At 69.7% G+C, this 56050-nt stretch carries 63 protein-coding genes (2 of these 63 running past the window's edge); 57 read left to right on the top strand and 6 right to left on the bottom strand.

Annotated elements, in window-relative coordinates; translation table 11 throughout:
• The 30 genes from rplW to truA form a co-directional block, all read left to right on the top strand.
• Positions 1 to 250: the 3' portion of a 50S ribosomal protein L23 gene (gene rplW / locus BLQ91_RS01215; protein ID WP_090046572.1), read on the top strand. 50 nt of this gene lie to the left of the window's left edge; only the last 250 of its 300 coding nucleotides appear in the window; the start codon falls outside the window, past its left edge; it ends in the stop codon at positions 248 to 250.
• Positions 251 to 269: 19 nt separating this feature from the next.
• On the top strand, positions 270 to 1103 hold the full coding sequence (gene rplB / locus BLQ91_RS01220; RefSeq protein WP_089949047.1) for a 50S ribosomal protein L2: 834 nt from the start codon (positions 270 to 272) through the stop codon (positions 1101 to 1103).
• Between the two features lie 18 nt (positions 1104 to 1121).
• A complete protein-coding gene (gene rpsS / locus BLQ91_RS01225) occupies positions 1122 to 1403 on the top strand; it encodes a 30S ribosomal protein S19 (RefSeq protein ID WP_030478300.1) in 282 nt (93 codons plus the stop codon).
• 34 nt (positions 1404 to 1437) lie between these two features.
• Entirely contained in the window at positions 1438 to 1836 is a 399-nt protein-coding gene (gene rplV, locus BLQ91_RS01230; RefSeq protein ID WP_090094703.1) for a 50S ribosomal protein L22, read from the top strand.
• Positions 1836 to 2669, top strand: a complete 834-nt coding sequence (rpsC, locus tag BLQ91_RS01235) for a 30S ribosomal protein S3 (protein ID WP_090094704.1) — start codon at positions 1836 to 1838, stop codon at positions 2667 to 2669. The genes rplV and rpsC overlap by 1 nt, the downstream gene beginning before the upstream one ends.
• A 3-nt stretch (positions 2670 to 2672) precedes the next feature.
• A complete protein-coding gene (rplP, locus tag BLQ91_RS01240; RefSeq protein WP_030473461.1) occupies positions 2673 to 3092 on the top strand; it encodes a 50S ribosomal protein L16 in 420 nt (139 codons plus the stop codon).
• On the top strand, positions 3092 to 3334 hold the full coding sequence (gene rpmC, locus BLQ91_RS01245; RefSeq protein ID WP_090094705.1) for a 50S ribosomal protein L29: 243 nt from the start codon (positions 3092 to 3094) through the stop codon (positions 3332 to 3334). The genes rplP and rpmC overlap by 1 nt, the downstream gene beginning before the upstream one ends.
• Positions 3331 to 3612, top strand: coding sequence for a 30S ribosomal protein S17 (gene rpsQ / locus BLQ91_RS01250; protein WP_089949051.1), 282 nt, complete (start codon positions 3331 to 3333; stop codon positions 3610 to 3612). Before rpmC ends, rpsQ begins: the two co-directional genes overlap by 4 nt.
• A gap of 70 nt (positions 3613 to 3682) precedes the next feature.
• Positions 3683 to 4051: a 50S ribosomal protein L14 gene (rplN, locus tag BLQ91_RS01255; RefSeq protein ID WP_030478306.1), complete on the top strand. Its 369-nt coding sequence runs from the start codon at positions 3683 to 3685 to the stop codon at positions 4049 to 4051.
• Positions 4052 to 4053: 2 nt separating this feature from the next.
• The gene (gene rplX, locus BLQ91_RS01260) at positions 4054 to 4368 is read left to right on the top strand and encodes a 50S ribosomal protein L24 (RefSeq protein ID WP_090094706.1); all 315 of its coding nucleotides are present in this window, start codon (positions 4054 to 4056) and stop codon (positions 4366 to 4368) included.
• Positions 4369 to 4370: 2 nt separating this feature from the next.
• Positions 4371 to 4934: a 50S ribosomal protein L5 gene (gene rplE / locus BLQ91_RS01265; RefSeq protein WP_090094707.1), complete on the top strand. Its 564-nt coding sequence runs from the start codon at positions 4371 to 4373 to the stop codon at positions 4932 to 4934.
• 4 nt (positions 4935 to 4938) lie between these two features.
• Positions 4939 to 5124 carry a type Z 30S ribosomal protein S14 gene (locus tag BLQ91_RS01270; RefSeq protein WP_030473455.1) on the top strand — a complete coding sequence of 62 codons (186 nt, stop codon included), beginning with the start codon at positions 4939 to 4941 and terminating at the stop codon, positions 5122 to 5124.
• A gap of 121 nt (positions 5125 to 5245) precedes the next feature.
• The gene (gene rpsH, locus BLQ91_RS01275) at positions 5246 to 5644 is read left to right on the top strand and encodes a 30S ribosomal protein S8 (RefSeq protein WP_030473454.1); all 399 of its coding nucleotides are present in this window, start codon (positions 5246 to 5248) and stop codon (positions 5642 to 5644) included.
• Between the two features lie 12 nt (positions 5645 to 5656).
• Positions 5657 to 6196, top strand: coding sequence for a 50S ribosomal protein L6 (gene rplF, locus BLQ91_RS01280; protein WP_090094708.1), 540 nt, complete (start codon positions 5657 to 5659; stop codon positions 6194 to 6196).
• A gap of 1 nt (position 6197) precedes the next feature.
• On the top strand, positions 6198 to 6599 hold the full coding sequence (rplR, locus tag BLQ91_RS01285; RefSeq protein WP_090094709.1) for a 50S ribosomal protein L18: 402 nt from the start codon (positions 6198 to 6200) through the stop codon (positions 6597 to 6599).
• Between the two features lie 34 nt (positions 6600 to 6633).
• The gene (gene rpsE, locus BLQ91_RS01290; RefSeq protein ID WP_053733140.1) at positions 6634 to 7242 is read left to right on the top strand and encodes a 30S ribosomal protein S5; all 609 of its coding nucleotides are present in this window, start codon (positions 6634 to 6636) and stop codon (positions 7240 to 7242) included.
• A 2-nt stretch (positions 7243 to 7244) separates the two neighbouring features.
• A complete protein-coding gene (gene rpmD / locus BLQ91_RS01295) occupies positions 7245 to 7430 on the top strand; it encodes a 50S ribosomal protein L30 (protein ID WP_090094710.1) in 186 nt (61 codons plus the stop codon).
• Positions 7427 to 7870: a 50S ribosomal protein L15 gene (rplO, locus tag BLQ91_RS01300; RefSeq protein WP_090094711.1), complete on the top strand. Its 444-nt coding sequence runs from the start codon at positions 7427 to 7429 to the stop codon at positions 7868 to 7870. Before rpmD ends, rplO begins: the two co-directional genes overlap by 4 nt.
• Before the next feature lie 804 nt (positions 7871 to 8674).
• The gene (secY, locus tag BLQ91_RS01305) at positions 8675 to 9985 is read left to right on the top strand and encodes a preprotein translocase subunit SecY (RefSeq protein WP_090095905.1); all 1311 of its coding nucleotides are present in this window, start codon (positions 8675 to 8677) and stop codon (positions 9983 to 9985) included.
• Positions 9986 to 10546 carry an adenylate kinase gene (locus BLQ91_RS01310; RefSeq protein WP_090094712.1) on the top strand — a complete coding sequence of 187 codons (561 nt, stop codon included), beginning with the start codon at positions 9986 to 9988 and terminating at the stop codon, positions 10544 to 10546.
• Positions 10547 to 10599: 53 nt separating this feature from the next.
• Positions 10600 to 11382, top strand: coding sequence for a type I methionyl aminopeptidase (gene map / locus BLQ91_RS01315; RefSeq protein ID WP_090094713.1), 783 nt, complete (start codon positions 10600 to 10602; stop codon positions 11380 to 11382).
• A 142-nt stretch (positions 11383 to 11524) separates the two neighbouring features.
• Positions 11525 to 12166 carry a hypothetical protein gene (locus tag BLQ91_RS01320; RefSeq protein ID WP_090094714.1) on the top strand — a complete coding sequence of 214 codons (642 nt, stop codon included), beginning with the start codon at positions 11525 to 11527 and terminating at the stop codon, positions 12164 to 12166.
• 122 nt (positions 12167 to 12288) lie between these two features.
• Complete coding sequence (infA, locus tag BLQ91_RS01325; RefSeq protein ID WP_005166804.1) at positions 12289 to 12510, top strand: translation initiation factor IF-1; 222 nt, start codon at positions 12289 to 12291, stop codon at positions 12508 to 12510.
• Positions 12511 to 12535: 25 nt separating this feature from the next.
• The gene (gene rpmJ / locus BLQ91_RS01330) at positions 12536 to 12649 is read left to right on the top strand and encodes a 50S ribosomal protein L36 (RefSeq protein WP_010148647.1); all 114 of its coding nucleotides are present in this window, start codon (positions 12536 to 12538) and stop codon (positions 12647 to 12649) included.
• A 220-nt stretch (positions 12650 to 12869) separates the two neighbouring features.
• Entirely contained in the window at positions 12870 to 13250 is a 381-nt protein-coding gene (rpsM, locus tag BLQ91_RS01335; RefSeq protein ID WP_090094715.1) for a 30S ribosomal protein S13, read from the top strand.
• A gap of 37 nt (positions 13251 to 13287) precedes the next feature.
• Positions 13288 to 13695 (top strand): 30S ribosomal protein S11, encoded by a 408-nt coding sequence (rpsK, locus tag BLQ91_RS01340; protein ID WP_086669042.1) that lies wholly within the window; start codon positions 13288 to 13290, stop codon positions 13693 to 13695.
• Between the two features lie 23 nt (positions 13696 to 13718).
• Complete coding sequence (gene rpsD, locus BLQ91_RS01345; protein ID WP_030472035.1) at positions 13719 to 14324, top strand: 30S ribosomal protein S4; 606 nt, start codon at positions 13719 to 13721, stop codon at positions 14322 to 14324.
• Positions 14325 to 14490: 166 nt separating this feature from the next.
• Positions 14491 to 15549 carry a DNA-directed RNA polymerase subunit alpha gene (locus tag BLQ91_RS01350; RefSeq protein WP_090094716.1) on the top strand — a complete coding sequence of 353 codons (1059 nt, stop codon included), beginning with the start codon at positions 14491 to 14493 and terminating at the stop codon, positions 15547 to 15549.
• Positions 15550 to 15597: 48 nt separating this feature from the next.
• Positions 15598 to 16176 (top strand): 50S ribosomal protein L17, encoded by a 579-nt coding sequence (gene rplQ, locus BLQ91_RS01355; protein ID WP_090094717.1) that lies wholly within the window; start codon positions 15598 to 15600, stop codon positions 16174 to 16176.
• Between the two features lie 59 nt (positions 16177 to 16235).
• The gene (gene truA / locus BLQ91_RS01360) at positions 16236 to 17027 is read left to right on the top strand and encodes a tRNA pseudouridine(38-40) synthase TruA (protein ID WP_218130137.1); all 792 of its coding nucleotides are present in this window, start codon (positions 16236 to 16238) and stop codon (positions 17025 to 17027) included.
• 177 nt (positions 17028 to 17204) lie between these two features.
• Here truA and BLQ91_RS01365 read toward each other — a convergent pair whose 3' ends face one another.
• The 3 genes from BLQ91_RS01365 to eccE form a co-directional block, all read right to left on the bottom strand.
• Positions 17205 to 18767, bottom strand: coding sequence for a S8 family peptidase (locus tag BLQ91_RS01365; RefSeq protein WP_090094719.1), 1563 nt, complete (start codon positions 18765 to 18767; stop codon positions 17205 to 17207).
• A 219-nt stretch (positions 18768 to 18986) separates the two neighbouring features.
• The gene (locus BLQ91_RS01370) at positions 18987 to 19715 is read right to left on the bottom strand and encodes a hypothetical protein (protein WP_090094720.1); all 729 of its coding nucleotides are present in this window, start codon (positions 19713 to 19715) and stop codon (positions 18987 to 18989) included.
• Positions 19712 to 21028, bottom strand: a complete 1317-nt coding sequence (eccE, locus tag BLQ91_RS01375) for a type VII secretion protein EccE (RefSeq protein ID WP_425412401.1) — start codon at positions 21026 to 21028, stop codon at positions 19712 to 19714. The genes BLQ91_RS01370 and eccE overlap by 4 nt, the downstream gene beginning before the upstream one ends.
• A 159-nt stretch (positions 21029 to 21187) precedes the next feature.
• On the opposite strand from eccE, the gene eccB reads away from it, so the two are divergent.
• The 3 genes from eccB to BLQ91_RS01390 all read left to right on the top strand — a co-directional run bounded on the left by eccB (position 21188) and on the right by BLQ91_RS01390 (position 24315).
• Positions 21188 to 22801, top strand: coding sequence for a type VII secretion protein EccB (gene eccB, locus BLQ91_RS01380; protein ID WP_090094722.1), 1614 nt, complete (start codon positions 21188 to 21190; stop codon positions 22799 to 22801).
• Between the two features lie 69 nt (positions 22802 to 22870).
• The gene (locus BLQ91_RS01385; protein ID WP_090094723.1) at positions 22871 to 23188 is read left to right on the top strand and encodes a hypothetical protein; all 318 of its coding nucleotides are present in this window, start codon (positions 22871 to 22873) and stop codon (positions 23186 to 23188) included.
• A gap of 11 nt (positions 23189 to 23199) precedes the next feature.
• Positions 23200 to 24315 (top strand): hypothetical protein, encoded by a 1116-nt coding sequence (locus BLQ91_RS01390; RefSeq protein WP_143022476.1) that lies wholly within the window; start codon positions 23200 to 23202, stop codon positions 24313 to 24315.
• Positions 24316 to 24392: 77 nt separating this feature from the next.
• Here BLQ91_RS01390 and mycP read toward each other — a convergent pair whose 3' ends face one another.
• Together mycP and eccD are read right to left on the bottom strand one after the other, a co-directional pair.
• On the bottom strand, positions 24393 to 25805 hold the full coding sequence (mycP, locus tag BLQ91_RS01395) for a type VII secretion-associated serine protease mycosin (RefSeq protein WP_090094725.1): 1413 nt from the start codon (positions 25803 to 25805) through the stop codon (positions 24393 to 24395).
• Positions 25802 to 27211, bottom strand: a complete 1410-nt coding sequence (gene eccD, locus BLQ91_RS01400; RefSeq protein WP_090094726.1) for a type VII secretion integral membrane protein EccD — start codon at positions 27209 to 27211, stop codon at positions 25802 to 25804. Before eccD ends, mycP begins: the two co-directional genes overlap by 4 nt.
• A gap of 243 nt (positions 27212 to 27454) precedes the next feature.
• Between eccD and eccCa the strand changes: the two genes are divergently transcribed.
• From eccCa to BLQ91_RS01470, 14 genes are all read left to right on the top strand, one after another.
• A complete protein-coding gene (eccCa, locus tag BLQ91_RS01405) occupies positions 27455 to 31471 on the top strand; it encodes a type VII secretion protein EccCa (RefSeq protein WP_090094727.1) in 4017 nt (1338 codons plus the stop codon).
• Positions 31472 to 32479: 1008 nt separating this feature from the next.
• On the top strand, positions 32480 to 35134 hold the full coding sequence (locus tag BLQ91_RS01410) for an AfsR/SARP family transcriptional regulator (protein ID WP_143022477.1): 2655 nt from the start codon (positions 32480 to 32482) through the stop codon (positions 35132 to 35134).
• A gap of 82 nt (positions 35135 to 35216) precedes the next feature.
• Positions 35217 to 37037, top strand: a complete 1821-nt coding sequence (locus BLQ91_RS01415) for a type VII secretion-associated protein (RefSeq protein ID WP_090094729.1) — start codon at positions 35217 to 35219, stop codon at positions 37035 to 37037.
• A gap of 11 nt (positions 37038 to 37048) precedes the next feature.
• Entirely contained in the window at positions 37049 to 37438 is a 390-nt protein-coding gene (locus BLQ91_RS01420; RefSeq protein WP_090094730.1) for a hypothetical protein, read from the top strand.
• Positions 37439 to 37585: 147 nt separating this feature from the next.
• Positions 37586 to 37891, top strand: a complete 306-nt coding sequence (locus tag BLQ91_RS01425; protein ID WP_090094731.1) for a WXG100 family type VII secretion target — start codon at positions 37586 to 37588, stop codon at positions 37889 to 37891.
• Between the two features lie 63 nt (positions 37892 to 37954).
• On the top strand, positions 37955 to 38242 hold the full coding sequence (locus BLQ91_RS01430) for a WXG100 family type VII secretion target (RefSeq protein WP_090094732.1): 288 nt from the start codon (positions 37955 to 37957) through the stop codon (positions 38240 to 38242).
• 255 nt (positions 38243 to 38497) lie between these two features.
• Positions 38498 to 38941, top strand: a complete 444-nt coding sequence (gene rplM, locus BLQ91_RS01435; protein ID WP_030472013.1) for a 50S ribosomal protein L13 — start codon at positions 38498 to 38500, stop codon at positions 38939 to 38941.
• Between the two features lie 26 nt (positions 38942 to 38967).
• Positions 38968 to 39513, top strand: coding sequence for a 30S ribosomal protein S9 (gene rpsI / locus BLQ91_RS01440; RefSeq protein ID WP_090095906.1), 546 nt, complete (start codon positions 38968 to 38970; stop codon positions 39511 to 39513).
• A gap of 192 nt (positions 39514 to 39705) precedes the next feature.
• Positions 39706 to 41040, top strand: a complete 1335-nt coding sequence (gene glmM, locus BLQ91_RS01445) for a phosphoglucosamine mutase (RefSeq protein ID WP_090094733.1) — start codon at positions 39706 to 39708, stop codon at positions 41038 to 41040.
• A gap of 19 nt (positions 41041 to 41059) precedes the next feature.
• On the top strand, positions 41060 to 41308 hold the full coding sequence (locus BLQ91_RS01450) for a hypothetical protein (RefSeq protein ID WP_090094734.1): 249 nt from the start codon (positions 41060 to 41062) through the stop codon (positions 41306 to 41308).
• 3 nt (positions 41309 to 41311) lie between these two features.
• On the top strand, positions 41312 to 41563 hold the full coding sequence (locus BLQ91_RS01455) for a hypothetical protein (RefSeq protein WP_090094735.1): 252 nt from the start codon (positions 41312 to 41314) through the stop codon (positions 41561 to 41563).
• Positions 41564 to 41737: 174 nt separating this feature from the next.
• Positions 41738 to 42001, top strand: a complete 264-nt coding sequence (locus BLQ91_RS01460) for a hypothetical protein (protein WP_143022478.1) — start codon at positions 41738 to 41740, stop codon at positions 41999 to 42001.
• A gap of 6 nt (positions 42002 to 42007) precedes the next feature.
• A complete protein-coding gene (locus BLQ91_RS01465) occupies positions 42008 to 44770 on the top strand; it encodes a hypothetical protein (RefSeq protein WP_090094737.1) in 2763 nt (920 codons plus the stop codon).
• Positions 44761 to 45198: a hypothetical protein gene (locus BLQ91_RS01470; RefSeq protein ID WP_090094738.1), complete on the top strand. Its 438-nt coding sequence runs from the start codon at positions 44761 to 44763 to the stop codon at positions 45196 to 45198. Before BLQ91_RS01465 ends, BLQ91_RS01470 begins: the two co-directional genes overlap by 10 nt.
• Before the next feature lie 48 nt (positions 45199 to 45246).
• Here the strand turns inward: BLQ91_RS01470 and BLQ91_RS01475 are convergent, their stop codons facing one another.
• Positions 45247 to 46086: a dienelactone hydrolase family protein gene (locus tag BLQ91_RS01475; protein ID WP_090094739.1), complete on the bottom strand. Its 840-nt coding sequence runs from the start codon at positions 46084 to 46086 to the stop codon at positions 45247 to 45249.
• Between the two features lie 134 nt (positions 46087 to 46220).
• Between BLQ91_RS01475 and glmS the strand changes: the two genes are divergently transcribed.
• From glmS to BLQ91_RS01525, 10 genes are all read left to right on the top strand, one after another.
• The gene (glmS, locus tag BLQ91_RS01480; protein WP_090094740.1) at positions 46221 to 48080 is read left to right on the top strand and encodes a glutamine--fructose-6-phosphate transaminase (isomerizing); all 1860 of its coding nucleotides are present in this window, start codon (positions 46221 to 46223) and stop codon (positions 48078 to 48080) included.
• Positions 48081 to 49454: an NAD(P)H-hydrate dehydratase gene (locus tag BLQ91_RS01485; protein ID WP_090094741.1), complete on the top strand. Its 1374-nt coding sequence runs from the start codon at positions 48081 to 48083 to the stop codon at positions 49452 to 49454. It abuts the gene before it with no gap.
• Positions 49455 to 49505: 51 nt separating this feature from the next.
• Positions 49506 to 50591, top strand: coding sequence for an alanine racemase (gene alr / locus BLQ91_RS01490; protein ID WP_090094742.1), 1086 nt, complete (start codon positions 49506 to 49508; stop codon positions 50589 to 50591).
• The gene (locus BLQ91_RS01495) at positions 50588 to 51685 is read left to right on the top strand and encodes an alpha/beta fold hydrolase (RefSeq protein WP_090094743.1); all 1098 of its coding nucleotides are present in this window, start codon (positions 50588 to 50590) and stop codon (positions 51683 to 51685) included. Before alr ends, BLQ91_RS01495 begins: the two co-directional genes overlap by 4 nt.
• Positions 51682 to 52140 (top strand): tRNA (adenosine(37)-N6)-threonylcarbamoyltransferase complex ATPase subunit type 1 TsaE, encoded by a 459-nt coding sequence (tsaE, locus tag BLQ91_RS01500; RefSeq protein WP_245732953.1) that lies wholly within the window; start codon positions 51682 to 51684, stop codon positions 52138 to 52140. The genes BLQ91_RS01495 and tsaE overlap by 4 nt, the downstream gene beginning before the upstream one ends.
• 343 nt (positions 52141 to 52483) lie before the next feature.
• A complete protein-coding gene (tsaB, locus tag BLQ91_RS01505; RefSeq protein ID WP_090094745.1) occupies positions 52484 to 53164 on the top strand; it encodes a tRNA (adenosine(37)-N6)-threonylcarbamoyltransferase complex dimerization subunit type 1 TsaB in 681 nt (226 codons plus the stop codon).
• The gene (gene rimI / locus BLQ91_RS01510; protein WP_090094746.1) at positions 53161 to 53619 is read left to right on the top strand and encodes a ribosomal protein S18-alanine N-acetyltransferase; all 459 of its coding nucleotides are present in this window, start codon (positions 53161 to 53163) and stop codon (positions 53617 to 53619) included. The genes tsaB and rimI overlap by 4 nt, the downstream gene beginning before the upstream one ends.
• On the top strand, positions 53612 to 54667 hold the full coding sequence (gene tsaD, locus BLQ91_RS01515; protein ID WP_090094747.1) for a tRNA (adenosine(37)-N6)-threonylcarbamoyltransferase complex transferase subunit TsaD: 1056 nt from the start codon (positions 53612 to 53614) through the stop codon (positions 54665 to 54667). The genes rimI and tsaD overlap by 8 nt, the downstream gene beginning before the upstream one ends.
• A 37-nt stretch (positions 54668 to 54704) precedes the next feature.
• On the top strand, positions 54705 to 55688 hold the full coding sequence (locus BLQ91_RS01520; protein WP_090094748.1) for a glycosyltransferase family 2 protein: 984 nt from the start codon (positions 54705 to 54707) through the stop codon (positions 55686 to 55688).
• Positions 55685 to 56050, top strand: partial view of a GtrA family protein gene (locus BLQ91_RS01525; RefSeq protein ID WP_090094749.1) — the 5' portion only. Its footprint extends 69 nt past the window's final position; 366 of the gene's 435 nt are visible here — the first part of the coding sequence; the start codon lies at positions 55685 to 55687; the stop codon falls past the right edge of the window. The genes BLQ91_RS01520 and BLQ91_RS01525 overlap by 4 nt, the downstream gene beginning before the upstream one ends.

Raw genomic sequence — 56050 nt, forward strand, 5'->3', positions numbered from 1 at the left:
GTCCTACGGACTGCTCGAGGAGAACAAGTACACCTTCCTGGTGGCTCCGGGCTCGAACAAGACGCAGATCAAGATCGCCGTGGAGAAGGTCTTCGGCGTGAAGGTCGTCAGCGTCAACACCATCAACCGGCAGGGCAAGCGCAAGCGCACCCGCACCGGGTTCGGCAAGCGCAAGGACACGAAGCGCGCGATCGTGACCCTGTCTTCGGACAGCAAGCCGATCGAGATCTTCGGCGGCCCTGCCGCCTGATGACGAGGACTGCGTAGAGATGGGCATTCGCAAGTACAAGCCGACGACCCCCGGTCGTCGCGGTGCGAGCGTCTCCGACTTCGCCGAGATCACTCGGTCGACTCCGGAGAAGTCGCTGATCCGTCCGCTGCACAAGCTGGGCGGCCGCAACGCGTCGGGCAAGATCACCACGCGGCACAAGGGTGGCGGTCACAAGCGGGCATACCGCCTGATCGACTTCCGTCGCAACGACAAGGACGGCGTGCCGGCCAAGGTCGCTCACATCGAGTACGACCCCAACCGCACCGCGCGCATCGCGCTGCTGCACTACGCGGACGGCGAGAAGCGCTACATCATCGCCCCGGAGAAGCTCAAGCAGGGTGACACGGTTGAGAACGGCCCCAAGGCCGACATCAAGCCGGGCAACAACCTGCCGCTGCGCAACATCCCGGTCGGTTCCGTGATCCACGCGATCGAGCTCCGCCCCGGCGGCGGCGCGAAGATCGCCCGCTCCGCCGGTGCCTCGGTGCAGCTCGTGGCGAAGGACGGCCCGTACGCCCAGCTGCGGATGCCTTCGGGCGAGATCCGCAACGTGGACGTGCGCTGCCGCGCCACGCTCGGCGAGGTCGGCAACAAGGAGCACCAGAACATCAACTGGGGCAAGGCCGGCCGCATGCGGTGGAAGGGCAAGAAGCCCACCGTCCGCGGTGTCGCCATGAACCCCGTTGACCACCCGCATGGTGGTGGTGAAGGTAAGACCTCCGGTGGTCGCCACCCGGTCAACCCGGCTGGTAAGCCCGAAGGCCGTACCCGCCGCCGTAAGCCAAGCGACAAGCTCATCGTCCGGCGTCGTCGCACCGGTAAGAAGCGCTGAGCAGGGAGGGAGTGAAGGATGCCTCGCAGCCTTAAGAAGGGTCCCTTCGTCGACGACCACCTGCTCAAGAAGGTGGACGTCCAGAACGAAGCGGGCAAGAAGACCGTCATCAAGACGTGGTCCCGCCGGTCCACGATCATCCCGGACATGCTCGGCCACACCATCGCGGTGCACGACGGTCGCAAGCACGTCCCGGTGTTCGTGACCGAGGCGATGGTCGGGCACAAGCTGGGCGAGTTCGCCCCGACCCGCACCTTCAAGGGTCACATCAAGGACGACCGGAAGTCTCGTCGCCGCTAGGCGTCGAACTGAGAAGAGCAAGGGAAAAGCAGCGATGAACGCCCGTAAGGACGCTGAGGCGCAGGAGTTTCCGCGCGCCGTGGCTCGGGCTCGCTACGTCCGCGACACCCCCATGAAGGTCCGTCGCGTCGTCGAGCTCATCAAGGGTCGTAACGCCAGCGAGGCCCTGGCCGTGCTCCAGTTCGCGCCCCAGGCCGCCTCTGAGCCGGTCGCGAAGGTGCTCGCCAGCGCCATGGCCAACGCCGAGAACAACCTGTCCCTGGACCCCGCCACCCTCTGGGTGTCGGCGGCCTTTGTGGACGAGGGTCCGACCCTCAAGCGTTTCCGCCCGCGTGCCCAGGGCCGCGCGTACCGGATCCGCAAGCGGACGAGCCACATCACCATCGAGGTGGAGTCTCGTCCCAAGAAGACCAGCGCGAAGGGAACGCGGTAGTGGGCCAGAAGATCAACCCGCACGGCTTCCGGCTGGGGATCACCACCGACTGGAAGTCCCGCTGGTACGCAGACAAGCAGTACGCCGAGTACGTGGCGGAGGACGTCAAGATCCGCCGCCTGCTCAGCAAGGGCATGGAGCGTGCCGGCATCTCCAAGGTGGAGATCGAGCGGACCCGTGACCGGGTGCGCGTCGACATCCACACCGCCCGGCCGGGCATCGTCATCGGCCGTCGCGGTGCCGAGGCGGACCGCATCCGCGGTGAGCTCGAGAAGCTCACCAAGAAGCAGGTCCAGCTGAACATCCTCGAGGTCAAGAGCCCCGAGTCGGACGCGCAGCTCGTGGCACAGGGTGTCGCCGAGCAGCTGTCCAACCGCGTCGCCTTCCGGCGCGCGATGCGCAAGGCCATCCAGTCGGCCATGCGTTCGCCGCAGGTCAAGGGCATCCGCGTGCAGTGCGGCGGTCGCCTCGGCGGCGCCGAGATGTCCCGCTCGGAGCACTACCGCGACGGCCGCGTGCCGCTGCACACGCTCCGCGCCAACATCGACTACGGCTTCTTCGAGGCCCGCACCACGTTCGGCCGGATCGGCGTGAAGGTGTGGATCTACAAGGGCGACATCGTCGGTGGCATCTCCGCCAAGCGCGCGCTCGACGCGGCTGCGCCTTCGCAGGCCGACCGCGCCCCGCGCCGCGACCGTGGCGAGCGTCCGAACCGGGCCCGTCGCTCCGGTGCCAGCGGCACCACCGCGACGAGCACCGAGGCCGGCCGTGCCGCAGCTGACGCTTCCGCGTCGGCCGAGGCCCCGGCTGCTGCAGAGAAGACGGAGAGCTGAGTCATGCTCATCCCTCGTAGGGTCAAGCACCGCAAGCAGCACCACCCCAAGCGGTCGGGTGCTGCCAAGGGCGGCACGAAGGTCACCTTCGGCGAGTACGGCATCCAGGCTCTCGAGCCGGCGTACGTCACCAACAGGCAGATCGAGTCCGCTCGTATCGCCATCACGCGCCACATCCGTCGTGGCGGCAAGGTCTGGATCAACATCTTCCCGGACCGTCCGCTGACGAAGAAGCCGGCCGAGACCCGCATGGGTTCCGGTAAGGGTTCGCCGGAGTGGTGGGTGGCCAACGTCAAGCCGGGTCGCGTCCTCTTCGAGATGGCCTTCCCGAACGAGCAGGTCGCTCGCGAGGCGCTCCGCCGCGCGATCCACAAGCTCCCGATGAAGTGCCGCATCGTTACGCGTGAGGGTGGTGAGTTCTGATGGCAGCGGGTACCACCGCTTCCGAGCTGCGTGAGCTCACCGAGGAAGAGCTCGTGTTGCGTCTGAAGGAGTCGAAGGAAGAGCTCTTCAACCTTCGCTTCCAGATGGCCACGGGCCAGCTCGACAACAACCGGCGGCTGCGCACGGTCCGGCACGACATCGCCCGGATCTACACCGTGATGCGGGAGCGGGAGCTCGGACTCTCCGCTTCGCCGGATTCCACTGGTGAGGGTGCGGCATGACCGAAAGCAACGAAGTCCAGACCGAGAAGCGCAACGACCGCAAGGTCCGCGAGGGCCTCGTCGTGTCCGACAAGATGGACAAGACGATCGTCGTGGCGCTCGAGGACCGCAAGAAGCACCCGCGTTACTCCAAGATCATGCGCTCCACCACCAAGGTGAAGGTGCACGACGAGGAGAACGCGGCGGGCGTCGGCGACCGCGTCCTGCTCATGGAGACCCGACCGCTGTCGGCGACCAAGCGCTGGCGGCTCGTCGAGATCCTCGAGAAGGCCAAGTAAGTCCTTTCTAGACAGACCGAGCCCGTCGGGTCGGAAATCCGGCGGGCCAGGAATGGTCAGGAGCAAGTAAGTGATTCAGCAGGAGTCGCGGCTTCGTGTCGCCGACAACACTGGTGCGAAGGAAATCCTTTGCATCCGTGTTCTCGGTGGTTCGGGCCGCCGCTACGCGGGCATCGGCGACATCATCGTCGCGACCGTCAAGGACGCGATCCCCGGTGCCGGCGTGAAGAAGGGTGACGTCGTCAAGGCCGTCATCGTCCGCACCGTCAAGGAGCGCCGTCGTCCGGATGGCTCGTACATCCGCTTCGACGAGAACGCCGCCGTGCTCATCAAGAACGACAACGAGCCCCGCGGCACCCGCATCTTCGGCCCGGTCGGTCGTGAGCTGCGCGACAAGAAGTTCATGAAGATCATCTCGCTGGCTCCGGAGGTGCTCTGACCATGAAGGTGAAGAAGGGCGACACGGTCGTCGTCATCGCCGGCAAGGACAAGGGCGCGAAGGGCAAGGTCATCCAGGCCTACCCGGAGACCGGCAAGGTCCTGGTCGAGGGCGTCAACCGGATCAAGAAGCACACCAAGATCACGCAGACCCAGCGTGGCGCGCAGTCCGGTGGCATCGTGACCCAGGAAGCCCCGATCAACGTCTCCAACGTGATGGTGGTCGACTCGGACGGCAAGCCGACCCGTGTTGGTTACCGTACGAGCGACGAGGGCAAGCGGGTCCGCATTTCCCGTCGTAACGGGAAGGACATCTGATCATGACTACCGCAGAGAAGATCATCCCGCGGCTCAAGACGCGCTACCGCTCGGAGATCACCGGCGAGCTGCAGAAGCAGTTCAACTACGCCAACGTGATGCAGATCCCGGGCGTCGTGAAGGTCGTCGTCAACATGGGTGTCGGCGACGCCGCCCGTGACGGCAAGCTGATCGAGGGTGCCGTCAAGGACCTCTCGATCATCACCGGCCAGCGCCCCGAGGTCCGTCGGGCCCGCAAGTCCATCGCGCAGTTCAAGCTGCGCGAGGGCATGCCGATCGGCGCGCGCGTCACGCTGCGCGGCGACCGCATGTGGGAGTTCCTGGACCGCCTGCTGACGATCGCTCTCCCGCGCATCCGCGACTTCCGCGGTCTCTCGGGCAAGCAGTTCGACGGCAACGGCAACTACACGTTCGGTCTGAACGAGCAGTCGATGTTCCACGAGATCGACCCCGACTCGATCGACCGTCCCCGCGGCATGGACATCACCGTCGTCACCACCGCCACGAACGACGAGGAGGGCCGGGCGCTGCTGAAGCACCTGGGCTTCCCGTTCAAGGAGAACTGAGTCGATGGCCAAGAAGGCGTTGATCAACAAGGCCGCGAAGAAGCCGAAGTTCAAGGTCCGGGGCTACACCCGGTGCCAGCGTTGCGGCCGCCCCCACGCGGTGTTCCGCAAGTTCGGCCTCTGCCGGATCTGCCTGCGCGAGATGGCTCACCGCGGTGAGCTGCCTGGCGTGAGCAAGTCCAGCTGGTAATTCCAAGCTCCACTACTTCGCTGTAGGCCCGCACACGACCGTCCCGCGCCTCCCTCCTCGGGGGAGGCCGGGTCTGGACCCTGAGCGGCGAACCGCAGCGAGAAAGGTTGACCAGGTCACCATGACGATGACCGACCCGATCGCAGACATGCTCACTCGTCTGCGGAACGCGAACTCGGCTTACCACGACAAGGTCGTGATGCCGCACTCGAAGCTGAAGGCCAACATCGCCGAGATCCTCAAGCGCGAGGGCTACATCGCCTCGTACCGCGACGAGGAGGGCGAGGTCGCGAAGAACCTCGTCGTCGAGCTGAAGTACGGCCCGAACCGTGAGCGCAGCATCGCCGGCCTCCGCCGCGTGTCGAAGCCCGGCCTGCGCGTGTACGCGAAGTCCACCGGCCTGCCGCGAGTTCTCGGCGGTCTTGGTGTGGCGATCATTTCGACCTCTGGCGGTCTCATGACCGACCGCCAGGCCAACAAGGCAGGCGTGGGCGGAGAAGTCCTCGCCTACGTTTGGTAAGGGGGAGTAGACATGTCGCGCATCGGTAAGCAGCCGATCATTGTCCCCTCCGGGGTCGACGTGAACATCGCCGGCCAGGACGTCAGCATCAAGGGCCCGAAGGGCACCCTGACGCTGACGATCGCTGAGCCGATCAGCCTGGAGAAGGCTGAGGACGGCACGCTCGAGGTGAAGCGTCCGAACGACGAGCGCCGCAACCGCGCGCTCCACGGCCTGTCGCGCACGCTGGTGCACAACATGGTCGTCGGCGTGACCCAGGGTTACGAAAAGAAGATGGAGATCCACGGCGTCGGTTACCGCGTCGCGCTCAAGGGCTCTGAGCTCGAGTTCGCGCTCGGTTACTCGCACCCCGTCAAGGTGGAGGCCCCCGCGGGCATCACCTTCGCGGTCGAGACCCCGACCCGCTTCTCCGTTTCGGGTATCGACAAGCAGCTGGTCGGTGAGGTCGCCGCCAACATCCGGAAGCTGCGCAAGCCCGACCCGTACAAGGGCAAGGGCGTCCGTTACTCGGGCGAGAAGATCCGTCGCAAGGTCGGAAAGACGGGTAAGTGACATGAGCGAGTCGACTGTTACGAAGCGCAAGCCGGTGGGCAAGGACATCTCCACCAGGCGTCGTGTTGCGAAGGCCCGTCGCCACTTCCGCCTCCGCAAGAAGGTCAACGGTACCGCCGAGCGTCCGCGCCTGGTCGTGCACCGTTCGTCGAAGCACATCACCGTGCAGATCATCGACGACCTCAAGGGCCACACGATCGCGTCCGCGTCCTCCATGGAGGCCGACGTCCGTGCCCTCGAGGGCGACAAGAAGGCCCGTGCGGCCAAGGTCGGCCAGCTGGCCGCGGCCCGTGCCAAGGACGCCGGCGTCACGGCGGTCGTGTTCGACCGCGGCGGCAACGCGTACCACGGCCGCATCGCCGCTCTGGCTGACGCCGCTCGCGAGGCGGGGCTGGAGTTCTGACAATGATCATTACCGGAATTGAGAGGGACGCCTGATGCCAGGACGTACGCGTCGCGAAGGCGGCGGGGGCGAGCGCGGAGAGCGCCGCGACCGTCGTGACGGCGGCCGCGGCGGCGCGGCCCAGGAGAAGACCCCCCACCTCGAGCGCGTGGTTGCGATCAACCGCGTCTCCAAGGTGGTCAAGGGTGGTCGTCGGTTCAGCTTCACCGCCCTCGTGGTGGTGGGTGACGGCGACGGCATGGTCGGCGTCGGCTACGGCAAGGCCAAGGAAGTTCCCGCGGCCATCGCCAAGGGTGTCGAGGAAGCGAAGAAGAACTTCTTCCGCGTTCCCCGCATCGCCGGCACCATCCCCCACCCGATCCAGGGTGAGAAGGCCGCTGGTGTGGTCCTGCTGCGTCCGGCCTCGGCCGGTACCGGTGTCATCGCGGGTGGCGCTGTCCGCGCCGTCCTCGAGTGCGCCGGCGTGCACGACGTGCTGTCGAAGTCGCTCGGCTCCGACAACGCGATCAACATCGTGCACGCGACCGTGGCGGCCCTCAAGGGTCTGCAGCGTCCCGAAGAGGTCGCGGCCCGTCGTGGCCTGCCCCTCGAGGACGTGGCTCCCGCCGGCATGATCCGCGCTCGCGCGGGCCAGGGGGTCTGATCATGGCTCAGCTGAAGATCACCCAGGTCCGCAGCACCATCGGTACCAAGCACAACCACCGCGAGTCGATGCGCACCCTCGGGCTGCGCAAGATCCGCCAGTCGGTCGTGCGTGAGGACACCCCCCAGGTTCTCGGCCTGATCAACGCCGTGCGCCACCTGGTGGTTGTCGAGGAGGTCCAGTCGTGACCATCAAGATTCACGATCTGCGTCCGGCCCCCGGAGCCAAGACCGCCAAGACCCGCGTCGGTCGTGGTGAGGGCTCCAAGGGCAAGACCGCCGGCCGCGGCACGAAGGGCACGGGCGCTCGCAAGAACGTCTCGCCGCGCTTCGAGGGTGGCCAGATGCCGCTGCACATGCGGCTGCCGAAGCTCAAGGGCTTCCGCAACCCGTTCCGCACCGAGTACCAGGTCGTGAACGTGTCCGACATCGCTGCCTCGTTCCCCGAGGGCGGTTCGGTCGACGTTCCGGCGCTGGTCCTGGCCGGGCTGGTCCGCAAGGGCTCGCTCGTCAAGGTGCTGGGCAACGGTGAGGTCAGCGTCAAGCTGGACGTCACCGCCGACAAGTTCTCCAAGTCCGCTGTGGAGAAGCTGGCCGCTGCTGGTGGTTCTTCCACCGTGGCGTCCTGACGTTTCCTTCCGGGACGTTGTCGAAGGGCCCCGAGGCTTTCGCCTCGGGGCCCTTCGGCGTTGCCGGGGGTTGAGCTGTTCCTGTTCGGCGCGGGTCGGGACGAAGCGTCAGGTGGCGATCGGGGCTTGACCTCGAGCCTCCGGCGGATGCTGAGTCGACCGAAAAGGCCGGGCTGAAAAGCGCCGGCCGTGCCTGAGAGGGAGCATCCCGCCCCTTGAGGTAGAGCCTCAACCGCCTTCGTCGGCGCCGACCGCTACCCGAAGCGCATAGTTACAGACGGCTCGCTCCGCATCGCCACGCCAGGCTGCGTGCGTGGCCGGGCTGCGATTGCGGCTGTTCGGTTGAGTGCTCGCGCCGGGTCTGGGTGCGTGGCCGCCTCGCGTTGGCGAGTGCCGCTGGTCCCTCGCGGCTGACACCCGCTCCGCTTCCCGTGCTGCTCGCCCTGCCCTTGCCGAGGCCTGCGGTCTCACCCGCGCCTCGGCCGGCGACGCGCGGGCGGGTTCGCTCTACGGGGATTTCTGCGGGAACAACGGAGGCGGCGCAAACGTTCGCGAGCGGCGTAATGGCTGCTGGTAGCACGGAAGTGGAGGAGTTTCTACCCCGGATGGGCTAGCGTCGCGGTGAGAGATCAACGAGTTGGAACCTGTGATTGGCCACTGGGTACGGCGAGGTCGTGGTGGACTGTTAGAGTCGCGGGCTGAACCCGGATGTCCTCCGGGTTGCTTGGTCGTGGCTGCCTGCTTCGGCCTGCCAACTACCGCATGTGCCGGTCCCTGGGGGTCGGCAACGCTCAGGAGGTTCGCGTGCTCGGCGCATTCCGCTCGGCTCTCGCGACGCCGGATCTACGCAAGAAGATCCTGTTCACGCTCGGGATCATCATTGTGTACCGGCTTGGTGCGACCATGCCCGCGCCGGGCGTGTCCTTCAAGAACGTGCGGGCGTGTGCTGAACAGCTCGAGGGCCAGAACATCTACTCGCTGATCAACCTGTTCAGCGGTGGTGCCCTGCTCAACCTGTCGGTGTTCGCGCTGGGGATCATGCCCTACATCACCGCGAGCATCATCATCCAGCTGCTCACCGTGGTCATCCCGCGGTTCGAGCAGCTGAAGAAGGAAGGGCAGGCCGGTCAGGGCAAGCTGACGCAGTACACGCGCTACCTGACGATCGGCCTCGCGATCCTGCAGTCGACCGGTCTGGTGGCGCTGGCGGTGCGCGGTCAGCTGTTCGGCGAGTGCGACCAGGACGTCATCCCCAACAAGGACAGCATCTTCACCCTCATCGTGCTGGTCATCACCATGACCGCCGGTACCTCGGTCATCATGTGGCTGGGTGAGCTGATCACCGAGAAGGGCATCGGCAACGGCATGTCGTTGCTGATCTTCACCGGTATCGCCGCCCGCATCCCGGCCGAGGGCAAGAACATCCTCGACAAGAGCGGCATCACCTTCGCCCTCGTGGTCGTGGCCGCTCTGATCATCATCGCGAGCGTCATCTACGTCGAGCAGGCCCAGCGCCGCATCCCGGTGCAGTACGCCAAGCGCATGATCGGCCGCCGCATGTACGGCGGCACGTCGACGTACCTCCCCCTCAAGGTGAACCAGGCCGGCGTCATCCCGGTCATCTTCGCCTCCTCGCTGCTGTACCTGCCGGACCTGATCGTGCGCCTCACCCAGGGCTCGTCGACCGAGCCCAACTGGTTCTCGACCTTCGTCCAGACCTACCTGGTCAAGCAGTCGAGCTGGGTGCACATCGCCACGTACTTCCTGCTCATCGTCTTCTTCACGTACTTCTACGTCGGCATCACGTTCAACCCGGACGAGCGCGCCGACGAGATGAAGAAGTTCGGTGGCTTCATCCCCGGCATCCGTCCCGGCCGCCCGACCGCCGAGTACCTCAAGTTCGTCCTGGGTCGCATCACGCTCCCCGGTTCGCTCTACCTCGGCATCGTGGCGATCCTGCCGAACCTGTTCCTGGACCTGACCGGCGACGGCCAGAACCAGAACTTCCCGTTCGGCGGCACCGCGGTTCTGATCATGGTCGGTGTCGGTCTCGACACCGTGAAGCAGATCGAGAGCCAGCTCATGCAGCGCAATTACGAAGGGTTCCTCCGCTAGATGCGACTCGTTCTCGTTGGCCCGCCCGGCGCGGGCAAGGGCACCCAGGCCGAAGTTCTGAGCCGCAAGCTCGGAGTGCCGCACATCTCGACGGGCGACCTCTTCCGGTCACACATCAGCAACCAGACCGAGCTCGGGCTGGAGGTGCAGAGCATCCTCGACGAGGGCGCTCTCGTGCCGGACTCCATCACCAACGAGATGGTGCGCAAGCGCCTCGCCGAGGCCGACGCGACGGACGGGTTCCTGCTCGACGGGTTCCCGCGCAACGTCGCCCAGGCGAACAAGCTCGGTGAGTTCCTCGCCGTCGGTGGCCACACGCTCGACGCGGTGCTGGAGTTCCGGGTCGACGAGGACGTCGTCGTGGAGCGGTTGCTCGCCCGCGGGCGCACGGACGACAAGGAAGACGTCATCCGGCACCGCCAGCAGGTGTACCGCAACGAGACCGCGCCGCTACTGAGCTACTACGCGGACAAGGTCGTCTCCATCGACGCCGTCGGGGAGATCGACGAGATCAGCGAGCGCGCGCTGGCCGCGCTGCACTCACTGCGCGACGAGAAGTGACAGGTGGACTGCTTGACCGGCTCCGCACTGCCATCACGGGTGGCAGCGACAGCATGAGCAAGATCGAGATCAAGACCCCCGGCCAGCTGGAGGCCATGCGCGCCTCCGGCCTGGTCGTGGCTCGGGCCCTGAAGAACGTCGTCGCGGCGGTGAAGCCCGGCGTCTCCACGTGGGAGCTCGACGAGATCGCCGAGCAGACCATCCGCGACGCCGGCGCCATCCCGTCGTTCAAGGGCTACCACGGCTTCCCGGCGAGCATCTGCGCGTCGGTGAACGACCAGATCGTCCACGGCATCCCCAGCAAGACCCAGGTGCTGGCCGAAGGCGACCTCATCTCCATCGACTGCGGTGCGATCCTCGACGACTGGCACGGCGACTCGGCCGTCACGGTCGGCGTCGGCGAGCTCTCCCCGGCGGACCACAAGCTGTCCGAGGCGACCAGGCTGTCGATGCTCGCGGGCATCGAGGCCGCGGTGCCCGGTGGCAGGCTCACGGACATCTCGTTCGCCATCGAGTCCTCGGCCCTGGAGTCGGGCGACCGCGACGGCATCGAGTACGGGATCGTCGCCGACTACGGCGGCCACGGCATCGGCTCCAAGATGCACATGGACCCGTTCCTGCCGAACTACGGCAAGCCGGGCAAGGGGCCGAGGCTCAAGGTCGGCATGGCGATCGCGATCGAGCCGATGCTGACGCTCGGCACGGACGACTCGCAGGAGCTGGAGGACGGCTGGACCGTCGTCACGCTCGACGGCACGCGTGCCGCGCACTGGGAGCACAGCGTCGCGATCACCGAGGACGGTCCCTGGGTGCTCACGGCCCCCGAGGAAGACTGATCCAGGCTTGGACGTAGCCCCGTTCACCGCGTGCGGTGGGCGGGGCTATTTCGTTTGTCACCACCGATACCGTCGAAGGTGACGAACGAGTCCAATGCTTGGGGGCATTGTGGGGGTAACCCGTTTCGTCCTGTCCGCACTATTGGTCCCACTTGCCGGCTGTGCTGCCACCAAGCCGGCCACCGACTTCACCTACCAGGACGTCCCGGCCGAACGGGTCGCCGACCGGATCTTCCTCGCCGACACCATCGCGGCCGTCGAGCAGTGCTCTCCACCGTTCTCCGACGTCGTCGTCCGCCGACCGACTTTCACCGGCGCGCCACCACCCGTGGACGGCGGGTGCGGCGGTGCGATCAGGGCCGGCGCCTCGTGGGAGTACACCGACGCCGTCAGCCGTGTCACGGCGCTGCACGACACCGTGGTCCGCGAGTGGGAGGTCCTGCTCCGGTCCGGGCCCGAGGCCGCCGAGACGCGGGCGCTGACCGCGACCCTGCTGCACTGCCTCGACCGGGCCGGGTTCACCCAGCGCGGTCCGGGTGACCCCGGCCTGGAGAGCTACGGGGTCTCCCAGGGCGACGTCGCGCTCGACAACGCGGCTCAGAGGTGTTCCGACGAGACCTGGTACGGCGCCGGCATCGCGGCTCAACGCCTGCGCACGCTGCGTTCGGTGCTCGGCAGGCACGAGGAGCAGATCAACCAGATCGCGAAGCTCCGGCCCGTCCTGGAGCGGGCAGCGGTGCCCGACGGCGGTCGCGACCGGGCCCGATTTGGGTTGCCGGAGTGAACTGCGTACACTGGTCAGGTGGCGCATCCGTCGCGCCGGTTCTGTCATGCCCTCGCAGGTGGGATCGAACCCGGCTGGCGCGCGTCCAAACGTTATTATCACCGTCACGAAACGCGGAGGACATGGGCAAGAAGGACGGGGCCATTGAGGTCGAGGGCCGCGTAGTCGAACCGCTTCCCAACGCGATGTTCCGCGTCGAGTTGGAGAACGGTCACAAGGTACTCGCGCACATCAGCGGCAAGATGCGTCAGCACTACATCCGCATCCTCCCTGAGGACCGGGTTGTCGTGGAGCTCTCGCCCTACGACCTGTCCCGCGGGCGCATCGTCTACCGCTACAAGTGACCTCCAATAGCAGGAGACTTCAGGCGTGAAGGTCCAGCCGAGCGTCAAGAAGATCTGCGACAAGTGCAAGGTGATCCGCCGTCACGGCCGGGTCATGGTGATCTGCGAGAACCTGCGCCACAAGCAGCGCCAGGGCTGAGCAGTTCCACTCGCGCTCGTCGAGATCGTTCGATGACGCAGTAACGAGTAACTCCTCGCACCTACCGCACGCAGGGCTTCAAGCGTGCGGACACCCCCGGATTCCAGGCCGGGGCCGGGACACCGGCTGTGAGAGCAGCCGGACACGACACACAGCGAGTCAGTCACCGGAACCGGGCGAGGAGCAGACCTGGAAGTAAACGACAGGAGTTAACCGCCACATGGCACGACTCGCTGGCGTCGACCTCCCCCGCGAGAAGCGGATGGAGATCGCGCTCACCTACATCTTCGGCATCGGTCGTACGCGCTCCAAGGAGCTGCTCACCGCCACGGAGATCTCCCCGGACCTCCGGGTGAAGGATCTGACGGACGACGACCTCGCCAAGCTGCGGGACCACATCGAGACGAACTACAAGGTCGAGGGTGACCTTCGCCGTGAGGTCGCGGCCGACATCCGTCGCAAGATGGAGATCGGTTGCTACGCGGGTCTTCGGCACCGTCGCGGCCTGCCCGTTCGCGGACAGCGCACCAAGACGAACGCCCGTACCCGCAAGGGTCCGAAGAAGACCGTGGCCGGCAAGAAGAAGGCCGGCAAGAAGTAAGACCTCGCGTCTACTGCCCTCAACTTAGGAGCTCGTTTTGCCACCGAAGTCCCGCACGGGCGCCGGGGTCAAGAAGATCCGGCGCAAGGAAAAGAAGAACGTCTCGCACGGCCAGGCGCACATCAAGAGCACGTTCAACAACACCATCGTGTCCATCACGGACCCGATGGGCAACGTGATCAGCTGGGCGTCCGCCGGCCACGTGGGTTTCAAGGGCTCGCGCAAGTCCACGCCGTTCGCGGCGCAGATGGCTGCCGAGAACGCCGCCCGCAAGGCCGCCGAGCACGGCATGCGCAAGGTGGACGTGTTCGTGAAGGGTCCCGGCTCCGGCCGTGAGACCGCGATCCGTTCGCTGCAGGCCGCCGGTCTCGAGGTCGGCACCATCCAGGACGTGACCCCGCAGCCCCACAACGGCTGCCGCCCGCCCAAGCGGCGCCGGGTCTGAGGCACGGGGAGGAGTAAGAACTAATGGCTCGTTACACGGGACCCGCGACGCGCATCTCGCGCCGCCTGAAGGTCGACCTCGTTGGTGGGGACCAGGCGTTCGAGCGCCGTCCGTACCCGCCCGGCCAGCACGGCCGCGGCCGGGTGAAGGAGTCCGAGTACCTGCTGCAGCTCCAGGAGAAGCAGAAGGCTCGGTACACCTACGGCGTGCTCGAGAAGCAGTTCGTCCGTTACTACAAGGAAGCGGTTCGTCGCCCGGGCAAGACCGGTGAGAACCTGCTCCAGATCCTCGAGGCCCGCCTCGACAACGTGGTGTACCGCGCGGGCCTCGCCCGCACGCGTCGCCAGGCTCGTCAGCTGGTCAGCCACGGTCACTTCCTGGTCAACGGCCACAAGGTGAACATCCCGAGCTACCAGGTGTCGAAGTTCGACATCATCGACGTGAAGCCGAAGTCCATGCCGACGCTGCCCTTCGAGGCTGCTCGCGCGTCCTTCGGTGACCGCCCGATTCCCGCTTGGCTGCAGGTCGTCCCGTCGAACCTGCGCATCCTCGTGCACCAGCTGCCCGAGCGCGCGCAGATCGACACGCCTGTCACCGAGCAGCTCATCGTCGAGCTCTACTCGAAGTGATCCTCTCCGGGCCACTGTCCACGGTGTTCGACCACTCCGGGGACGGTGGCTCGGGTCGGGTCCCGCATCGGCGCGAAGGGTGTGCCGAGTGCGTTTGCCGGTCTCCGCGACTGGCTGTTGTTGACGGCGTCAAATAGCGGGCGTCGTTGTAGAAAGGTTGAACCCAGTGCTGATTTCCCAGCGCCCCTCGCTCGGCGAGGAAGTGGTCTCCGAGACCCGCTCCCGGTTCGTCATCGAACCGCTCGAGCCGGGCTTCGGTTACACGCTCGGCAACTCGATCCGCCGCACGCTGCTCTCGTCGATCCCCGGTGCTGCTGTCACGAGCATCCGCATCGACGGCGTGCTGCACGAGTTCACCACGGTTCCCGGGGTGAAGGAGGACGTCACCGACGTCATCCTGAACCTCAAGGAGCTCGTCGTCTCGTCCGAGGAGGACGAGCCGGTGACCATGTACCTGCGCAAGCAGGGCCCCGGTGTGGTGACCGCGGGCGACATCGTGCCTCCGGCCGGTGTCACCGTGCACAACCCCGACCTGCACATCGCGACCCTGAACGGCAAGGGGAAGCTGGAGATCGAGCTCGTCGTCGAGCGCGGTCGCGGCTACGTCCCGGCTGTCCAGAACAAGCAGGCGGGCGCCGAGATCGGCCGCATCCCCGTCGACTCGATCTACTCGCCGGTTCTCAAGGTGACGTACAAGGTCGAGGCGACTCGTGTCGAGCAGCGCACGGACTTCGACAAGCTGATCCTCGACGTGGAGACCAAGCCCTCGATCACCCCGAGGGACGCGGTCGCTTCCGCGGGCAAGACCCTGGTGGAGCTGTTCGGCCTCGCTCGCGAGCTGAACATCGACGCCGAGGGCATCGAGATCGGCCCGTCGCCGGCCGAAGCCGACACCATTGCCGCGTTCGCGATGCCGATCGAGGACCTCGACCTCACGGTCCGGTCCTACAACTGCTTGAAGCGGGAAGGCATCCACACCGTCGGCGAGCTCGTGTCGCGCAGCGAGGCGGACCTGCTGGACATCCGCAACTTCGGTGCGAAGTCGATCGACGAGGTCAAGATGAAGCTCGTCGGCCTCGGCCTCGCCCTGAAGGACTCGCCTCCTGGGTTCGACCCGTCCGCGGCCGCCGCCGACTACCACCCCGGTGACACGGGCTGGGGCGCCGGTGCCGGCCTGGACCCGCACGACGACGGCCAGGACTACGCGGAGACCGAGCAGCTCTGACGCTCTGATTCAGAGCTAGAGGATCTCTTTCAGTTACAGGAGTAAGCGATGCCCACCCCTACCAAGGGCCCACGGCTCGGTGGGTCTCCGGCGCACGAGCGGCTGCTGCTCGCCAACCTGGCGACGGCGCTGTTCCAGCACGGCCGGATCAAGACCACTGAGGCCAAGGCGAAGCGGCTGCGTCCGTACGCCGAGAAGATCATCTCGAAGGCCAAGGCCGGCGACCTGCACAACCGTCGCGAGATCATGAAGTTGATCCGCGACAAGGACGTCGTCCACAAGCTGATCGCCGAGATCGGTCCGTTCTTCAGCGACCGTTCCGGTGGCTACACCCGCATCACCAAGACGCTGGCGCGCAAGGGCGACAACGCCCCCATGGCCATCATCGAGCTGGTGCAGCAGAAGCTCGTCTCCACCGAGGCCGAGGCTGCGCGCAAGACCAAGTTCGCCAAGGACGAGAAGCCGGCCGAGACCGCCGTCGTCGACCAGGACGCTGACGCGCCCGAGTCCGCGACGAAGGACGCCGCCGAGGAGCCCGCCGAGGGCGCTGTCGAGGTCGACGGCGAGCCGTCGGCCGAGGACGTCAAGGCGGAAGAGGCCAAGGACGAGTCCAAGGACAAGTCCTGAGTCGTCTGAACGCTGACGAGCCCGTCGTTCCCGTTTCCGGGGGCGGCGGGCTCGTTCGTGTGCGCCTCGACCTCGGGTACGACGGGACGGAGTTCTCCGGCTGGGCCCGCCAGCCCTCCCGCCGGACCGTGTGCGGGGTGCTCGAGGACACCATGTCGATGGTGCTGCGGGAGGACGTGGTCCTGACCGTGGCCGGGCGCACGGACGCCGGCGTGCACGCGTCCGGACAGGTGGCTCACGTCGACCTGCCCTCGACCGCAGACGTCGCCGGACTGCCGAAGCGGCTTGCTCGCGTGCTGCCCGCCGACGTGCGGGTCTTCTCGGCCCGTGTGGTGCCGTTCGCCTTCGACGCCCGGTTCTCGGCGCTGCGGCGGCACTACGAGTACCGGGTTGCGGATGCCGACTTCGGAGCGCATCCGTTGCGCCGGTTGGACACGCTGGCCTGGCCGCGTCCGCTGGACGTCGACGCCATGAACCGTGCGGCCGCGTTGTTGTTGGGGGAGCACGACTTCTGCGCCTTCTGCAAGCGGCGCGAAGGGGCTACGACGATTCGTGAGCTTCAGCGGCTGGAGCTGGTGCGGTCGTCGGCAGACGGGGTCGTGACGGCGTTCGTGTCCGCTGACGCGTTCTGCCACTCGATGGTCCGGTCGCTCATCGGGGCGTTGCTGGCTGTCGGGGAGGGGCGGAAGGCCGTCGAGTGGCCTTCGTCCTTGTTGTCGCTGAGCGGGCGGGCCAGCGGGGTGGCTGTGGCTCCTGCTCACGGGTTGAGCTTGGTCCGGGTGGATTTTCCCGCGGACTCGGAGTTGGCGGCTCGGGCTGAGGTGACTCGGCGGGTTCGGACGTTGTCCTGACGCTGCTCTATGCCTGTTGGGGGCGCTCCGGGCTGGTGGGTCGTCTCCCTGGTGCGTTGGTGGGTTCCTGCCGCGTTGGCGGTGCTGCTCGGTGGGGACTCCCATCCGTCCCGCAAAGGGAGGAGCCCCCGGCGGGGGGACCGGGGGCTCCTGGGAGTGGTGCGTCGCGGGTGGGGATCAGATGTCGAGCGTCCACGAGTCGATGTGGCCCGTGTCCTGGCTGTAGGAGTCGCGGACCCGCAGCTGCCAGGTGCCGTTGGCGTCCTCGGTCGAGACGTTCACGGCGTAGGTGGCGTTGATGTCGTCCGCGCTGTCGTTGCCGCTGCTGACCTTCAGCAGCTTCACGGTGCCGCTGGGGGCGATCAGGGCCAGTTCCAGGTCGCCTCGGTAGGTGTGCTTGACGGCCACCTTCACGGAGCCGGTGGCGCTGGCCTTGCCGTTGCAGTCCGCGATGGTGATGGAGGACGTCACGCTTGCGGCGTCCGGGATGGCCGTGTCGGTGTCGTTGGTGACCGCGGGGCACTGGCCGGGCGGGTTGCCGGGGGCCGTGCCGGTGATGTGCAGGAGCTTGTTCGGGGAGCCGGTGCCCGGGTTGGTGACCACGTCGGAGGTGGCGTTCTCGACCAGGGCGTCTCGGACCTGTTGCGGGGTCGCCGCGGGGGACGAGCTCAGGTAGACCGCTGCCGCGCCGACGACGTGCGGGGTGGCCATCGAGGTGCCGCTGATGGTGTTCGTGGCCTCGTCGCCGGTGTGCCAGGACGAGGTGATGTCGCGGCCCGGCGCGAAGATGTCGAGGCAGGTGCCGATGTTCGAGAACGACGAACGGGCGTCGGTGCGGTCCGTGGAGCCGACGGTGATGGCTTCCGGAGTGCGGGCCGGGGAGGTGTTGCAGGCGTTGCCACCGTTGTCATTGCCCGCTGCGAGGCCGTAGGTGACGCCTGCCGCGATGGAGCGCTTCACGGCGTCGTCGACGGTCTGGTTGGCGCCGCCGCCGAGGGACATGTTGGCCACGGCCGGCTTGCGGGACGGGGTGGCCTGGACGTCGGCGGTGACCCAGTCGATGCCGGCGATGACGCCCGCGAAGGTGCCGGAGCCGGAGCAGTTGAGCACTCGGACCGCCACGAGGCTGACGTCCTTGGCGACGCCGTGCTTCGTGCCGCCCACGGTGCCCGCGACGTGGGTTCCGTGGCCGTTGCAGTCGGTGGCATCGTTGTCGTTGTCCACGGTGTCGCGGCCGTGGACGGCGCGGCCGCCGAAGTCGGCGTGCGAGGTGCGGATGCCGGTGTCGATGATGTACGCGGTGACGCCCGCGCCCCGGTTCGGGTAGGTGTAGCTGTTGTCCAGCGGGAGCGTGCGCTGGTCGATGCGGTCCAGGCCCCACGACGGGGTCGGGGTCTGCGTGTCCGAGGTGCGGACCTCGCCGTCCTGTTCGACGTAGGCGACCGCCGGATCAGCCGCGAGGCGCTTCGCCTGGGCTTCGGACATCTGCGCGGAGAAACCGCGCAAAGCGGACTTGTAAGTGTGCTTCACCTTCGCGCTGTACTTGGCGCTGAGGTTATCGACGCTCGCTGTGCTGAAGTCCTTCAACACGACGATGTAGTTGTCCTTGACCGAGTCGGGCGCACCGAGGTTGCGAATCTCCCCCTCGGGCGCAGCGGTGGCGGAGACGGACGACAGGACGAGCGCAGTGCCCGCCACCAGCCCGATTCCGGCCGCTCGTCTGGCCCACGATTCTCCCATAGCAGCAAGCTCCCTCGTCGCAGGGTGGTGCAGTGAGAGTTTTCTTAGTGGCGCGGACTGATTTGGCACAAGACGGTCCACGGATTTGCCTTCGAATGGCGAATCCACAGATTTGCCGGGTGATGTGAACCGGTTGGTGCGGCTGATCTCTTTACAAAACAATTGCGCCCCGAACGATGAACCGTTCGGGGCGCATGTTTCGCCTATTCGTCCAGCGCCTCAATCGCCGCGGCGGACCGCTCCGAGGATCTGCTGCTCGGCGGGTGTGGTGTACAGGCGCAGGTGCGCCCACATGTCCTGGCCCAGGGCGATCACCTGGTCGTCCTTGAGCTGCGTGAGCTGCTGGAACATCTGCGGGCGCAGGCGCCACATCTGGCCCGCCAGCTGCGCCTGGCCCATCGGGAGGCGCTGCAGCAGCACGAGGTCCGCGTTGTTCGCCGTGGACGACGCCTGCGGGTGCAGGTACGGCAGGACGTACATCGTCGTCTGCCACGGGGCGCGCGGCGGGAACAGCTCCTGCGGGACGTGGCCGCCGTCGTGGATCACCAGCAGCGGCATGTCCTCGGTCGGGCGCGGGAGGTCCGCCGGGGACAGCCGGCGCAGCTGCACCAGTTGAGACGGACGGCCGTCCGCGCCCTGGCCCGCGGCGCGCACGACCGGTTGCCACGCCTGGGGGCGGCCGGTCGCGATGATGATCCACGCTCCGGTCGCCATGGCGCGCAACGCGATCTGGCGGGCCAGGTACAGGCCGCCGACGACCACCATGCGGGTCGGGGTCGGGCGCAGGACGGACACGCTCAGCGGTTCGCCCTTGGTGCCCTGGCCGAGCATCATGCCGCCGCGGTCGCCGCTCGGGCTGACCAGGTCGAGCATGGTCGGCGACACCAGGAACTCCGGTGCCACCGCGCCACGGCCGCGCGCGTCGAGCAAACGGGACGAGCTGCTCATGCCACACCTCCCAGCGGCAGCGTCGCGGCGAGGCCCGCGAGCTGCATGCCCCGCAACGGGGTCAGCGTGATGTCGAGCTTGTCACCCAGCTTCGACAGCTGGTCCTCGGCGCGGTCGAGCTCGCTCGGCGTGCGGGCGCTCACCCGGACCAGGCCGCGCAGCGAGACCTGACCGTCCTCACGTGACGGTGAGATCGACATCGCGAGCGTCGACGAGAGAGCGCGCACACCGGTCAGCGCGTTCAGGTTGCCCTTGAGGCCCTTCGCGGGCCAGCCGGTGATCGCGTAGCTGGCGTGACCGACGCCACCCGCGGTGACGCCCTTCCACTTCTCCCGCAACGACACGGGGTTCGTGCCGCCGACGACGGCGGTCAGCTCGGCGGACGAGATCGCCGCGCGCAGCAGCTCGTCCGAGTCGAGCGGGCGGATCGTCACGCCGGCGGACTCCAGGGCGTTGCGGACGCGGGACAGCGCGCCGATCAGCGCGCGGTGGGCGCCGACGACGCCGCCGCCGCGCTCCCTGATCGCCTCGCCGCAGCGGCGCGGGTCGAGCCGCACCGTGATCCACGTGGTGCGCCGGGCCGCCGCGGGCAGCGGGCCGAGCACCTCCATGTACGAGCTGACGGCCGGCGAGTTCGGCGGGAGAGCCGCGCTTCCGGGGTAGCAGTGCCAGATCACGGTGATCGCGTCCAGCACGACGCCGCGGTCCTCGAGGCACGGCGTGAGCGCTCCCAGGGGCAGCGAGGGGGCCGAGCCGACCGCGGAGATCAGCGGCGGCGTCGGGTCGACGAGCAGCACCGCGGTCCACACGCCGTCGTGCCACGACAGCGCGAGCGGGCGGCGTTCGTGGTCGACGCCCTTGGCGATCACCAGGTCCGGGATCGCGAGGCGCAGCAACGCGACGCGGGGGTCCTCCGGGCCGAGCACCTGCATCTCGTCGTCACCGGGCTTGGACTCCTGCGGGTCCTGGCGCTTCGCGGTCCTGCTGTGCGACCGCATGGTGTAGCGGAGCCGGACACCGATCCACTGGGTCAGCCAGCGGCCGCGCGAGCGGGCGAAGGCCAGGACCAGTGCGACGAGGAGCACACCACCGGCGATCGAGACGGAGACGACGTTCAGCGCGTCGCCGTTCTTCACGCCCATGATGGCGAGCACGAGGAGGGCGATGGCGAGACCGACCTCGATCGTGACTACGTTCGAGACGGGCAGGGAGCCGAGGCTCACGCCCGCGGCCCTGCGACGGACACGCCCGACCGGACGCGGAGGCGCGGGTGCCTGCTGGCCAGGACCCCCAGGTCCCTGCGGCCGTGCCATCCCTGGGTTGGGCCGGGGCGGATGTGGAGTGGTCACGGACATCCGTTGTGGTCTCTTTCCCCTCGACGGTCGGTGGGCTTGGCGAACCGGCCCACGAAGCAACCTGCGTCCGGCTATCCTGCCGAACCGTACCGCGACTGGGAGAGCAGCGAGCCGAGAATGGCATCAACACCCACCACCAAGTCACAGGTCCAGGCCTACCAATTCGTCCTGCGGCGGATGCAGTCCGCCCTGGTCCGCAGAGACGCAGTGATGTTGCACGACCCCATGCGCAACCACTCGCGTGCGACTGCGGTGGGTGTCGTCCTGGGCGTTGTCGGGCTGCTCGGCTTCCTCATCGTCGGGCTCTTCAGCCCCGCGCCGCGGCTGGACGACCAGACGCAGATCGCCATCAGCAAGGAGACCGGCCAGGTCTACGTGGTCGACAACGCCCCGCGGCGGCTGGTCCCGATGACGAACCTCGCCTCGGCGCGGCTGCTCTGGTACTCCCGCAGCAACCCGGACCAGCAGCAGGGCCAGGGCGGCGGTGACGCGCCGGCAGGCACGACGGGAGCCCCGGTGGAGGCCGCGGGCGGCACCCCGAAGCTGGTGAGCGAGAAGGCGCTGGCGAACCTGCCGCGCGGCCGCCTCACCGGTCTGCCGGACGCGCCGGACGTGCTGCCGAAGCAGGACCTGCGCATCGACGCGCAGTGGTCGGTCTGCGACACCCTCGACCTGGACGAGTTCCGCGAGAACCAGGCGGCGGAGAACCAGATCAAGACCTCCGTCATCGGTGGCGTGAGCGGCGGCAACCCCGAGCTCGGCGACGAGGCGGTGCTGGTGCAGCAGCGCACCGGTGCCAAGAAGGCGTACCTGATCTACAAGAAGCCCGACCCGCTGAACGACATCTCGTCGTCGACGGTGCGCGCCGAGGTGGACCTCAGGAACGACAAGGTGCTCAACGCCCTCAACCTGAACGGCAAGCAGGCGCGCTCGATCAGCACGGCGCTGCTCAACACCATCCCCGAGGTGGCCCCGCTGGCCGCGCCGGTGATGAACAACCAGGGCAAGAAGGCCGCGTACGTCACCGAGACCACGGTCAACATCGGCGAGGTCGTCCAGGTCGAGCGGACCGGCGCGCCGGAGTTCCTGGTGGCGCTCGAGGACGGCTTCCAGACCGTCGGCGAGACGGTCGGCGACCTGCTGCGCTGGGCGTACTCGAACAACAAGCAGGCGATCAGGCTCTCGCCGAGCGCCGTCGCGGACCACAAGAACCCGAAGAACCCGCTGAAGCTCGACTCCTACCCGGCGAACATCCCGACCACGCTCGAGGCCAACCCGAACAACACGGTGCTGTGCCTGGGCTGGAAGGCCGAGAACTACGCGGACACGACCAAGGCCGAGCACACCTCGGTCACGATCGGGTCCAAACTGCCCGGCCCCAAGGAGATGACCCCGGTCGAGATGAACGCGGCCGGCGCGACGGGTGAGATCGTCGAGGAGTTCCTGATGCTGCCGGGCAAGGCCGCCGTCGTGCGGGCGAGCCAGGGCAAGGGCGACTTCGGCACCGGGCCGGTGCAGGTCGTCACGGGCCGCGGTGTCCGCTACGGCGTCCCGGACGCCGCCACGGCGGGCGCGCTGGGTCTCGACGGGACGTTCCCGCCGGCACCGAACCAGATCCTGAGCCTGCTGCCGATGGGGCCGCAGCTCAACAAGAACGAGGCCAACCGCAGCTACGACTCGATCCCGGCGCCGGGCGGCACCATCAAGGATCCGCAGGCCGTCCAGAAGTAGCGGAACCGCTCCGGGTGCAGCACCGTCGAACCGGGCGAAAGCACCCGGAGCTGGTTTGGGGGAAGAGTCGTGGCCGGTCGCATCAGCGTCGATCCGCGGTGGCTGGAGTCCTACGCGGACAGGATCGACGGCACGACCGACGACCTGAGGCGGGTGCGGGACGCCATGAAGACCTCGCCGCTGCGTCCGCAGTCGTTCGGCGAGATCGGCAGGACCGCCGGCACCGACCGCGCCTACGCGCGGGCGGCCGACCTGCTCAACTCCCAGCTCGCCCGCGCCTGCGACACGCTCGACGCCGCCGCCAGGGGCCTGCACGCCGTTGCCCGGCAGCACGGGGCGGGCGAGGAGGAGAGCCTGCAGGCGATCAAGAAGGTCGACCGGCGGTAGGGAGAGCAGTGGTGGCCAAGGACGGCAGGCAGATCGCGGCCGAGGTCGGTCCCGAGCTCGACTACCTCTCGCGGGTCAGTCGCAAGCTCGGTGTCGTGGACCTCGTGCACGACTTCTTCGACCCGCTCGTGGGCGACTGGAACGACCTGCGCGACGAAGCCGAACGCTGGCGCAAGGCCGCGAACGTGACCGAGGCGGCGAACAAGCACGTCGCCGCACCGCTGGGCGGCGTCGACGCGCGGTGGGAGGGCAAGGACGCCGACGCGTTCCTCGACCACATGCGCAAGGTGGGTCTCGCGGGAGGCGACCTCGCCGACGCGATGAACGCCATGGCGGACGCGCTGGAGGAGACCGCGGGCGGCGTGCGGGACATCGTCCAGGACATGGCCCACGTGCTCGCGGACGCGGCGGACTCGGTGTCCGGCACGGCATCGCTGCCGCAGGAGGGCGACCAGCGGGCCGTCAAGCACATCGAGGAGCTCAAGCACCCGGTCCGGGAGATGCACGAGTCCGCGCGGCAGGTGCTGGAGGCGTTCCTGCGGCTCTGCGACGGGGTGTCCGGTGAGGCGGGCGGCTTCGACTCCGTGCGGATGGAGCACAGGTACCCGGACGAGGACTGGACGTACAGCGCGCCCGCCGAGCAGGAGAGCAAGGCGTCCGAGCCCGCCAAGGCCTCGGACACGGCTCCCGCGGGCACCGGTTCCTCGCCGGGAGGCGGTGGCGGTGCTGTCGGTGGGGGTGCTGTCGGTGGCGGTGCTGTCGGTGGCGGTGCTGTCGGTGGCGGTGCTGTCGGTGGCGGTGCCGGCACGGGCGTGGGAGGCGGTTCTCCTGCCACCGCGGCGCCGCAGCCGATGCAGTTCGGAGGCGCCACGGGCGTCGCTGAGCAGCTTCCACCGGCGGAGGCGGGTGCCGGTGCCGCTCCGGCCGCGGCGGCCGCGAGCGGCCGTTCCGGGGGTGTTCCCGGTGGCGGCGCGATGATGGGCGGCATGGCGCCGATGATGGGTGCCACGGGTGGCCAGCAGGGCGGCGACAAGGAGCACAAGGCGAAGCAGCGCCTCACCGGCTCGATCGACGACCTGCTCGGCAAGCCCAAGAAGGCCGCGCCCAAGACGATCGGCGAGGACTAGGAGCTCCGGCTCACAACGTGAAAGGCCCCCTCGGGACACTCTCCCGAGGGGGCCTTCGTCGTTGTCGCGGAACCGGGTCAGACCGGCTGGCCGCGCCTGCGGTTCAGCGAGTTGCGCACGAACAGCGTCAGCAACAGCAGCCCGACGCCGATGCCGATGCCCGACAGCGCCACGATGATCGGCGGCCAGTCGAGACCCGGCGGCGGGGTGACGGCGGTGTTCATCTCCTTGGGCTGGGGCTTCTGGAACCCCTTGGCCTCGGCGGGCAGGACCGCGGTCAGCGCCGCGACCGGGTTGATCATGCCGAACCCGATCTTGTTGTCCTTCCCGGACACGTTGCCGGGGTGCAGCGCCGTCGCCTTGAGGCGGTTCATCACCTGGCGCGCGGTGAGGTCCGGGAACCTCTCGCGCACCAACGCCGTGATGCCCGCCACGTACGGGGAGGCGAAGCTGGTGCCCTTGATGTCCTGCACGCCCTGCGCCGTCACGTTCGCGTTCGTCAGGCCGGTGCCCTTGGGGTCGACGGAGATGATCTCCTCACCCGGCGCGGCGATGCTGACCCACGGGCCCCAGACGCTGAACGACGAGACGTCGCCGTTGCGGGCCAGCGACGCCACCGACAGCACGTCGTTGGCGAACCACGCGGGCGACGAGACCGAGTTGACCGTGTTCGGGTCGAGGTTGTTGTTCTGCGCGGCGCACCCCGTGCCCTGGTCGCTCAGGTTGCCGGCGGCCGTGACGATCACGACGTTCTTGACGTCGACGGCGTACCGGATCGCGGCCTGGAGCTTCTGGTCGTCCGCGCTGAAGCCCTTGGGAGCGCCGCAGTTCGTCAGCGAGATGTTGATGACCTTGGCGTCGGCGTTGGCCGCGCGCACGATGGCCTGCGCCAGCGTGCCGACCTTGCCGGCGGAGCCGCGCTTCTCGTTGTTCGCGTCGCCCTTGAACTCGAAGCGGTCGCTGGTCTGGCGGATGGCGAGGATCGTCGCCTCCGGCGCGGCGCCGACGAAGTCGCCCTCGGTCTTGGCCGCCGCGGCGACGCCCGCGACCTCGGTGCCGTGGCCGTCGCAGTCGTCCAGGCCGTTCTTGTTGCCGTCGACGTACTCGCCGGCACCGACGACCCTGTTGCCGAAGCGCGGGTTGCGCGGGTCAACGCCGGTGTCGATGATCGCGATCTTGACGCCCCTGCCCTTGGCGAACCGGTGCGCCTGCTCCAGGTTCAGCTGGACCTGGCCCCAGGGCATCGTCTTGATCAGTTCGCTCTTGGTGTCGGACTCGACGCAGCCCTTGTTGGTGCGCTCGTACTTCACGTCCGGCTTGCCCTCGTCCGCCGGGGGCGCCGTGTTCGGCGGCAGGTCCGGCGGCACCGAGTTCGGCCGTGCGGTCGCCGACGTCGACGACGGCTGAGCGGAGGCCTGCGGAAGGGTCCCCGTCAGCAGAAGCAGTCCGGCGGTCGCTGCCGCCGTGGTGCGCCTGATGCCGGTCCTCATAGCGTGATCAGACCCCGGAAGACGGCGTACATGTCCATGACGGCCAGCGCCAGCGGCAGCACGGAGGCGATGAGGATCGCCTCGATGATGTCGACGGTGCGGCGCAGCGGCGGCGAGAACTTCTGGCCGGGGAAGATCACGCCGAGCACCAGCGCGAGCGCGCCCAGCACGAGCAGCGTGCCGAACACGAACGCGATGCGGTTGAACGAGCTGGTGGAGATCAGCCAGCCGAGCAGGATGCCCGCGCTCGCGAACATGCCGGTGGACAGCAGTGCCACGGCCTGCGCGCCGTTCGCGTACGCCCGGCCGCGCATCATCAGCACGATCGCGACGACGACGCCGTAGATCGGGCCCCACACGGAGTCGCCCGAGTTGCCCGCGGCGACGATCGCGGCGAGCGCGGCGACCGTGCCGGTGCCGATGATCATGCCGGTGAGGTACTCGTGGGCCACGGCCGTGCGGCGCTCGATGACCGCGTACTCCGGGAAGCCGCTGTCCTCCTTGAGGTCCTCGGCGTTCGTCGGCACGACGGGCGGCGGGATCTTGGCGAGCTGCAGCGTGAGCCTCGGCAGCATCGACAGCGCGGCGAGCGCCACGGCACCGGTCGCGGCGGCGACGCCGGCCAGCGGGTGCTCGACGAACGTCGCGACGAGGAACGCCAGCGCCACGAGCGTGCCGCCGGTGGCCGCGGCGATGAACACCGTGATGCCCTGGCCGATCAGCAGGATGCCGCCCCACGCGAAGATCATCATCAGCGCGGAGGCCAGCAGCATCTTCGGGTTGAACCCGACACCGGGCACGGCGTGGTAGCCCGCGACGAACGCCATCGGCAGCGATCCGCACGCGGCGATCAGCACACCGGTCGAGACGGCACCGTAGGCCCGCGCGATGGTCGCGCCCGCCGCCAGCGCGGCGACCGCGGCGACACCACCGGCGATGGCGGCCGCGAGACCGCTGCCGGTACCGCCCGCCGTCACCGGGCCGGACAGGAACAGCGCCACCGCGGCGGCGATCAGCGCGAGCGCGCCGGCGATGTGGCCGAACCGCTGGGCCGTCTCCCTGGTCCACGGCCGGAAGGAGTCCGGGTCGGACTCGGCGATCGCGTCGACGACGTCGTCGTACAGCGGAGGAGGCGGGTTCTCGTTGCGGCGCCGCAACTGCAGCAGCTCGCCGTCGACCACGCCGAGCGAGGCCAGCGTGCGCGCGGGGTCGAGCGGGCTGTCGCCGAGCTTGGCGAGGCACCAGCCACCGTGTCGCACGCCACCGTCCGGGGTGGCCTCTCTCGCCATGTCGAGCAGCATCGGCAGGAGATCGGCCACCGCCACGTCGGCAGGCAGCGCGACGTCGATACGCGTTCGAGGTGCCACCACCGTGACACGGCTGAACACCGTCGTACCGGTCGCCACCAGGGCCCCCTAAAGTCATTCAGTCAGATCAGCGCTTGCACATCCGTCAACGGACCGACCTTATTGGTCCACCTGGGCCGTTGTCGGGCGGCCCTAGTATGGCCGTACCGGCGACTCTTGCACGTGTGGTTCTCAGAACACGTCCGACTGGGTTTTTTCCCGACCCACCTTCGTGACGCGCACGGATGCGCAATAGTGTCGGTTGCTACTGGTGGTGTGACGAGTCGAAGAGGTGCCTGTCAGTTGAGCACGCTGCAGTTCAAGCGAACGGCACGCCTTGCTGCTCCCCGGCCTCCTGGCGGTGAGGTCCACCTCGAACCGCCACCCGAGGTCCCCCGCATCATCCCCGGCAACATCATGATGAAGGCGATGCCCGTCGTCATGATCGTCGCGTCCGTGGGCATGATGGGCATGATGCTCGTCTTCATGCCGCGGCAGCCCGCGGCGATGATCATGCCGGGCATGATGATGATCTCGACCATCGGCATGATGGCGAGCGGCATGGGCTCGGGCAAGGGCCAGAAGAAAGCCGAGATGAACGAGGACCGCAAGGACTACCTGCGGTACCTCGGCCAGATGCGCGACCGCGCCCGCGAAGCCGCCGACGAGCAGCGCGCCGAGCGCGAGTGGGTGCACCCGGACCCGCAGATGCTGTGGTCGCTCGCCACCACCAGGCGCATGTGGGAACGCCGCCAGAACGACCCGGACTTCTGCCACCTGCGCGCGGGCCGGGGTTCGCAGCGCCTCGCGACCCGTCTGGTGCCACCGCAGACCGGTCCCGTCGAGGAGCTCGAGCCGATCGCGACGCTGGCGCTGCGCCGCTTCGTGCGCGCCCACTCGCTCGTGCCCGACCTCCCGATCTCCATCGCACTGCGCGGGTTCGCCGCCGTCGGCCTCCTCGGCGACATCGAGGACCGCCGCGACCTGGCGCGCGCCCTCATCGCGCAGCTCGTCACCTTCCACGCCCCGGACGACCTGCTGATCGCGGTCGTCAGCGCGGGCCGCACGAAGCAGCTGTGGGAGTGGGCGAAGTGGCTGCCGCACGTGCAGCACCCCACCGACATCGACGGCATCGGCCAGCGCCGCATGATGGCGAACTCGCTCGCCGAGATCGAGGCGATGCTGGACGAGAACCTGCGCGACCGCCAGCGGTTCACCCGCAACGCCCCGCCGCCGCCCGACCAGCCGCACATCGTGATCGTCATCGACGACGGCGACATCAGCCGCGAAGAGATGATCATCCTCGAGGAGGGCCTGGTCGGCGTCACGCTGCTCGACCTCTCCGAGTGCCTGGGCAACCTGACGGCCCGGCGCGGCCTGCGCCTCGTCGTCGAGAACAACCAGCTCGGCGCCCGTTCCGCGAGCGGTGTCGAATGGTTCGGCGCCCCGGACCGGCTGTCCGTCGTGGAGGTCGAGGCCCTCGCCCGCCGCCTCTCGCCCTACCGCATGGGCGCCGCCGGCGAGGCCGGTGGCGACTCGGGCGAGGACCCGCTGGCGATGAACAACAACCCGCCGCTGCTCGAGTTCATGGGCATCCCCGGCGACCCGATCACGTTCGACGTGCAGCAGGCGTGGCGACCCCGGCCCAAGCGCGACCGGTACCGCATCCCGTTCGGCATCGGCGAGCACGGCCAGCAGGTCGAGCTCGACATCAAGGAAGCGGCGGAAGACGGCATGGGCCCGCACGGCCTGTGCATCGGCGCCACCGGTTCCGGCAAGTCGGAGTTCCTCCGCACCCTGGTGCTGGGCCTGCTGGCCTCGCACTCGTCGACGGCGCTCAACATGATCCTCGTCGACTTCAAGGGTGGTGCGACGTTCCTCGGCCTGGACAAGGCGCCGCACGTCGCCGCGACGATCACCAACCTCGCGGGCGACCTCAGCCTGGTCGACCGCATGAAGGACGCCATCGCCGGTGAGGTGTCGCGTCGCCAGGAGGTCCTGGCGAAGGGCAACTACAAGAACGTCTGGGACTACGAGAAGGCCCGGGAGAACGGCGCCCAGCTCGACCCGCTGCCCGCGCTGTTCATCTGCATCGACGAGTTCTCCGAGATGCTGACGGCGAAGCCGGACTTCATCGACATCTTCCTCCAGATCGGTCGTGTCGGCCGGTCGCTGCAGATGCACATGCTCCTCGCGTCGCAGCGGCTCGAAGAGGGCAAGCTGCGCGGTCTGGACACGTTCCTCTCCTACCGGATCGGTCTGAAGACCTTCAACGCGGCCGAGTCCCGCGCGGCGATCGGTGTGCCGGACGCCTACGAGCTGCCGCCGATCCCGGGTTCGGGCTACCTGAGCGTGCAGGGCATGCCGCTCACGAGGTTCAAGGCGCTCTACGTCTCGGGCACCTACCGCCCGTCGGGCATGCAGTCCGCCGGCGAGTCGGTGGCGGTGCGCAGCGACAAGCGCCCGCGGTTCTTCGTGCCGGACTTCATCGAGATCCCGAAGGAGCCGGAGCGCCCCGCCGAGGCCGTGCCCGTCGCGGCCGCGCCGGTCAAGGAGGACGCGAACGAGCCGACGCAGCTCGAGCTCATCGTCGACCGCCTCGTCGGCCAGGGCCCGCCCGCGCACGAGGTGTGGCTGCCGCCGCTCAACGAGCCGCCGACGATGGACACGATGCTGCCGCCGCTCGACGTGACGCCGGACCGCGGTCTGACGTCGCCGGGCTACGGCGCCAACGGCACGCTGCAGATCCCGGTCGGCGTGGTCGACAAGCCGTTCGAGCAGCGCCGCGACCTGCTGTGGGCGGACTTCTCCGGTGCGGCCGGCCACGGCGCGGTCGTCGGTGGCCCGCAGTCGGGCAAGTCGACGCTGCTCAGGACGATCATCGCGTCGATGGCGCTCACGCACACGCCGCAGGAGGCGCAGTTCTACTGCATCGACCTCGGTGGTGGCACGCTCGCCTCGATGGAGGACCTGCCGCACGTCGGTGGCTTCGCGGGTCGTCTCGACGTCGACAAGATCCGCCGCATGGTGGCCGAGCTCCAGACGCTGATCACCGAGCGCGAGCTGCGGTGGCGCGACCAGCGCATCGACTCGATGGCCGAGTTCCGCAACCGCCGGCGCCGCGGTGAGATCAACGACGACGCCTTCGGTGACGCGTTCCTCGTCGTCGACGGCTGGATGAACTTCCGCCAGGAGTTCGAGATGGTCGAGCCGCAGATCCAGGCGCTGGCGGCGCAGGGTCTGTCCTACGGCGTGCACGTGATCGTCGCCGCGAACCGGTGGGCGGAGATCCGGCCCGCGATGAAGGACCTCCTGGGCACGCGCTTCGAGCTGCGGCTCGGTGACCCGAGCGAGTCCGAGGTCGACCGCAAGGTCGCCGTCAACGTGCCGCCCGGCCGTCCCGGCCGCGGTCTCACCGGCGACAAGCTGCACTGCCTCACCGGTCTGCCGCGCATCGACACCCTGCAGGACCCGACCACGATCTCGCAGGGCGTGCAGGACCTCAGCAACAAGCTCAACCAGGCGTGGCAGGGCCCGCGGGCCCCCCAGGTCCGGATGCTGCCCGACCTGCTCGACCACGCGCAGTTCATGGCGCAGGTCCAGCAGGTCAACCCGAACCGCGGCCACCTGGTCCCGGTCGGCGTCAACGAGGACGAGCTCGCGCCGGTCTACATGGACTTCGACGCGGAACCGCACTTCCTCGCGCTGGCCGACGGCGAGTCCGGCAAGACGAACATCCTGCGCACGATCGTCCGCGGCATCATGCAGAGCTACACCTCGTCCGAGGCGTTGATCCTGCTCGCGGACTACCGCCGCACGATGCTCGGCTTCATCGACACCGACCACCTGCTCAGCTACGCCGTGTCGGGCCAGCAGTTCACGCAGAACATCCAGGAGGTGCGCGGTTCGCTCGCGAAGCGCATGCCCGGCCCGGACGTGACGCAGGAGCAGCTCAAGAACCGGTCGTGGTGGACGGGCCCCGAGGTCTTCATCGTCGTCGACGACTACGACCTGGTGGCCCCGCAGGGTGGCGCGAACCCGATGCAGCCGCTGGCGGAGTTCATCCCGCAGGCGAAGGACGTCGGTCTGCACGTCGTCGTCGTCCGCCGCATGGGTGGTGCGTCCCGCGCGTTGTACGACCCGATCATCGGCAAGCTGAAGGAGATCGCGGCGCCGATCTTCATCGGGTCCGGTTCGAAGGAGGAGGGCAACATCGTCGGCAACCTGAAGCCGTCGCCGCAGCCTCCCGGCCGGGGCACGCTGGTGACCCGCAAGCACGGTCAGCAGCGCATGCAGTTCGCCTGGATCCAGCCCGACTAGAGCCGGGCGCAACGTCCTCGTGGGTGGTCTCGCCGTTCGGCGGGGCCACCCACGAGTCGTTCCGGGCAACGGAAAAGGCCCGCGGCCGGAGCCGCGGGCCCGTGACCGGACAGCAGGGGACTGTCCGGTTCCCCCATGACCGGTGTCCCGCCGGGCCGCCCACTCCGGGGGAGAGGCCGGCCGGCGGGAGTTCGGCGGAGGCAGCCCCCCAGGTCTGTCTCCGCCGAACCGGCTGGTCAGAACTCTGCCGCAGACCGCTCTCGCGACGCTCACGCTTCGATGACACCGGGGTGCGGGCGAAGCGAAAGGGCCGGACAGCAGGGGACCGTCCGGTTCCCCCATGACCGGACTCCTGCGGGCCGCCCCGCTGGAAGGGAAGGCCCGGCAGGAGATCGACGGGCGTGACACCCCCATACCTCGTTGTCGCTCTCGTCGTTCCGGCTGAGCTCCACTGTGCCCGGTGGGGCTCACACTCCGGTCACACCGAGTCCGCACCGCGCCGGGTGGCCGGCCCCGCCACGGCGAAGAGGGAGGTGACCGCGGCGGGGCCGGCCGGTCATCAGCGCCGCCGGGAGCGCTCACACCCCGGCCAGGTCCCGGTGGAACGGGTTCGCGGGGCCGTGGAAGTGATGAGCGGTGCTGGTGGCCCCCCAGGAACCTTGCCACCAGCGCCGCTGAGGAGAACTCTGCCGGAAGCCGGTCACACTTCGCTCACACGGCGCCCACGCACCTCGTCGGCCGCTCCGCAGGTCCACTGTGGACGGGGAGCCGCAGCGGGTGCCGTCGCACTGGACGACTGCCCGGCACCCACCGGTTCGGATCTTGCGAGGTGTTCCATCAACCGGTCGCACAGTCTCATGAACTGGTATCGCACAACCCGCACGTGGGAGGGTTCCCACGCCGTTGTCGCAGATCCGCGGTCGTGCAGCCGCACCGCAACTGCCTGGACATCGGCACACCGATGAGCAATGGTCGGGGACGTGGGTCCGCCGGCTGGGGGTGGTGGTGATGAACGTCGAGTTCCGGGTGCTGGGGCCGCTGGAGGTGCTGCTCGACGGCGAGCCGGTCGCGGTGCCGACGGGTCGCGGACAGGTCCTGCTGGCCACGTTGTTGTTGCGCCCCAACGAGTTCGTGCCGGTCGACGAGCTGATCGAGCGCATCTGGGACGGTGAACCGCCGACGGCCGACCGTGCGCGCAAGACGTTGCACATGGTGGTGGCACGGCTGAGGTCCGCGCTGGGCCGGGCTGACTGCGTGCGCACCCGGCCCGGCGGCTACCTCGCCGAGGTCGAGCCCGACCAGCTCGACCTGCTGAGGTTCCGCGCGCTGGCCGGGTCCGGCGACCACGGTGCCGCGTCGGCGTTGTGGCGCGGCCCGGTGCTCGGCAACGTCACCTCCGACTCGCTGCACCGCGAGGACGTGCCGCGGCTCGCGGGCGAACGGCTCGACGCGCTGGAGTCGCGCCTCGAGGCCGACCTCGACCGCGGTCTCGGCCGCGAGCTCGTCGCCGAGCTGAAGTCGCTGGTCGCCGACCACCCGCTGCGGGAGTCGTTCTGGCGGTACCTGATGCTCGCGCTGTACCGGGCGGGGCTGCAGGCCGAGGCGCTCGCCACCTACCAGAAGGTGCGCAGGACGCTCGCGGACGAACTCGGCGTCGACCCGGGACCGGCGCTGCGGGCACTGCACCAGCAGGTCCTGCGCGGCGAGGTGCCCGCCGGCGGGCGTCAGGTGCCGCGGCAGCTGCCGGCGGGCGTGCGGAACTTCGTCGGGCGCGACCACGAGCTGCGCCTGCTCGACAAGACGACCGGGGTCATCGTCGTGCACGGCGTCGGCGGCGTCGGGAAGACCGCGCTGGTGCTGCACTGGGCACGCCAGGCGCGCGAGGAGTTCCCGGACGGCGACCTGCACCTCGACCTGCGCGGGTTCGACCCGGAGGCGCAGCCCGTCGACCCGGTGGCCGCGGCGGAGACGCTGCTGGTGGGACTGGGCGTGCAGAACGTCCCGGCGGCCGCGGACGCGCGGTTCGCGTTGCTACGCACCACGCTCGTCGACCGGCGCCTGCTGCTGGTGCTCGACAACGCCGCCTCACCCCGCCAGGTGCTCCCGCTGCTGCCCGGTGCGGCCGGCGTGCGCGTGGTGATCACCAGCCGCAACCAGCTCCGCGCGCTGGTCCTGCAGCACGACGCCACCGCGATCGCCCTGGACGAACTGGACCTGGAGGCAGGGCGGACGCTGCTCGGTGCCGTCCTCGGCGAGGAGCGGATCGCCGCCGAACCCGAGGCCGCACGGGAGATCGTCGAGCGCTGCACCGGACTGCCGCTGGCGCTGCGGGTGTTCGCCGAGCGGGTCTCCCGGTTCCCGGACGTGCCGCTGCGGGAGTTCGTCGCCGAGCTGGACGACGCCCGGCTCGACGCGCTGACCGACTTCGACGACGTCGACGTGCGCGCGGTGTTCTCGTGGTCGTACCGGGCGCTGGACGCGGAGTCGGCACGGATGTTCCGGCTGCTGTCGGTGCACCCCGGCGTGGACTTCGACGCCGGCGCCGCAGCGGCGCTCGCCGGTGTCCCCGTGGCCCGGGCCCGCCGTCTGCTGGAGCGGCTGGTCGCGGACCACCTCGTGCAGTCGTGCACCCCGGGGCGGTACAACCTGCACGACCTGTTGCGGGCGTACTCGGCGGAGCTGTGCGGCGACGACGAGGAAGCGGCGCTGCGGCTGACCGAGTGGTACCTCCACACCCTGGAGAACGCGACCGCCCTCGACCCGGCCAGGATCGTGGTGCGCGCGGACGCCGTGAAGTCCGGTGTGGTGCCACAGGAGTTCTCCGTGTGGTTCGAGGCGCAGCGGTGGCGGCGCCAGGAGTGGGCCAACCTCAAGGCGGTCGCGCTCGCCGCGCTCGCGAGGGGCTGGGACCGGCCGGCCGTGCTCATCCCGATCCACCTGCTCAGCTACCTCGTCGTCGACCACACGCACCGCCACGACGCCGTCGACCTCTTCGAGGCGCTGCGCGGGGTCGGCTCCGTGCTCGAACAGGGGCTCCTGCACACCAAGCTCGCGGTGCTCTACGAGCTCATCGGTCGCGTGGACGACTCACTGCTCAGCTACGAGGTCGGGTTGCCGCTCGTGCGGGCGGAGGGCGAGCCGATCTCGGTCGCGGGCGTGCTGGGCAACATGTCGAAGCTCTACAGCACGATGGGCCGCCGCGAGGAGGCGGAGGAGTACAGCCGCGAGGCCCTCGCCATCGCGGTCGAGATCGACGACGTCTACCTGCAGATCGTCTGCCACGTGAACATGGCCAGCCGGTTCAACCACCAGCAGAGGTGGGCGGACGCGCTGGGGGAGACCGACCTGGCGGCTCCCCTGGCGGCACGGCTCGGTGACGAGTTCCTGCTGGTCCGAGTGCGTGCCTACCGCGCCGCCGCGCTGGCCGGAGCAGGCCGGTACGCCGAGGCCGAGCCGGAGCTGCGCGCGGTCGTCGAGGTGATGAGGCGCGTCGGCGACACGGACGGCGTGACCGACGGGCTGGGGCTGATCGGCGAAGTGCTCGTCGGGCAGGGCAGGCTCGACGAGGCCGCCGCGGCGTGGCAGGAGGCCGTCGAGATCTACCGCTCCCGCAACGACGCACGGGCGGACGCGCTGGCCGCGCGCGTGGAGGCCCTGCGCTGAACTCGTGGTGCCGACCTTCGTCATCAGTGTCGTCCAGCTCAGTCGCATCGGGTAAGCATGTGCGCGGAAGAGGGGAAGGTGCATGAGCCTGCACGTCGCGGTCGACTTCGGCACGTCGAGCACCTGCGTGGCGATCTCCGCGCACGGCCGGGAGCCGCAGGTCGTCGTGTTCGACGGCCAGCCGCTGGTGCCGTCCGCGGTGTTCGCCGCGGCCGACGGGACGCTGTTCGTCGGGCAGGAGGCCGAGCGCCAGGCCGCGGTCGACCCCGCCCGGTACGAGCCGCACCCCAAGCGCCGGGTCGACGAGGGGGAGTTGCTGCTCGGCAGCACCGTGCTGCCCGTTGTGGACGTTGTGCGCGCGGTGCTGACACGGGCCGTCAACGAAGCACGGCGCGTTGGCGGTGGTGCACCGGTCGACCTGCTCGTGCTGACGCATCCCGCCGACTGGGGCACGGTGCGCACGCGCGTCCTGCTGCAGGCGGCGCGCGGGCTCGGACGCGAGGTCGTGCTCGTCCCCGAACCCGTCGCCGCCGCCGTCTTCCACTCCGCGAGCCACTCCATTCCGGACGGTGCCGCGCTCGCCGTGCTCGACCTCGGCGGTGGCACGGTCGACGCGAGCGTGGTGGCCCGTGCGGGCAAGAGCTTCCGGGTGCTGTCCGCCAAGGGCGACCCCGGCTTCGGTGGCGCCGACGTCGACCAGGCACTGCTGGACCACGTCGGCGGACTGGTCTCGGCCAAGGACCCCGAGGCGTGGCGGCAGCTCGTCGAGGGCCGCGAGATGGCCGACCGGCGCAAGCGGCGGGTGCTGCGGCAGGACGTGCGGGGGGCCAAGGAGACGCTGTCCCGGCACGCCTACACCGACGTGCCGATGCCGCCGCCGTTCCCCGACGCGCACGTGACGAGGTCGGACCTGGAGCAGCTGATCACCGCACCGCTGAGCCGGGCGGCCGCGCTGGCCGGTGCCGCCGTGCGCGACGCGGGCCTCGCGCCCCGGCAGCTCGCCGGGGTGTTCCTGGTCGGCGGGTCCAGCCGGATCCCGCTCGTCGCGCGGCTGGTGCACGACCACCTCCGCGTCGTGCCGACGAGCATCGACCAGCCGGAGACCGTCGTGGCCCGCGGCGCGCTGCGGGCGGTGAGCCTCGACCCGGAGCGGACCGGGGGCGTGGCGCAGCAGAAGAAGCCGGTTCCGGGCGGTCCGTCCGGTGAGGTCACCCACAACCTCCGGGTCCGCGACGACACCACCCGCAAGATCACCCGCCGGATCACGTCCCCGCCCGCGGGGCAGTTCCCGCTCCCGCTCCCGTTCCCCGCCGCCGCACCGCCGCCGCCACCCAAGAAGAGCAGGGCGCCGCTCTTCATCGCGATCGGCGTCGTGGCCGTGCTCGCGGCGGCCGGCGTCGGCGCCTTCTACTGGTTCAAGCCCGAGAAGCCGCAGCCGACCCCGACCGGCGACCAGATCGCCGTGTACGACTACAGCTTCACGCGCCCGGACGGCTGGAAGCAGACCGGCGGCGCCGCCGCCGATCGGCAGGTGCTTTTGCAACCGGTCGAGCGCGGGAATTCCAATGGCGAACAGCCTCAGGCGCGCATTGCTGTGCAGGAGCAAATTCTCGAGTACAACAGCGATCAGGACAGAGTTCGCGCGTTGACCGAGTTGCGGCGCATGTTCGAAGAACGCGACCGCAAAGGTGACGAGGTTCTCAACTTCACCGAGAGCACCTCATTCGCCGGGAAGCCGGTTGTTCACTATCGCGAAGTCGTCGGCTCGACCGGTGTCGACTGGTACATCCAGTTCGCCGGCGACGTCCAGGTGAGCGTGGGCTGCCAGGCCGCCCCGAGCGCGCAGGCCCAGGTCCGCACCGCTTGCGAGCAGGTCGTCCGCTCGCTCGTCATCAAGTCCTAGGAGAGTTGCCGATGTCCTCCAGCGAGGTCCTCGCCCGGTTCCGGTCCGAGGTCTCGGCCGCGGTCACGCGTTCCCGCCGGGCCTCCGGTGAGATCGGTGAACGCAATGCCAAGCTGCGGGAACGCACCCGTGAACTGGCCGAGCGGGCTCGCGGGGGCCGGTCCGCGACCGGCGCCGCGGTGACCCCGGCCGACGTCCGGGAGGCCGCCACGGGGTTCCGCTCCGGCCGGGGTCTGGCCGTCGAACAGGTTCCGGAAGTCGCCGAACCGGCCGCTCACGCTCCAGTCGAGACGGAGCCGGCGGCCGCGCTGGGGTCCTCGGCCGTCGCCGGTCCGAGTGGTCAGCTTCCCCGTGCGAGTGATGATGACGAGGACTTTTCGCAGTCGCGAATCCTCTACTGAGACGCGGTTTCACCCTGAGCCGTTTACTAGCGCAACTACTTCGAAAGAAGTCGCGACAGGACGGAACCGGCGTGGCAAGGTTCCCGTCGTAAGAGGCGTACGAACCAAGAAGTGCGACCTGAAGTTCTCTGAAGGGGGATTCTCCCAATGGCCGGTTACCAGGCGTCCGCCGAAGAGCTCGCGACTCTGGCGAAGGACATCGTCAACGTCGACAACGACACCCAGGCCACCCTGCGCGGTGTCCGCAGCACCGTCGAGGGTCTGCAGGGCATGTGGAAGGGCGCTGCGGCGACCGCCTTCACGGCCCTGATGGCCCGTTTCGACGAGGACGCGCGGAAGCTGCAGGAGGCCCTGCGGGCGATCGCCGACCAGGTCGACGGCAGCGCCGCGGCCTACGCCCGCCAGGAAGAGGAAGCGACCCAGCTCTCCACGAGCATCTCGCAGCGCCTCTGATCCTGTTCGCTCCGCTCGACTTTCGTTCCGCAAACACAAACTTGCTTCTAAGGGGAGATCACAATGGGTGACCAGGTCAAGGTCAGCTTCGGCGAGCTCGAGAACGCCTCCGGTTCCATCACCAGCGCCGCCGGCCAGATCCAGGGCCAGCTCGACGACCTGAAGGGCCGCGTTCAGAAGGTCATGGCCGCTTACGAGGGTGAAGCCGCCGCTGCGTACAACGCGGCGCAGGCCAAGTGGGACGGCAGCGCTGCCGACCTGCAGTCCGTCCTCTCGTCCATCGGTATCGCCGTCCGCGACGCCGCTTCCGCGTACGCCGCCGCCGAAGGCGCGAACGCCCGCCGCTGGTAAGCACCGCGGTACCGCAACACCCCTCGCGAGCCCCGGAACCACGTGGTCCGGGGCTCGCGTACGTCCGGAGGTGGTCGCTTCGGAGGGGCCGTTTTGGTCCCCGCACCACCTATCCGGTATCTTCTTACGTTGTTGTGCGGTAGCTGGCGCCCGTGTGTGCCGCGCCTGTCTCGGAACCACCGCTTGGCCTGTCCAAGATCGGTCTGGGGCAACCGCCGCAGTGACCCCAGACGCAAGTGACGACGAGGTAGATCCGTGCGCACGTACAGCCCGAAGCCCGGTGAGGTGACCCGCACCTGGCACGTGATCGACGCCCAGGACGTGGTGCTCGGCCGGCTCGCCACCCAGGCCGCGACGCTGCTGCGCGGCAAGCACAAGCCGACCTATGCCCCTCACGTTGACACCGGTGACTTCGTGGTCATCATCAACGCTGACAAGGTCGCCCTGACCGGCTCGAAGCGGGACCAGGAGTTCCAGTACCGCCACTCCGGCTTCCCCGGTGGTCTGCGCAAGCAGTCCTTCGGCGAGGTCCTGGACACCCGTCCGGACCGCCTGGTGGAGAAGGCGATCAAGGGCATGCTGCCCAAGAACCGCTTGGGCCGTCAGATCGCGAACAAGCTGAAGGTCTACAGCGGACCGAACCACCCGCACGCCGCGCAGCAGCCGCAGGCGTTCGAGATCAAGAAGATCGCCCAGTGAGCGACGAGTACACCGAGGAAGTTCCTGTGACCACCCCTGAGAACGAGACCCCTGAGGTCGAGACCCCCGAGGTCGAGGCTGAGGTTGTCGAGGCCGAGGTCGTCGAGGCTCCTGAGGCCGAGGCCGACGAGGCCGAGGTCGAGGAGACCTCCGCGCCGGTGGTCGCGCCCTCGCTGAACGGCGCCGCGCACCTCGCGCAGACCGTCGGTCGCCGCAAGGAGGCCGTCGTCCGCGTCCGCCTCGTGCCCGGCACCGGCAAGTTCACGCTGAACGGCAAGACCCTCGAGGCCTACTTCCCGAACAAGGTGCACCAGCAGCTCATCCGTGAGCCGCTCGTCACCACGGAGAAGCCCGAGACCTTCGACGTCATCGCGAACCTGCGTGGCGGCGGCATCACCGGCCAGGCCGGTGCGCTGCGCCTCGCCATCGCGCGTGCGCTGATCGCCGTCGACTCCGAGGACCGCCCGGTGCTGAAGAAGGCCGGCTTCCTCACCCGTGACCCGAGGGTCAAGGAGCGCAAGAAGTACGGTCTGAAGAAGGCCCGCAAGGCGCCTCAGTACTCCAAGCGTTGATGCTCCGTCACCGCGGGAGCTGTGTCTGCGTTCGTCAGACCACGGCTCCTCTGCGGTGACAGCGGGGACTCCCCGCACCCCGAGCGTCACCCAGCTGTACCTGCGGGAGCAGCAGTTCACTCCGAACTGCTGCTCCCGCAGTGTTTTCCGGGTCTTTTCCCACTGCCTCGAAGTGTCCAATCCGGAGGATTCATGGCCCGCCTGTTCGGCACCGACGGAGTGCGTGGTCTCGCCAACGCCGACCTCACCCCCGAGCTCGCGATGTCCGTCGCCGCCGCGGCGGCACGCGTGCTCGCCGAGCACGACCGCTCCCACCGCCCGGTCGCCGTCGTCGGCCGCGACCCCAGGGCGAGCAGCGAGATGCTCGACGCCGCCGTCACCGCAGGCCTCACCTCGGCCGGCGCGGACGTGCTGCGCGTCGGCGCCCTGCCCACCCCCGCCGTCGCCCACCTGGTCTCGGCCCTCGGCGCCGACATCGGTGTGATGATCTCCGCTTCGCACAACGCGATGCCGGACAACGGGATCAAGCTCTTCGCCGCCGGCGGCCACAAGCTGCCCGACGCGGTCGAGGACGAGATCGAGCAGCACATGGGCCAGGCGTTCGAGCGCCCGACCGGCGCCGCCATCGGCCGGGTGCGCGACGTCCCCGACGCCGAGACGCAGTACGTCGAGCACTTGATCAAAGTCACACCGCACCGCCTCGACGGCCTCAAGGTCGTGGTGGACTGCGCGAACGGTGCCGCGTCGGTGGCCGCACCGGACGCGTACCGCCGCGCCGGGGCCGAGGTGATCGCGATCAACGCGACCCCGGACGGCCTGAACATCAACGACGGCTGTGGTTCCACCCACATCGACGTCGTCGCCGCCGCGGTCCGCGAGCACGGTGCCGACCTCGGCATCGCGCACGACGGTGACGCCGACCGCTGCCTCGCCGTGGACGCCGACGGCAACGCGGTGGACGGCGACCAGATCCTCGTGGTCCTCGCGCTCGCCATGCGCGACGCGGGTGAGCTGTTCGAGGACACGCTCGTCGCGACCGTGATGAGCAACCTCGGCCTGCACATCGCCATGCGGGAGGCCGGCATCCGGCTGCGCACCACCGCCGTCGGCGACCGCTACGTGCTGCAGGAGCTCAAGGCGGGCGGCTACTCGCTCGGCGGCGAGCAGTCCGGCCACGTCGTGCTGCCCGCGCACGCCACCACCGGAGACGGCCTGCTCACCGCGCTGCGCCTGATGGCCCGCATGGCCGAGACCGGCAAGTCGCTCGCCGACCTCGCCTCGGTGATGCGCCGCCTGCCGCAGGTCCTGATCAACGTGAAGGTCTCCGACAAGGCGGCCGTGGCGAAGGCCACGTCGGTCCGCGAGGCCGTCGCCGCCGTCGAGGCCGAGCTCGGCGAGACCGGCCGCGTGCTGTTGCGCCCGTCCGGCACCGAGCAGCTCGTGCGGGTGATGGTCGAGGCCACGAGCCACGAACAGGCCGAGTCGGCCGCGCAGCGCCTGGCGGGTGTGGTTTCCTCGGTGCACTGAGGACGGATGGGGGCTGGAGATGACCGTGCTGATGTTGCTCGTACTCCTGGTGCTGCTGGGAGGTGTGACAGCGGTCGTCGTCGCGGTCGTCGTGGCGTCGAAGCGCAAGACCGCCCAGCCCCCGTACCCGCCCGGCTACGGCCACCCGCGGCAGCCGTACCCGTCGCAGGGGTTCCCGCAGCAGGTCCACCCCCAGCAGGCCCACTCGCAGCAGGTCCACCCCCAGCCCGCGCCCGGCCAGCAGCCGCCCGCGCCGAACGGCTGGTGAGCCGTGTTCCACATCGGTCCGGTCCAAATCCTCGTGGCCCTCTTCCTGATCGCCGTCATCGTGACCGTGCTGCTCGTCGTGGCCGTCGCGGTGAACCGCAAGAAGAAGGTCCAGCACCCGCCCGCCCAGCACTGGCAGCAGGCTCCGCCGCCCGGCCAGTACGGCCCACCACCCGGCCAGTACGGCCCTCCGCCTGGTGGGCAGTGGCCGCAGCAGCCCCCGGGACCGCGTCAGCCGCCACCCGATCAGTGGTGATCGTCGGAGGCTTCGGCCGAACGGCTGTTTACTAAGGCAACCGACCTGGTGGAGCTCCGGTCACCGCGTGACCCGAGCTGGCACTGTATGGCGGAACCCGATGAGGCCGAACTGCGTCGGATCGGGGACAAGGGGAGGCGGAGAATGGCTGGGTTCGGCGTACAGTCCGGCGATTTGACCAAGACGGCGGGGGTGTACGACGCCGAGGGGTCGCAGCTGGTCCAGATGAAGGCTTCGGTCGTGCCGGGCGTGGGGGCCGGTCAGGTCGGGCGCAAGTTCCAGGGCGTCGCCGCCCAGTACAAGACCTTCTTCGACCAGTTCGGCACGAGTCTCGAGAAGTTCGGCAAAGAGGCGACCGGCATCGCCACACGCCTGAAGGACGTCGCCAAGACGTACGAGTCGAACGAGGCGCAGACCTCGAGCCAGTTCAAGGGGTAACGAGCCGTGGCGGATCAGAACGAGATCAAGAAGCTCCTCGACGACCCGAACGTCACGCCGGAGACCAAGAAGCAGCTCGTCCGCGCCCTCGCCGGCGCCGGCGCTCCCCAGGAAGAGGTCGAGCGCTACGGCAAGGCGAACGGTGTCGACGTTCCCGACGACCCGAGTGTCGGCGACCACGTGGTGGGTGTGGTCCTCGCTCCGCTGACACTGGGTTTCAGCGAGGCCAACAACATCCGCAAGGAAGGCCAGCACGCCGCCTTCACGGTGGAGGGCTCCGCGGCGGACGCCCTCGTCAAGAAGGCGGGCGAGGAACGCGAGCTCGGCGCCACCCAGAAGGTGCTGAACGAGCAGGGTGACGTCCCGAACAGCAACACGCTGCTCGACGCCGGCGCTCCCGGCCTGCGTTTCTTCGAGAAGTTCATCCCGGTCTACGCCAAGGCCGCGCCGGCCTGCGGGCACCAGGGCGCCGCCCCGAACCTCCAGGGCGACATCTACCGCAAGTACGACGAGGTCCGCGACATCGACTTCGCGAAGTTCCGCGAGGACGCGCACAAGCTGACCGAGAACGTCAAGAAGGCGCAGGAGCACGACAACCAGCTCGGCGCCGCGTGGAACGGCCTCGGTTCGTGGGAGGGCTCGGCGGCCGATGCCGCGCGCGGCTACCACGACAAGTTCGCGTCGACCGCCAAGACGTTCGTGCAGCAGGCGGGCACGGGCCCCGGTGCGATCACCGGTGGCGTGACCACCATGCAGAAGCACGTCAAGGAGTTCGCGCAGCAGATCCACGACCAGTACTCGGAGACCTGCGGCGGCCTGACCGTCGAGAAGGCCGAGGAGGCCATCCGGCACGCGAACGGCGACGTGTTCCCGAACGACGGCGGTGTCCTCGACTGGGTCTACGGCGTCCAGAGCGACCTGAAGAACTCGGTGATCGGCGCGATCTGCGGCGGCCCGCTCGGCATCCTGTCCGGCCTCGGCTGGGGCGGCTGGATCGCCGACGTGCGCGACCGGATCATCAGCGACGCCAAGGAGAAGCTGAAGGCGCTCTGCGAGGAGTTCGACAACAAGAAGAAGGCCTTCGACGGCTACTGCGACGCCGTGCAGGCCGGTGTCGACGCCGACTACAAGACCATGTTCCAGGGCCTCACCACGGCGTTCGGCGGCGACCCGTTCCAGCAGGTCGGCGATCCGCCGTCGTTCACCGAGTCGAACCAGGGCCGCCAGAACGTCAACAACAACGGTGGCGGCACCCCGCCCGGCGGTGGTGGCACTCCGCCCGGCGGTGGCGGCACTCCGCCCGGCGGCGGTGGCACCCCGCCCGGCGGCGGTGGGGGCGGAACGCCCGAGATCCCGAAGCCGGAGAACCCGCTCGACAAGGACGGCGACGGCAAGCCGGACGTCCCCGGTGACACCGACGGTGACGGCAAGCCCGACGACCTCGACGGCGACGGCAAGCCCGACCAGCCGAAGCCCGAGGAGGAGCTCGAGACCGTCACGGTCACCGCGGGCGACAACACGATCAAGGTCACGGAGCCCGACGCCAACGGGCACGTGAAGATGACGATCGACACGCCCAAGGGCGAGCCGAAGACCTACGACCTCGACTTCAGCAAGAACCCCGAGGCCGCCAAGGCCCTCATGGGCCAGAACGGCGCCCAGGCCATCACCGCCATGGCCGGCACGCTCACCGGCTCGGCCCCGGCCCAGGCGGGGCAGACGCCCGGTGCCGGCGCGACGGCCGGTGCCACCCCGGCCCCCGGTGGCGCAGCCGCGCCCGGCGGCGGCCCGCTGGGCTCGGAGTCGAACCCGATCCCGGTCGAGGTCGGCGCCGACGGCAAGATCCACATCGAGCAGGACGGCGTGGACTTCACCGCCGAGGTCGACACCGAGACCGGTCAGATCAACCTGACCGCGGACAACGGCGACGGCACGCCGGACAAGATCGGCGTGGGCTTCGGCGAGGACGAGAACCCCGCCGCGCAGACGCCGGACTCGGGTTCGGGTGCGGGCTCCGGCTCGGGTGCCGGTGGCGCGGTCATGGACGGTGTGAGGCTCGAGGACGGTCTCCGCACGCCGGAGGCCGACTTCCCGCAGGTCGTGCCAGCCGAGGACGGGGTCACCACGACGCCCGCCGAGGCCGGGTTCCAGCCCGTGCCCGCACCGGCCGCCGAGGGGTTCCAGACGATGCCCGCGCCGGCCGCGGAGCAGGTCTGGAGCGCGCCGGGCGAGCGCTTCGGGGAAGCCGTGGCCCGCGACCACGTCCAGGACAACGGCTTCATGCCGAGCGTCGGCGAGCCCAGGGTTCCCGCTGACGGTCCGGTCCTCGCCCGGGCCTCGGACAGCACCACGACCTCCGGCGTCTCGTTCACCGGCGGCGGTGGCGGCAGCGGCGAGTCGGTGCTCGGCGGCACGTCCGCCGACACCGCGTGGACCAGCCCGAACGCGGGCGACGGCAACGGCGGCTCGTTCAACACGAACGCCTCCGAGGCCGGTCAGCCGGGTTCCGCGGCCCTGCCGTCCCTGCAGGACGCCCACGGCCAGCCGCCGTCGGGTGCCTCGTCCGGCGGCATGATGGGGGGCGGGATGATGGGCGGCGGCATGGCCGGCGCCGGAGCGGGCGGTCAGCAGGGCGGCGACTCCGAGCGGGGAGCCAGCCAGTGGCGCACCACGGGCACGTTGTTCGACGACGACAACAGCAACCCGTTGAGCGCCATGCAGACCGTGCTGGGCGATGAGCGAGGGGAGGCCGCGAGCCCGTGGCGATGATCGGTGACGTGGATCCGCGCCTGCAGGCGCAGTTCGACGACAACCTCGCCAAGACCCGTCGCAGCACCGCCGAGGTCTCGTCGGAGCTCAGGGCGGCCCAGGCCAAGCTCGCCGCGGACATCGCGGCCCGCGAGGACAAGCACAGGCGTGAGGTCTCCGAGGCTCGGGAGAGCGCGGAGAACATCAGCAAGCAGGGGGAGAAGCCGCAGCAGCGCAAGCCGCAGTGGGAGCGTCCCGAACGGGGTGCCGGTGAGATGGCGTTCGGCCCGGAGGACGACGACGGCGGCTACGCGCCCCGTGCGGCCACCCCGCCTCCTCCGCCGCCCCCGCCCGTGCAGCCGGTGGCACCGCCGCCTCCGGTGCGCCCGCGTCGCCCGGCACCGGTGGACGATGACGACGACCTGAGCGGCCAGACCTGGCTGAGGTGATCACGAACGAAAGGGACGCCCGGCAGGGCGTCCCTTTCACGTGTCAGGTCAGCGCTGGGCGGCGCGTTGCGGCAGAGCTTCCCGCTGGAACACGAGGTTCGCGTTCTTGAGGTCGGCGTCCAGCAGCTCGTCGTAGGCGCGGTCGCCGGTGAGCACGCGCAGCAGGAACGCCGTCACGAACGCGCGCCCGAGCTTCTGCGAGCGGCGTTCGGCGTGGCCGTCCAGCACCAGCTCGCTCCAGTGCCTGCCCTCGGTGAACCCGAGGTGCGAGGCCTTGGGCAGCAACCGCAGCTGCACGGGACCGCCCCACGCGGACGCGATGGCCTCGGCGTGGCCGACCGGCGGTGCGATGCGGTCCTCGCCCGCCGCGAGGTGCAGTCCGGGCACGCGGACCTCCCGCGCGGCGTCCAGTGCGGAGGGACGCGTCTCCGTTGCGGCCAAAGTCACAACGGCCCGGACGCGTTCCGCCTCCGCGGCGGCGAGCACCGCCGCGCCACCGCCCATCGAGTGCCCCACCAGGGCCACGCGGGACGGGTCGACGCTGATCTCGCCGGTGCCCAGGCGCACGCCGGAGCAGATGTCCAAAGTGGTCAGGAGGTTCGCCGCCAGCACCCGCGACGACAGCAGCGGGCCGCGTTCGACGGCGGGGGCCGCGGCGACCACGCCCCAGGAGGCCAGGTGCCGCAAAAGTCCGTGGTAGCGGCGCACCGGCTGCATCCAGCCGTGTCCGAGCGCGACAGCGGGCAGGCCGAGGCCCGACCGGGGCGTGAAGATCACGCCGGGAAGCCCCACGAGCGCGAGGTCGCCGCGCAGCACCGGGTGCGGGCCGGGCCTGCTGAGCTGCTCGAGTGCCTGTTTCGCGGTCAGCGTGATCACGCGGCGAGCCATGGGGTGAACCGTAGTCGATCCTGTCGCGTGGGCCACACCCGAGATTGGTCTACACCACTCGGGCTTGTGACCTGCACAAATGAAGCGCTCTCACTCATTAGGGTTAGCGGCGTGGTCTAGCTAGTCTGTTTCCCGTGTGCGGAATCGTGGGATACGTGGGTCACCAGTCGGCGCTCGACGTCGTGCTGGACGGGCTGAGGCGCCTCGAGTACCGGGGTTACGACTCGGCGGGCGTCGCGGTCGTGACGGGCGACGACCTCGCCGTCGAACGCAAGGCCGGACGGCTGCAGAACCTGGAGGGCAGGCTCGACGAGGTGGGCCGCGACAGCTTCGCGGGCACCGTCGGCATGGGCCACACCCGGTGGGCGACGCACGGCGCGCCGATCGACCGGAACTCGCACCCGCACCGCGACTCGACGAACCGGGTCGCCGTGGTGCACAACGGCATCATCGAGAACTTCCTCGCGCTGCGCGCCGAGCTCGAGGGCCTCGGCGTCGAGATGGCGTCCGACACGGACACCGAGACGGTCGCGCACCTCGTGGCGTTCGCCTACTCCGAGGGCGACACGAAGGGCGACCTGCCCGCCAGCGTGCGCAAGATCGCCCGCCGGCTCGAGGGCGCGTTCACCATCGTGGTGACGCACGCCGACGAGCCCGACCAGGTCGTCGCCGCGCGCCGCAACTCCCCGCTGGTCGTGGGCGTCGGCGAGGACGAGTACTTCGTCGCGAGCGACGTGGCCGCGTTCATCGCGCACACCAAGGAAGCCGTCGAGCTGGGCCAGGACCAGATGGTCGTGCTCACCCGCTCCGGCTACGAGGTCACCGACTTCGACGGCGAGCCCGCGCAGGCCAAGCCGTTCACGGTCAACTGGGACCTCAGCGCCGCCGAGAAGGGCGGCCACGAGTACTTCATGCTCAAGGAGATCGAGGAGCAGCCGGAGGCGCTGGCGAACACGCTGCGCGGCCACTTCGCGAACGGCCGGATCGTCCTCGACGAGCAGCGCCTGTCCGACCAGGACCTCCGCGACGTCGACAAGGTCTTCGTCGTCGCCTGCGGCTCGGCCTACCACTCCGGTCTCGTCGCGAAGTACGCGATCGAGCACTGGACCCGCCTGCCCGTCGAGGTCGAGTTGGCCTCCGAGTTCCGCTACCGCGACCCGGTCCTCGACCGCGACACGCTCGTCGTCGCCGTGTCGCAGTCCGGCGAGACCGCGGACACGCTGGAGGCCGTGCGCCACGCCCGTGCGCAGAAGGCCCGTGTCCTGGCCGTCTGCAACACCAACGGCGCGCAGATCCCGCGCGAGTCCGACGCCGTGCTCTACACGCACGCCGGGCCGGAGATCGGTGTCGCGTCAACGAAGGCGTTCCTCGCCCAGATCGCCGCGAACTACCTCGTCGGCCTGGCCCTGGCGCAGGCCCGCGGCACCAAGTACCCGGACGAGGTCGCCCGCGAGTTCCACGAGCTGGAGGCCATGCCCGAGGCCGTGCGGCGCGTGCTCGGCACGATCGATCGGGTCAAGGCGCTCGGCCGGGAGCTCGCCGACTCGAAGGCGGTGCTGTTCCTCGGCCGCCACGTCGGCTACCCGGTCGCCCTGGAAGGCGCGCTCAAGCTCAAGGAGCTCGCCTACATGCACGCCGAGGGCTTCGCGGCGGGCGAGCTCAAGCACGGCCCGATCGCGCTGATCGAGGAGAACCTCCCGGTCGTCGTGGTGATGCCGTCGCCGAAGGGCCGCGCCGTCCTGCACTCGAAGCTGGTGTCGAACATCAGCGAGATCCAGGCCCGTGGCGCCCGCACGATCGTGATCGCGGAGGAGGGCGACGAGACGGTGCGCCCGTTCGCCGACCACCTGATCGAGATCCCGGCCGTCCCGACGCTGCTGCAGCCGCTGATCTCGACGATCCCGCTGCAGGTGCTCGCGGCCGAGATCGCGACGGCCCGCGGCTACGACGTCGACAAGCCTCGCAACCTGGCGAAGTCCGTTACCGTCGAATAGGTGAGAGGCGTCTGGCACACCGAACGCGTCAAGTCCGCTGAAGAGGAGCTCATGGCGGTCGTCCCGCCGGGTTCCCTGATGCGCAAGGCCGCGTTCGGTGTGGCCACCCACGCCCTTCGGCTGCTCGCCGGCCGTCGCCGCGTCACGTTGCTCGTGGGTGCGGGCAACAACGGCGGCGACGCCCTGTGGGCCGGCTACTTCCTGCGCCGCCGCGGTGTCGCGGTGTCCGCCGTGCTGCTGTCGCCGGAGAAGGCCCACGCCGAGGGTCTGGCGGCGTTCCGCCGCGCGGGCGGGCGGATCGTCGCGGAGGTCGGCGCCCCCGACCTCGTGGTCGACGGCATCGTCGGCCTGTCCGCACGGGGCCCGCTGCGCCCGGCGGCGGCCGAACTGGTCTCCTCGGTGCGCGCCCCGGTCCTGGCCGTGGACCTGCCGTCCGGCATCGACCCGGACACCGGCGAGATCGCCGGACCGCACGTGCGCGCCCACACCACCGTCACGTTCGGCTGCCTGAAGCCGGTGCACGCGCTGGCGGACTGCGGCGAGGTGCACCTGGTCGACATCGGCCTGCGGCCGGCGGACCCCGACTTCGTGCTGCTCGACCGGCAGGACATCGGCTGGCCGGTGCCGGGTCCGTCCGACGACAAGTACACCCAGGGCGTCACGGGCGTCGCCGCCGGCAGCGCGACCTACCCCGGCGCCGCGGTGCTGTCGACGGGTGCCGCGGTGCTGGCCACCTCGGGCATGGTCCGCTACGCCGGTCCCGCCGCCGACGCCATCCGCGCCCGCTGGCCCGAGGCGATCTGCACGGGCTCGATCACCGACGCGGGCCGCGTGCAGGCCTGGGTCGTCGGCCCCGGCATGGGCACCGGCACCTCGTCCGCCGAGGTGCTGCGCTTCGTGCTGGACGCCGGCGTGCCGGTGATCGCCGACGCGGACGCCATCACGCTGCTCGCCTCGACCCCGTCGCTGTGGGACGCCCGCGACCCCGACGCGCCGCTGGTGCTGACCCCGCACGACCGCGAGTTCGAACGCCTGGCCGGTCCGGTCGGCCCCGATCGCGTCGCCGCCGCCCGCAAGGCCGCGCGGCGCTTCAACGCCGTGGTGCTGCTCAAGGGGCACCGGACCGTCGTCGCCGCACCGGACGGCAGGGCGCTGGTCAACTCGGCGACGTCTTCCTGGCCCGCCACGGCAGGGTCGGGGGACGTGCTGTCGGGGATCATCGGCGCGCTGCTCGCGAGCGGCCTGGACCCGTTCCTGGCGGCGGGGTACGCGGCGTACGCGCACGTGCTGGCGGCGGAACTGGCCGCGGCCGGGGCACCGGTGCCCGCGTCGGGGCTGATGAACGCGATCCCGGACGCGATCAGGAGCCTCTGAGCGCTCGCTCACACCTGATGAGCTGCGCTCCTGTGGAACGATGACCAGGTTATGGCCCGTTCAGAAGTTGTCGTCGACCTAGGCGCGCTGCGGCACAACGTCGCCTTGCTCGCCGGCCTCGCACCGTCCTCCGAGACCATGGCCGTCGTCAAGGCGGACGGCTACGGCCACGGCGCCGTCGAGGTCGCCAGGGCCGCGCTCGAAGCGGGCGCCACGTGGCTCGGTTCGTGCAGCACGCAGGAAGCCCTCGCGCTGCGCGCGGCCGGCATCCAGGCGCCGATCCTCGCCTGGCTCGACGCGCCGGACGAGGACCTGGCGGCCGGGCTGGCCGCGGACGTCGACATGGGCGTCTCCTCGCTGTCGGACCTGCGCCGGATCGAGCAGGCCGCCGAGGAGGCCGACGCGCGGCCGCGGCTGCACCTGAAGATCGACACCGGTCTGAGCCGCAACGGCTGCCAGCCGCGGGACTGGCCCGCGCTCGTCGACGCCGCGAAGAAGCACGAGGTCGTGGCCATCTGGTCGCACCTCGCGTCCGCCGACGAGATCGGCGACCCGTCCATCGACCTGCAGGCCAAGCGGTTCGACGACGCCTACGAGGTGGCGAGGGCGGCGGGGCTCGACCCGTTGCGGCATATCGCGAACTCCGCGGCCCTGCTGACGAGGCCCGACCTGCACTTCGACCTGGTCAGGCCGGGTATCGCGATCTACGGGCTGAACCCCGTGCCGACGGACCACGACCTCCGGCCGGTCATGAGCTTCCGGTCGCACGTGGCTCTCACGAAACGTATCCCCGCAGGTGAGTCCGTGTCCTACGGGATGACGTGGACCGCGCGGAGGGACACGACGCTGGCACTGGTGCCCGCCGGGTACGCGGACGGTGTCCCGAGGGCGCTCTCCGGCCGGATGGAGGTGCTCCTGGACGGGAGGCGCCGTCCGGTGGTCGGCCGTGTCTGCATGGACCAGATCGTCGTGAGCTGCGAGGACGACGAGGTGCGGGAGGGTGCCGAGGTCGTCCTGTTCGGCGACGGGAGCCGGGGGGAGCCGACGGCGACGGAGTGGGCGGAGCTGACCGGGACGATCGACTACGAGATCGTCTGCGGGATGTACCGGCCGCGGGTGCGGAGGATCTACACGTGAAGCCGGTGTGGAAGGTCGTCGGGTGGGTCGGTGGCGCGCTCGGCGCCGCCGTCGCCGGTGCGGCCGTGGCGCAGACGGCGAAGGTCTCGCACGAGCGCAAGACGGCGTCCGACAGCTTCGCCGAGGAGCCGCTCGGGCGGCTGCGGCCCGACCGCGAGTCGACCGTGGCCGCCGAGGACGGCGTGCCGATCTCCGTCGAGGAGGTCGACCCCGCGGACGGCGGCGAGCCGGACATCACCGTCGTGCTGGTGCACGGGTTCGCGCTGGACCGCCGCTGCTGGCACTTCCAGCGCCGCGACCTCGCCGAACTGCTCGACCCGCGGGTCCACCAGGTGCTCTACGACCAGCGCAGCCACGGCCGGTCCGGGCGCTCGTCGCGCGAGAACAGCACGATCGACCAACTCGCGCTCGACCTCGACTCGGTGATCCGCGCGGTCGTGCCGGAGGGCCCGCTGGTGCTCGTCGGCCACTCCATGGGCGGCATGACGATCATGGCGCTGGCCGAGAAGCACCCGGAGCTCTTCGAGGAACGGGTGCTCGGCGTCGCGCTGGTCGGCACGGCCGCCGGTGCCGTCGGTGGCGCGGGGCTGTCGAAGTCCGTGCTGTCGCGGTACAACCCGGTGACGCTCGGAGTCGGCCGGCTCGCGAGCGTGCAACCCGGACTCGTCGAGTGGGTGCGCAAGAGCGCGAAGAGCCTCACGTGGAGCGGCATCCGCCTGGGGGCGTTCGGCGACCGCGGGGTCGCTCCGTCCCTTGTGGACCTGATGGAGCAGATGATCAGCGGGACCGCGGTGAAGGTGCTCACCGAGTTCCTCGAGACCCTCGGCACGCACGACCGCTACAAGGCGCTGGCGGGTCTGCGGCACTGCGAGGTGCTGATCCTGGGCGGCGACGCGGACAAGCTCACGCCGTTCTCGCACGCCGAGCGGATGGCCGAGGAGATGCCGCACGCCACGCTCGTCCGGGCCCCCGGTGCCGGGCACATGGTGATGATGGAGCAGGCTGACCTCGTCAACGACCACCTGGTCGCGCTCGTCGAACGCTGCGCGGCCGATCGCGGAGAGAGTCGGAAGAAGTGGTGGCGCCGAGCGTGAAGACCGTCGAACTGCCCTTGGTGGAGGACACCGAGGAGTTCGGCCGCAAGCTGGGTGAAGTCGTCCGCGCGGGTGACCTGGTGCTCCTCGCGGGGCCCTTGGGCGCGGGGAAGACGGCGTTCGTGCGCGGTCTGGCGCGCGGCATGGGCGTGCGGGGCCGGGTGTCCTCGCCGACGTTCGTCGTCGCCCGCGTGCACGAGCCGGAGCAGGAGGGCGGCGTGCGGCTGGTGCACGTCGACGCGTACCGGCTCGGGGGTCACCTGGACGAGCTGGACGACCTCGACCTCGACACCGAGCTGGTCGACGCCGTCGTCGCCGTCGAGTGGGGCGAGGGCGTCGCGGAACGCCTGAACGAAGATCATCTCCTGATCCGCCTCGAACGCGGGATCGACGACGTTCGCACAGCTCAGCTGGTGCCGCACGGCGAATGGGCGGACCGCACCCTTCCGGTGTGAAACCGGTCGGCCGATGGGGTGGAGTCCGTTGAGGACGGAGCGCTCCGGGCCGATGCGATCCGCACGACCCAGAAGACACCTTCGCGACCGCGGTCGTCGGTGGCGCGCTGCTCGCGGTCGTCCGTCGCCTGCAACGGGAACACCTCCGGCGGATGAGCCCGGAGGGTCGCGGGGATGGCCGAACGAGCCCGTCGGCCATCCCCGGCGGCAGGCGGCTGAGGGACGTGGTCGGCTGACGGCTCCGGCGCTTCACCCGCTCCGGTGAACCTGGAACCGGGGTCGTACGCCTGCCTCGCGGACGCACGGCGAGTGCGGTTCGGCACACGTACTACCCTGGACAATCGTGCTAGTGCTCGCCGTCGACACGGCCACCCCCGCAGTCACCGCCGGTGTGGTCGAACTCGCGCCCGATTCGCCGCCGCGCCTGCTCGCGAAGCGGGTGACGCTCAACGCCAAGGCGCACGGCGAACTGCTCACCCCCCACATCAGCGACGCGCTCGCGGAAGCCGGCAAGAGCTACGCCGACCTCGACGCGATCGTCGTCGGCGCCGGTCCCGGCCCGTTCACCGGCCTGCGGGTGGGCCTCGCCACCGCCGCCGCGCTCGGCCAGGCGCTCAACCGCCCGGTCTACCCGGTCGCCACCCCCGACGCCATCGCGCGGGACGCGGCCAGCGGTCGCCCGCTGCTCGTCGCGACCGACGCGCGGCGCAAGGAGGTCTACTGGGCCGCGTACGACGCCGCCGGTCGCCGCACGGACGGCCCGCACGTCGAGCGCCCGCAGGACCTCGCCGGGAAGCTGCCCGCGATGGGCGTGCGCCAGGCCACCGGTGAGGGTGCCGAGATCTACGCCGAGGTCCTCGGCTTGGAGCTGCTCCAAGCGAAGCACCCGAGCCCCGAGGGCCTGGTCGCCGCCGCGGCCGCCGAGGTGCTCGCGAAGGCCCGCCCGGCCGCGCTCACCCCGCTCTACCTGCGCCGCCCCGACGCCGTGGAGCCCACCGGGCGCAAGCGGGTGACCAGGGCATGACCACCGGCACCGTCGCGCTCGCGCCTCTGCAGCACGCCGACGTGCCCGCGTGCCACGAGATCGAGGTGGCGTTGTTCCCCGGCGAGGACCCGTGGAGCGAGGACGCGTTCCACAGCGAGCTGAACAACGGCAACTACTACCGCGGTGCGTACGCGGACGACGAGCTGATCGGCTACGCCGGGCTCGCCGCCAGCGCGTACGAGGCCAGCATCCACACGATCGCCGTGGCCGGGCACTGGCAGGGCAGGGGCGTCGGCAAGATGCTGCTGCGCGACCTGCTCGCCCGCGTCGACGAGATCGGCGTGCCGGTCTTCCTCGAGGTCCGCACGGACAACGAGCCCGCGATCGCCCTGTACAAGGCGCACGGCTTCGAGCAACTCGGCCTGCGCCGCCGCTACTACCAGCCGTCGGGTGCCGACGCGTACACGATGGGAAGGCCTGCTCAAAGTGTCTGACCGCCTGATCCTCGGCATCGAGAGCTCGTGCGACGAGACGGGCTTCGGCATCGTCCGCCTCGGTCCGGACGGCTCGCTCGAACTGCTCGCCGACGAGGTCGCCTCCAGCGTCGAGGAGCACGCCCGCTTCGGCGGCGTCGTGCCCGAGGTCGCCTCCCGCGCCCACCTCGAAGCCCTCGTCCCGACCCTGCGCCGCGCACTGGACACGGCGAAGGTCGAGCTCTCCCAGATCCACTCGATCGCCGTCACCGCGGGCCCCGGTCTCGCCGGCGCGCTGCTGGTCGGCGTGTCCGCGGCGAAGGCGTACGCCGCCGCGCTCGGCAAGCCGCTCTACGGCGTGAACCACCTCGCGGGCCACGTGGCCGCCGACACGCTGCAGCACGGCCCGTTGCCGCAGCGCTGCCTCGCGCTGCTGGTCTCCGGCGGCCACTCGCAGCTGCTGCTGGTCGAGGGCGGTCTCGCGAACTCGATCACCGAGATCGGCTCGACCGTCGACGACGCCGCGGGTGAGGCGTACGACAAGGTCGCGCGGCTGCTCGACCTGCCCTACCCCGGCGGCCCGCCCATCGACAAGCTCGCCAAGCAGGGCAACGGGTGCGCGATCGCGTTCCCGCGCGGCCTGACGGGCCCGCGCGACGCGAAGTACGACTTCTCGTTCTCCGGCCTCAAGACCTCGGTCGCCCGCTGGGTCGAACGCGCCGAACGGGCCGGCGAGGAGATCCCGCTGGCCGACGTCGCCGCGTCGTTCCAGGAGGCGGTCGCGGACGTGCTCACCGCGAAGGCGATCCGCGCCGCGAAGGACCTGGACGTCGGCACGCTCGTCATCTCCGGCGGCGTCGCGGCGAACTCGCGGCTGAGCGGTCTGGCCGCCGAGAGGTGCGCGGAGGCCGGCATCGAGCTGCGCGTGCCGAGGCCGCGGCTGTGCACCGACAACGGCGCCATGATCGCCGCGCTCGGCGCCCACCTCGTCGCGGCGGGCGCGAAGCCGTCGCCCCTGGACCTCTCCACGACGCCCGGTCTGCCCGTCGGCACGGTGCAGATACTCTGAGCCCATTCCTGGGCGGACTTGAATCTTGGAGTAAGCGGTGAGCGCTGAACCCATGCGCACGATCACGTACCTGTTCCCGATCTACAACGAGGGCGGGAACATCGATCTGCTGCACAAGACGGTGTCCGAGGTCGTCAAGCCGCTCGAGGACCGGTACCGGGTCAACTTCATCTACGTCAACGACGGCAGCCGCGACAACTCGCTGGAACTGCTCAACGCCGTCGCCGACGCGGACGACCGGGTCACCGTCATCGACCTGGCGCGCAACTTCGGTCACCAGCTCGCCGTGACCGCGGGGCTCGACCTCGCGGACGCCGACGCCGTGATCATCATGGACAGCGACATGCAGGACCCGCCCGCGGTCAGCCTCGAGCTGATCGAGAAGTGGGAGCAGGGCTACCACGTCGTCTACGCGCAGCGCCGCTCACGCCAGGACACGGCGTTCAAGAAGGCCACCGCGCGGGCGTTCTACTGGTTCCTGCGCAAGGTCGCCGAGATCGACATCCCGGAGAACACCGGCGACTTCCGCCTCGTCGACCGCAAGGTCGTCGAGGAGCTGCGCAAGTTCCGCGAGCACAACAGGTTCCTGCGCGGCCTGGTGAGCTTCATCGGCTTCAAGCAGACCGCCGTGCAGTTCGACCGCGACAAGCGCCACGCGGGCGTCACCGGCTACCCGCTGCGCAAGATGCTGCGGTTCGCCGCGGACGGCATCGTCGGCTTCTCCGCCGCCCCGCTGAAGCTGATCTCGAAGGTCGGCTACTTCATCTCGGCCCTCGCGTTCCTCGGCATCTGCTACGTCGTCGGCGTGAAGCTGTTCCTGCCGGCCACCGCCGTGCCCGGCTGGGCGTTCATCACCAGCGCCGTCTTCTTCCTCGGCGGCATCCAGCTGATCATGCTCGGGGTGCTCGGCAGCTACATCGGCCGCATCTACACCGAGGTGCAGGCCCGCCCGCTCTACAGCGTGGCGTCGGTGCGCACCGCGACCCCGGTGCCGAACGACGCCAGGGCGCTCGCGTCGTGAAGAAGCTGCTGAACGCCCAGCAGCTCCGCTTCGGTCTGGTCGGCATCGGCAACACCCTGGTCGACCTGGTCGGCTACACGGTGCTGTTCGCGCTCGGCACCCCGCTCGTGATCGCGAACCTGATCTCGACCACGACGGGCATGGCGCTCAGCTTCACGCTCAACCGCAGCTTCACGTTCCGCGCTGCAGGCGGGGGAGCCGTCCGGCAGGTCGTGCTGTTCGTGCTGGTCACGGGCATCGGGCTGTGGGGCATCCAGCCGCTGGTGATCCTCCTGACCCGCGGGGTGTTCGCGGGTCTGCCCGAGACGCTCGCCATCGCGGCGCCCAAGTTCGCGGGCATCTGCGTCGCCCTCGTCTGGAAC

The organism is Lentzea jiangxiensis, from assembly GCF_900104175.1.
Classification (GTDB): domain Bacteria; phylum Actinomycetota; class Actinomycetes; order Mycobacteriales; family Pseudonocardiaceae; genus Lentzea; species Lentzea jiangxiensis.

Bases quoted from the DNA above. Each gene is read 5' to 3' on its own strand.
- rplX (WP_090094706.1), top strand. From the start codon at position 4,054: ATGAAGGTGAAGAAGGGCGACACGGTCGTCGTCATCGCCGGCAAGGAC.
- BLQ91_RS01270 (WP_030473455.1), top strand. From the start codon at position 4,939: ATGGCCAAGAAGGCGTTGATCAACAAGGCCGCGAAGAAGCCGAAGTTC.
- rpsS (WP_030478300.1), top strand. From the start codon at position 1,122: ATGCCTCGCAGCCTTAAGAAGGGTCCCTTCGTCGACGACCACCTGCTC.
- rpmD (WP_090094710.1), top strand. From the start codon at position 7,245: ATGGCTCAGCTGAAGATCACCCAGGTCCGCAGCACCATCGGTACCAAG.
- BLQ91_RS01475 (WP_090094739.1), bottom strand. From the start codon at position 46,086: ATGGCTCGCCGCGTGATCACGCTGACCGCGAAACAGGCACTCGAGCAG.
- eccE (WP_425412401.1), bottom strand. From the start codon at position 21,028: ATGGCACGGCCGCAGGGACCTGGGGGTCCTGGCCAGCAGGCACCCGCG.
- mycP (WP_090094725.1), bottom strand. From the start codon at position 25,805: ATGAGGACCGGCATCAGGCGCACCACGGCGGCAGCGACCGCCGGACTG.
- rplF (WP_090094708.1), top strand. From the start codon at position 5,657: ATGTCGCGCATCGGTAAGCAGCCGATCATTGTCCCCTCCGGGGTCGAC.
- rpsE (WP_053733140.1), top strand. From the start codon at position 6,634: ATGCCAGGACGTACGCGTCGCGAAGGCGGCGGGGGCGAGCGCGGAGAG.
- infA (WP_005166804.1), top strand. From the start codon at position 12,289: ATGGGCAAGAAGGACGGGGCCATTGAGGTCGAGGGCCGCGTAGTCGAA.
- BLQ91_RS01365 (WP_090094719.1), bottom strand. From the start codon at position 18,767: ATGGGAGAATCGTGGGCCAGACGAGCGGCCGGAATCGGGCTGGTGGCG.
- rpsQ (WP_089949051.1), top strand. From the start codon at position 3,331: ATGACCGAAAGCAACGAAGTCCAGACCGAGAAGCGCAACGACCGCAAG.
- BLQ91_RS01450 (WP_090094734.1), top strand. From the start codon at position 41,060: ATGACCGTGCTGATGTTGCTCGTACTCCTGGTGCTGCTGGGAGGTGTG.
- glmM (WP_090094733.1), top strand. From the start codon at position 39,706: ATGGCCCGCCTGTTCGGCACCGACGGAGTGCGTGGTCTCGCCAACGCC.
- BLQ91_RS01410 (WP_143022477.1), top strand. From the start codon at position 32,480: ATGAACGTCGAGTTCCGGGTGCTGGGGCCGCTGGAGGTGCTGCTCGAC.
- rplP (WP_030473461.1), top strand. From the start codon at position 2,673: ATGCTCATCCCTCGTAGGGTCAAGCACCGCAAGCAGCACCACCCCAAG.
- rplB (WP_089949047.1), top strand. From the start codon at position 270: ATGGGCATTCGCAAGTACAAGCCGACGACCCCCGGTCGTCGCGGTGCG.
- BLQ91_RS01425 (WP_090094731.1), top strand. From the start codon at position 37,586: ATGGCCGGTTACCAGGCGTCCGCCGAAGAGCTCGCGACTCTGGCGAAG.
- rplQ (WP_090094717.1), top strand. From the start codon at position 15,598: ATGCCCACCCCTACCAAGGGCCCACGGCTCGGTGGGTCTCCGGCGCAC.
- BLQ91_RS01420 (WP_090094730.1), top strand. From the start codon at position 37,049: ATGTCCTCCAGCGAGGTCCTCGCCCGGTTCCGGTCCGAGGTCTCGGCC.
- rplE (WP_090094707.1), top strand. From the start codon at position 4,371: ATGACTACCGCAGAGAAGATCATCCCGCGGCTCAAGACGCGCTACCGC.
- BLQ91_RS01370 (WP_090094720.1), bottom strand. From the start codon at position 19,715: ATGAGCAGCTCGTCCCGTTTGCTCGACGCGCGCGGCCGTGGCGCGGTG.
- eccB (WP_090094722.1), top strand. From the start codon at position 21,188: ATGGCATCAACACCCACCACCAAGTCACAGGTCCAGGCCTACCAATTC.
- rimI (WP_090094746.1), top strand. From the start codon at position 53,161: ATGACCACCGGCACCGTCGCGCTCGCGCCTCTGCAGCACGCCGACGTG.
- alr (WP_090094742.1), top strand. From the start codon at position 49,506: ATGGCCCGTTCAGAAGTTGTCGTCGACCTAGGCGCGCTGCGGCACAAC.
- rpmC (WP_090094705.1), top strand. From the start codon at position 3,092: ATGGCAGCGGGTACCACCGCTTCCGAGCTGCGTGAGCTCACCGAGGAA.
- rpsM (WP_090094715.1), top strand. From the start codon at position 12,870: ATGGCACGACTCGCTGGCGTCGACCTCCCCCGCGAGAAGCGGATGGAG.
- rplR (WP_090094709.1), top strand. From the start codon at position 6,198: ATGAGCGAGTCGACTGTTACGAAGCGCAAGCCGGTGGGCAAGGACATC.
- BLQ91_RS01310 (WP_090094712.1), top strand. From the start codon at position 9,986: ATGCGACTCGTTCTCGTTGGCCCGCCCGGCGCGGGCAAGGGCACCCAG.
- BLQ91_RS01415 (WP_090094729.1), top strand. From the start codon at position 35,217: ATGAGCCTGCACGTCGCGGTCGACTTCGGCACGTCGAGCACCTGCGTG.
- map (WP_090094713.1), top strand. From the start codon at position 10,600: ATGAGCAAGATCGAGATCAAGACCCCCGGCCAGCTGGAGGCCATGCGC.
- BLQ91_RS01430 (WP_090094732.1), top strand. From the start codon at position 37,955: ATGGGTGACCAGGTCAAGGTCAGCTTCGGCGAGCTCGAGAACGCCTCC.
- rplV (WP_090094703.1), top strand. From the start codon at position 1,438: ATGAACGCCCGTAAGGACGCTGAGGCGCAGGAGTTTCCGCGCGCCGTG.
- rpsD (WP_030472035.1), top strand. From the start codon at position 13,719: ATGGCTCGTTACACGGGACCCGCGACGCGCATCTCGCGCCGCCTGAAG.
- rpsH (WP_030473454.1), top strand. From the start codon at position 5,246: ATGACGATGACCGACCCGATCGCAGACATGCTCACTCGTCTGCGGAAC.